Source organism: Streptomyces sp. NBC_00390 (assembly GCF_036057275.1).
Lineage (GTDB): Bacteria > Actinomycetota > Actinomycetes > Streptomycetales > Streptomycetaceae > Streptomyces.
In genome coordinates this window covers 5,848,641-5,904,397 of the sequence record NZ_CP107945.1, presented here as the reverse complement: position 1 = coordinate 5,904,397, position 55,757 = coordinate 5,848,641, and the positions used below count along the sequence as shown (strand labels likewise).

Here is a 55,757-nt window from a genome sequence, read left to right as displayed (position 1 = left end):
TGCTGCTCTGCGAGCCGGTCGTGCATGCCCCTGTCCACGCGTATGGCCGCGCGCTCAACCAAGCGGTGTGGCGCGAGATCGGCGCCACCGAGGTCAACGAGCACCTTGAGGAACACAAGACCGCCTTCATGACCGCAGCCCGCGCGAGCCTCGCCTCCCTGTGAGGCCAAGAACGCTGGTGAAGTCCTGGGGTTCGGCCGTCATGACGGCCGGACAAGGGTGCCCATCCCGTCCGGCGTCGTTGATGTCAGAGACGTTCTGATCGGTAGCTATGGCCAGATCGGTCGACAACGGTTCAGAAGCCGTATTTCAACCGAACGTGATCCGTTGATTTCTGCTGGTCAGGCATGGTGTAGCTCGGAATGAGAGAGGCATCCGGCGTCTTGTTTCCGCTCCGTGAGCGAGGGGTGCGCGATGGCGTCGGTGCTGGGAATGCTGGAGGAGCGGGAGACAGAGGCCCGTGTGCGGGTGGAAGGGCTACGGGAGGAAGTCGCCCGGTTGGCTGAGGTGTTGGAGGCCGCCGAGATCGAGCTGGACCGGCGGGTGATCGCGCGGGAAGAGCTGGTCGAGGCCCTGGCAGCCTCGGCTGCCGAGACCACCGCCGGGACCGAGGCCGAGGAGAAAGCGGTGCTGTCGCTCGCGCCGGTGCCGGGCTCGACGGTGCCGCCCTGGCGGGAAGGGCTGCCGGTGACGGTTCTGGCGCCGGACTATCAGCGCATTCTGGGCGTGCTGGAACAGCAGCGATCCATGGGTCACGGACCGCTTCGGGCCAAGGAGATCGCGGTGGAGCTGGGCCTTGACGCGACGCCGGCGAAGGTCGCGGGGCTGCGGTCGAAAGCCCGGCGCCTGGCGGAGCGCGGGTGGCTCCTCATGGAGGCGTCGGGGGCATTCAGTGCCGGCCGGCGGCCCGTGGCCGTCCCAGACGCCGGCTCATCCGCGTGACCATCGACCACCGGATCATCGCCTCGCTGGTGGCGGGCAGGGTCTCGTAGTCCCGGGCCAGACGGCGGGAGTTCATCAGCCACGCGAACGTGCGCTCGGCCACCCAGCGCCTGGGCAACACCACGAACCCTGCCATGTCGTCGGTGCGCTTGACGATCTCCAAGGTCAGGGCGAGTTTGTCCCGGCACCAGCCGACGAGGGAGCCGGTGTAGCCGCCGTCGGCCCACACGAGGGTGATGTCGCGGTACAGACGGCGCAGCCGCATCAGCAGGCCCGCCGCGGCGTCCCGGTCGCCGATGTTCGCAGCCGTGACCGCGACGGCCAGGAGCAGGCCGAGGGTGTCGGTCACGATGTGCCGCTTGCGGCCCGGCACCTTCTTCCCGCCGTCGTAGCCGCGTGAGGCGGCCGGCACCGTCGCGGCGGCCCGCACCGACTGCGCGTCGATGATCCCCGCTGTGGGCTCGGCCTCACGGCCCTCGCGCTCACGCACCCGTCCGCGCAGCCGGTCGTGGAACTCGCCGATCAGCCCGTGCTCGCGCCAGCGGCGGAAGAAAGCGTAGACCCGGGCCCATGCGGGGAAGTCCGCGGGCATCGCCCGCCACGAGATCCCGCCCGCGACCAGGTAGCGGACCGCGTCCAACAGCTGCCGGTGGCAGTAGCCCTCGGGCTGCCCGCCCCGCCCCTGGAACCAGGCCGGCACCGGCAGCAACGGCCGGACGGCCGCCCACTCCGCGTCCGACATGTCCGACGGATACCGGCGCACCCGGTCCGGATGATCGGCCGCGTTGCCGTACACATGCGCGAGGCAATCACACGATGGAGCAGCCGAGTTGAAGTCAACGGGCTCGGGAACGTACAACAAAGACAACAGGGCCTCCGGGATCCACTCGGAATGGGATCGCACCCCCGAGCTACCTGGAGGCCCTGCTTTCACGCGCGGAGACCGCCGCAGTCACCCGATCGAGACTCCCGTTCGATCGACAGCCTTCGAGATCGGTACGGGCAACAACCACTTACGTGTCGGGATGCTCCGGCAGGGCGAGCCAGTCCGACCAGGAGATCTCGCGGCCGAGGAAGCGCGGCTGCTCGAACGGCCAGTCGGCGGCGATCCACTGCGGCACCAGCGCGTCGAGGGCCTGCTCGACCTTGCTGCCCACCAGCTCGTCCACCACCCACCAGGAGATCTCGCCGTCCGCGCCGGCCCTCTCCGGTGGGTCGATGTAGACACAGCCGAGCAGAGCTGTCTCCGCCGCGTCGAACAGCGCGTAGTTGAAGGACTGGTGTGTGGCGATCTCCTTCTCGTGCCGCAACAGGTCGGCCTGGTCGGCCTCGTAGGTCATGGTGGCCGCGGGCCAGCCCCAGGCCGGGCCGAAGATGGTCCACAGCCGCTCGCGCGAACCCATCACAGCCGGATAGTCGAGCGGGGTGTCCGCCTCCCGGATCGGCCGCAGGTGATGACCACCGCCCGGCAGCGGTACCAGGACGGGGTGGACGAAGTCATCGGGAAGCCAGCTCATGGCGCCCGACCGTAGCAGCGCGCGACCGTCCGCTCCCCTGGATTTTCCCCGCATACCGCCAGGCCCTGCTCTCATGCTGGGCAGGGCCCGCGATCACCCGATCGAGACTCCCGTTCTATCGACAGACTCCATGATCGGTATGGCAACGGCTTTTCATGCCAGTCGCTTCGATGACCTGGAGGGACGCTACCAAACGGGGCGGTTGCTGGGGTTGCGGTACCGCGCTGCTGTACAGCTACTCCGCCTTGGCGACCCAAACCTGCACCAGACCCGACCCTTACCGTCGCACGCCTGGGACCGCCCCTGTTCACAATCGCTGATGTCTGCGCCGGATGTCGGTCCGACCGATACCAGCCTCAACTCTCGACCCTCATGTGGGCTGGTAGTCCCAGAAGCAGTAGGCACACGCGCCACGCCCCTCCGCCGTGGCTTCGGCCAGCGTGACACGGCGCCGAGGGTGAGTTTCCATGCCCAGACTCAGGGCGTACTCCTGCCCTTCCTCGAGGGCCTTGCAGGCCGAAGAACGATGGAAGACTTCGCCCCCGGCCGTGATGTAGACGAACTTGACCAAGCCCTCGGGGACAGGAGCGCAGTCCACGCACTGTTGGACGACTAAGTCATGTATGCATCGCTCATCCATGACGACAGATTAATCAGGCGGTCTGACAAGAGCTGTCTCGCCGACCCCATGCCCGTGGGCGCCCGCTGATCCATGACCTCTTCGTCCCGAAGCAACTCGAGTGAGGGCTCTGCCTTGGGGTGGTGTGCCTCTCACCCGGGGGACGGTCCGCAGGCGTCCGCGCTTGTTCGCGGGTGTGCGTCGGCGTTGTCACGCAGTTGGACCCTCAGCGAGGGCAACCGTTTCACCGCCCTTGCCTTGACGGTCAACTCCGCTTGGAGGCCGGGCCATCCAAGCGAAGGCGTCTGCTGTTCGAGTAGCCAGCGATCCGGTCCGCCAAGAGTCAGTAATCTCGGTCCAGCCGTGGAGGTAGGCGCTGCGCGCGCCGTGCTCGGCTGCTTGGTCGTAGAAGAGGCTGAACCTGTAGACCTTGCCGTCATCGGAGATGACTTGGCCATCCTCGTGATCGGGGCCCTCCTGCAAGAGGTCGACGACAATCGTCCGATCTGGCTCCAGTCCCTGGCCTTTCAGAAGCTCCCGCAACCGGCTCCATAGGTCGTAGTCGCTGGTCCGCAGGAGATCGGTGTACTGAACGACGATGCTTGACACCATGAACCTCATGATCGGTCTTGCACCCGGTATTGGGAAGCAACATGCATCGTCGTAGAGGATGCTGCCGGCAATTGGCTGGCGTTTCGTCCTAACACAGGCAAGCGGTCGACAATCGACAAGTTCGACCTGACGGGCGTCACGACACGAGTAGACGCAGGACGCTTGGTCGTCGCGGGCCACCTGTGGCTGCTGCTGTGTGGCGTCGTTGATGTCAGGCATGGATGTCAGGGCGAGGACGGTGGATCCTCAGAAATCTGCCGTGCCAGCTCATCGACGACCTGCGGTACAACTCGTTGAGCGTCTTCGTCTCGCAGCGCTTCGACAAGGGCTTGACGGACTACCGCGTACGGCTGCCCGGCGTGAGTGGAACGGGTTGGTCGTTGTTGGTCGCCAGCGAGCGGCCTCGCACGGCCCACAGACGGCCCAGGACGCTGGTGAATGTGACCGAGACGGCCGCCAACCGGGCCTCAGTTCTGGATGGCTACCGGTGCAGGTTCGGGTCGTGCGGATGAGCGACTGGCTCGGGGTGCTGCCTGCACCATTCCACGAGTCGGTCAGTCAGCCGGTCGAACCGCTCATCGTTGGCGGGAATGTCGGGGTTGCTGATCTGCGTCAGGTCGTCGGTGATCTCCTGGGCGGCTGAAGCGTCGAATACCTGCGGGTCGCTCAAGGTGCGCTGAAGAAAAAGCACCAGTTGCCTGAAGCCATCGTCCCAGTTGATGCTGCCGTTGCGTCCGGACGCCGCGCAAAGACCGTCGATCAGCAGAGGTGACGCTGACCCGTCCCTCATCAGAGCCTGTTCTGCACGCCCGTCCGGGCAGGGCAGCTTCCTCAGCGGTCACTCGGCGTGGACCCACCAAAGAAGTTGAGCCAGAACCCGAGTTCCGACAGCGCGGACGGCGGCGCACCTGCACGAGCGCCCTGACCCTGGCCCCGGGCACGTCAAGTGCGCTGAGTAGAGTCGGCGGGGCACCGGTGAGGAGGAGCCCATGCTGATCGATTCTGCGTTGCCGCGATGGGATTTTCGGGAGGTGCATACCTTGGTTGTAGCGGCGCCGCCCGAGGCCGTTTGGACGGCACTGGGATCTCTGACGCCAAACGACATTCCCGTGGCACGATTCCTCTTGGGACTGCGGTCCCTACCCGCACGCCTACGCGGGAACGCGGGCCTCGATACCGGCCGGCATGAGCCTGTGCTCACTTCCCTGAATGAGAAGTTCGTGCCACTTGCGGAAGCCGCTGGAGAGGAGACCGTCTCCGGAGCGGTCGGCCAGTGGTGGAAACCCACCGTCCCCTTCGTGTCCCTGGACAGTCCTGAGCACTTCCACCAGTTCGACCGGCCAGGGTATTTGAAGGCGGCGGTCACATTCCGTGCCACCAGCCATGCGCACGGCACGCTGTTGCTCACGGAGACCCGCGTCGTCGCCCTCGACCACAGGACCCGCAGGCTCTTCCGGCCGTACTGGTATCTACTCGCTCGACCTTTCGGTGGTCTGATCAGAAGGGCCTGGCTCAGAGCGGTGGGAATACAGGCAGAGGCCACGAGGCGTGGATGACTGGCCAGACGTCACGCCGTTCCTGTGCAGTGATGCAGGGTGCTGCCCGTTCTCCGGTTCTGGTACAACTTCCGTGCTGCAGACACTGTGAGTGAAGGTTGTGTGTCCCAGGGGCCCCGAAGTCGCCCGAAAATGAGCCGTGGTAGGGGCGAGTGGGTCGAAAGTCCCGGCCGTGGAAGAGTTCGTACTCAGGCTGAAGGAGTTGTTGTTCCCGTCGGTCGCGGACGTCGCGGTGCTGTCGGTGGACATGAATATCGAGATAGTGCGCGTTGGCGCGCAATGCACATGCTCGGCGCCACCTGCCCGGGATGCGGCGCCTGGTCAACCGGAGTTCATAGCTCCTATCTGCGTTTTCCCGCTGATGTGCCGAGCGCCGGGCGAAGCGTGGTACTCCAACCGTGCTCATCCTCCTGGCCGCCTTCACCGGCCTCCGCTTCGGCGAACTGGTCGCTCTCCAGCGACATGACATCGACATCGAACGGCGCATCGTTGCCGTGCGGCGCGCACTCGCCGAGACCAGGACGGACGGCATTTTGGTCAAGGCTCCGAAGAGCGCGGCCGGTGTCCGTACCGTCGCGTTCCCGGCGTCCCTGTCGGCGGACCTGGCTGCGCACCTCGACACATACGCAGAGCCGAGCCGTACGGGGCTGGTGTTCACCGGGGCACGAGGCGGGCAGCTGCGCCGGAACAACTTCCGTCGCCTCTGGCTGCGAGCCCTCGACGAGACCGGCCTCGGGGACGTGCGCTTTCACGACCTGCGGCACACGGGGAACAGGCTGGCAGCTACGGGCGACGCGACTACGCGCGAGCTGATGCAGCGCATGGGGCACTCGTCGGTGCGGGCGGCTCTGATCCGTCAGCACCTGGTCAACGGTCGTGACCACGCCATCGCCGCTCACGTCGACGAGCAGATCAAGAGGGTCCGGCCGGCGGAGTCCGACGAGGCATCTGGCACGTAACTGGCACGACACCTCTCCCCCACCCCCGCAGCCGAGGAACGAACAAGGCCCAGGCTTCCGGCTTACTACCGGTGACCTGGGCCTTCGTCGTGCTTCACGCGAGTGGGCGCGGACGGTTTCGAACCGCCGACATCTGCTTTGTAAGTTCGATCACTCTGCGGCACGGCGTGCAGAAACGGGGCTCAGCGGTTGCTCGTCGATCCGGCTGTGGCCGCTTTCGTGCGCCATCGTTCGCCGCCGTTGATGTCAACTGGTGATGTCAGCCGGGAGGGCTGTGCGCCCGTTCCGTCCCGCCGGATGCTTCCAGCGGGACGGAGCGCTGCTGCGGATGAAAGATGGCGGGTCTGTCAGCAGCCGTTGAGGACCGAGGACAGGGAGCTCTTCTCCGCGGAGTCGACGGAGAGTCCGTAGTAGTACTTCACCTGGACCCAGGCGCGGGCGTAGGTGCACTTGTAGGCGGTGCGGGAGGGCCACCAAGTGCCGGGGTCCTGGTCGCCCTTGGACTGGTTGACGTTGTCGGTGACGGCGAGCAGCTGGGGGCGGGTGAGGTCGTTGGCGAGCTGCTGACGCTTGGAGGTGGTCCAGTTGTAGGCGCCGGAGTCCCATGCCTCGGCGAGCGGTATGAGGTGGTCGATGTCGACGTCGGAGGCGGCGTACCAGGTGGCGCCGTCATAGGGGGAGTACCAGCTGCCGCTGGTGGCAGCGCAGGAGGAGTCGGTGACGACGCCTGAGCCGTCGCGCTTGAGGACCGTTTCGCGGGTGTCGCAGGTGCCGCTGATGGTGATCCAGTGGGGGAACAGGTCGCGGCTGTAGCCGGTTCTGGAGTGCTCGGTCGTGACGGTGAGGGAGGCCAGGTAGGAGCGGGCGGTGGCGGCGCTGACCGGGGTGGGCAGAGCGGCCTGCGCCGGGATGGTGCCGAAGAAGGTGAGGGCAGCGGTGGCGGCGGCCACCAGGACGGCAACCAAGCCGCGGCGGGGGTTTGTTCGCATGGGTGTCGACTCCCGAACTGAGGCTGAGGGCGGGGGGTGCGCTCATCCTGGCCCGGGTTGGTCTATGCGAGTAGACCTCGAAAGGTGGAATTTGTGTGACGATACGTCAACAGCCGCAAGGCGCGGTGACGCTCACGACTCCGCAGCCGCCTGACCGGAGCGAATATCGTTGCCGCTGGGCCTAGTTGAACTGCTTCGACACGTATTCGACAGGGACGACTGGAAGCGCCCGATGCCCGCCGCGGCGCCCGGCCCCGAAGCGGTTCCTGTTCCGGCACGGGACGATCAAGGATGAGCGACTGTGGGGCGAGTGCCTTCCAGCGGGCTTCGAACCTGAGCACACGGATCCGGAGGCCTCGTGTGCCTTCAGCGTCTCTGCTGGTCAGAGCCTCACAGCGCGGTTGACGCGATGCTCCTGTCCATGACAACCTCCCGGCCCGCCATGCCGCTGACCTCGGCTGAACACTTACAAGACCCGTGACTTCGAGCGCCCAGTGCAAGAAGGTTGGAGTGCGAGATCACGAAGATGCTCGGCGTACCTGGTGAGGGCTGTCTTTGAGGTCCCTCCTGGGCAGCTCAAACCACGCCCTGTGCGTACCAACGGTCGAATGGCGGTTGTGGTCGTTGCTTGCTTCTGTGCTGTAAACACGTCCGCTGACCATTGCCTTAGTGGCTCGATCGGGAGCTGGTCACCGTATGTCCGCCGTAGGCGGTATGGCGCCCTTGGCGCAGGAACTTATGAGCGTTATCTGCGCTTGATTGCACCACCAATGCCAATCACGAGAGCGGTGGCCAAAGCCCAGCCCATGGCCGTGAATGCGGCAGCCCACCACACGGCAGATCCAGTTGGATAGAACCAGATAGACCATCTGAAATTTATCACCGGAAGAAGAAGATCGAGGCTGTAGAGCCAAGGCTGGAACTCTGCATCGGAATGAGGGGATATTGGTTTAATGTCATGCCTGAGCAGCGAGAAGACGGTACCGCCAACCACTTCGAGAACAGCAAGCTCAGCCAAAACTCGGAAGGGATTATATCCGTACCCTACGGTAGCCTTGAGAAACCATCCTCCAACGCGTGCCAGTGCACCGTGGAATCCAGGGCGGGATTTCCGTCTAACGTCCTGCTCTACTATTAGCACTCGTCTCGCGAGGTCTTCATCGCCCGTTGCTTGGTACACCTTCGCAAGCTGACGATAGATTTGTGGCACATATTTTTCGTTTCGCCTTAGCCACTCAAGCCGCTCCTCCACCCCTGGCCCACCTTCACGCAGCGCCTCATAGCAGAAACCCTGCAGCATGATTTGATTCGGCCACACCGCCCTCTCGTCGTATAGTTCTGTGACTGATGCGCGCCTGAGGTCCATACGTCCCAATGGTTTCTCTCCGGTCGCCAAGTTCAGCCGGCCTTTGATGACAGTTCCTCGCAGGACCAGGGATTTGGATCCACCAGTCGCCGCTAGAAAAGCACCATCGAAGGAGAGGCCCGTGTGGAAGGAGGCTCGTCGAATATGAACCTTTCCATCGGCTCTGAACCCTGCGTCGAATTTCGCCTCCCGCCGCACAGTCATACCGCCACCGAGGAAGGATATTCGGGATCCACTGAATTGGCCGCCAGTGCAAACGAATTCTCCGTTGATTTGCGCGCCAGAGAAGTCAACCATGCCATCTGCATGGAAATCCTCTCTCAGTAGAACATCCCTTGCGGTAATCCCTTGAGCATTTATGGCCGTGCGTTGAGATTTGGAGAAGCTGCCACCAGTGCAGTCCAAATTTTCCGTGATGATGGCGTCGGTCAGCTTGACTCCACCCTCCGCGACGAAACCCTCCACGGGCGCCTGTTCCCCCGAGTTGTCCTTACCGAGCACTGCATCTTGCCCTACCTTCATCCCTGTGGCTTCGAGCGCGTCGCCAGTGGGGTGGATGAAATGACCACCTTGACATCGAAGATTCCCATCAATGGTGGATCCGGCGAGCAGAACTTGCCCCTCCGCCTTGAAACCCGCTTTACATTCGAGGTTCTGCCTAATTTTAATGCCCTCGAGGCGGAGGGCCTTTCCGCCAGAATTGAGGAATTTCCCTGCCGTGCAGCGGAGGGATCCCTGAATACTCGCGCGCGTCAGGTTAACTCCACCATTCGCAGTGAATCCGTCGCCGCAGATCATGTCCTCGCCTATGTGGATCCTGTCGGCTCGCAGAGCCCCACTATCGATTCCGGGGCGCAGGAATTGACCTCCACGGCAATCTAGGCGACCTTCGATCGTCGAACCTGACAGATCGACTTGCCCTTGGGCGATGAAGCCGGACCTGAAGTAGGCGTGCGCCCCAACAACGATCCCTTGCGCCAGCAATGCGATGCGACCAGGATTATTTAGGCGTGCGCCATCACAAATAAATTGTCCGGTAATGTGGGCGCCGATCATACTTATCTGCCCCTCGGTACGCAAATCCGACCAGCGCATATCTCTGTGGACCTTAAGTCCGTTAGCTTTCAACACAGTTGGGGAGGAGGTTGGAAACTTGGCGTCCTTCAAATCGAGCTGGCCGCCTATCTCTGCTCCACTCAGGTCTATCAGGTCAGAGCTGCTGGATCCTTCGAGCGAGAAGTCATGACTAGTCTTTAGCTCCCAAGCCCGCAAGCCAGGAAATGTGCATCTCGTCAGAGTGATATTGGGGGCCTCTGCCTGAGAGATATCTGGTGCGGACTCAAAATCACACTCCGTCAATTCTAGTGGGCAGAGAAGATTGGCTGCTTCAAGGTCGAGCTTTCCTGCAATGAGTGCGCCTTTGACAATGACCTTGCGTGGAGACCCATCCATCCCCTCACCGCGGAGAATCTGGGCCATCAAGTCTCCGGGGATGTTGCGGTCTTGGGCGGTCGAATCAAAAGCCACTCGCTTACCGCTGATTGCCATATCCCACAGCGCTATCATATTTGGGTCTGTCAGCTCGGCTCGTTCGTAAACCATTTGGACTCCAAATAGTTCGCGGTATGCTCAATCGAAAGGCGCTTCGCGCAGGCTTATCGAAGATCGTTAACCGAGTAGTCGCAGGGTATGCACCCTCAGATCCCGCTCGGTTCGAACGGACCATTCACAACTCCAGGCTCCTCCAAAACGCCCCCTGGGGCCACTCATAGCGGTGGGACTCGCCCAACGGGAGGTAGGCGTGACCAAGTCCTACCTGGATAGCGGAATGACCTGCCGGGACAACTTCCGCTGCGTGATGCCTGCCCGCCGGTAGCCCGATGGCGATGCCCTTACGGACAGAGCCCGTCGCTGGAGTCTCAACGACACAACTTAGGGGTGACATATGTGGTGATCGGTCGTTGGGCCGTTCATGGGGCAGGGGACGTGGAGTTGGATTGTTCCGGACGGCTTGTGGGAGCTCGCCAGGCCGTTGATTCCGGAGGACCGAGCGCGGCCGCAGGGCGGTGGGACACCGAACACACCTGATGAGACGCTGTTCGCGGCGATCATCTACGTGCTGGTCAGCGGCTGCGCCTAGCGCGCCCTTCCGCCGTGCTTCGGCATATCGAAGTCGACGGCCCACCGCCGGTTCATGATCTGGTCGAGGGCAGGGGTCTGGGGCCGGCTCCACGAAGCCGTCCTGCACCAACTCGACGACGCGGGCCTCATAGATGTCTCCCGCGTCATCCTCGACTCCGCTCACGTACGCGCTAAATAAAGGGGCGAACACACAGGTCCGAGCCCCGTGGACCGGGGTAAGCCGGGCTCCAAGATGCACGTCCTGTCGGACGCGAACGGACTGCCCCTGGTCGTCGGCCTCTCCGCCGCCAACGTCCACGACAGCGAAGGCCTGAAACCGATGATCGAGGGTCACCAAACAAGACACGACCCCCATCGAGGCCTTCACTTCAAGCCGCAGCGGCTGCATGCAGACAAGGCCTACGACATCCCTCACCTGCGGAAATGGTTACGAGGCAAGCGCATTGGCGTGCGCATCGCCCGCAAAGGCAGGCGGCTGTTGGGCCTGCTCAAGAGGGCAAGTTCCCCCTGCGGCTGCCATACGCGAGTAGATAGCAGAGCGATCCGACCACCGTCCAAGGAGCGAGGTGGGGCGAGTTGGGGCCTGACGTGCCGCAGGCGGGCTGCGATGGATGCAGGCTGTGTGCGCTGCCGACACCCGAAGTTCCCCGTGACTCCCCGCCCAATCCAGGTGTGTTGACGGTCGGCTGCGGCCGCTGTGGTTGCTGTACTCCGCTGCTGTATAGCAACACTACTGGCCACCGCCTTACCTCCTCCGTTGCCACCAGCTCGTAAATGCTTGACAATGGGGTCCGCGCAAGCTCACCTGATTTTCAGGCTGCTCGGATCACGCTTGCATTTTTTTCACGAGGCGGAATACGGAACTGTATGGGTTGGGAGGCGCATGCTCATCTCGTGGCACTTCACACCGCTCTGCCCTTGCTACAGCGTCCGGGAAGGAGCTGTAAGGGAACATCGCAGGGAGGTTCTTGTCCGTAAATCCACATTTATCCTTCAGGCGTTGCAAAAGCGCCTTACCCTCACGCCATCCAGTGCACTCCTCATAGTGCCAAAGTAGCCAGATTTCGAAGCAAGGCGAACTGATCGCCACGTCAATATCCGATTTCCGGGCTCTTGTGCACGCAGACTGCAGGTTGGCATGACGGTCAACGTCTAGCACACACCAGACCTCATCGTATCCATCTCCGCTCTTCAGCTCGCGGTCTCTGCGGCGTTCTGCCTCCGCAACTATTCGCAGGGGATCTGCTCCCACCCCCACAGTCTTTACATTAAGCACCCGCACTGCTTTGGCGTTTAGGTGCGCCGATAACCCCTCAAAATATTGCGGCTCTGTGTTAGTACCTTCGGTTGCGATGAGAATTTTTCGATATTCTACCCTTCTATTCTTGGATTTAGAGATCCTTTGCGGCGCTTGGTTTTTTCTTCTGTTCACGCGCCCACCCTCTCAAGGAGTGAGGACTTCAGCTCTTCCCATGAGATGGACGGGACCGCGCCGTAGCGCCCTCCTAGATAGCGTCGTTCTACATTATGATCAGATTTCACGGGGAAATCTGTCAATGGGTAGATTTCCGTTGAGCCATCATTCGATTTCTCGGCGAACCAGATTTCTTCAGTGTCGAGACTCTCGCCAGCCAGGTGCCCCATCAGCGACGTATCATGAGAGGTGAAAATGAGTTGAGAGCCCTTTGGGTTCAGATCTTCGGATTTGAACAGTGAGATCAAAGCAGTGGTCAGTCGTGGGTGCAGGCTGGCATCAATTTCGTCAACGATGAAGGCGCCACCCATATCCACAATTCTCAACGCAGGTAGTGCCAGTGCTAGCCAAGCTACTGTACCGCTGCTCTCGCTATTAATGTCCAGCTGATACGAACTTTCATCGCCCTTCCCTTCGTGCCAAAATCCGATCTGGACCTGCTGGTCGGCGAGGAATTTCCTAAAAGCCTTCTCCGCCCTCTCGTTGTCGCTTCCGTCATTGAAGGCGAAGAATGCCCTGCGAAACGTCTCCCTGAGCCCTTCGTCAACTTCCACGTTTTCGATCGACAGCTTCTGGATGCCGAGGTCGGCGAAGCGAAGCAGGCTTTCAGCCCTGCGAAGAAGCCGTTCCTTCTCAATCCACTTTTTAACTGCTCCGATTCGACCATTCTGGTTTGACTCGGAGAAAACCGCATAGTCGAAATGGTTGATGAGGAATTGCCTGAGGCCGTACAGGTAGGGGTGATTAGCGAAGGCTGCTGTGGAGAGGAAGAGGCTTTTCCCTGATGCCAATCGAGAAATCCTTGAGTTATCCCCCTTGAGGTGTCGGCCGAAGCTATATTTCCCCCCTGCGTCGCGTTCGAATAGGATCCTTCGCCGTCCTTCTGGGTACGTATACAGCCACTCACTAATTACGCCATTCTCATCACTTTCGAAGCCGTAGGAGTGGCGAACTCCGATGTAGACGAAATCCATCTCGAAAGTAGAAGAATCGCTTCTAGATGAATCGTCCAAGAGGAACGGATGATGCGGGAACGCGGATCGATCAGCCCAAGAGGCTGAGTTCCTAATTGCATTGCGGGCGAAAGCCATTGAATCCAAGACCGTCGTCTTCCCGGAGGCGTTCGGCCCGAAGATCCCCGCGACGCGATTCGTGACTGCTGGCCAATCGCCATCATTGGGGCGAATGCCGTTGAAACTTGACCTCGTCATCACCAGGTCACAGGCGTCACGGATCGAGCGGTAGTTGGTCGTCCTGAAGCGGAGCAGCATGATCGCCTCGTCACTCAGATGTAGTTTCGGCGCTTGTCGAGACGCTTTCCGTCCCAGATGGCATTCAAACTGTACTTCTCCTACCTGTCCAGGGCGAGCACCTTCACTCTCGGCGGAGCGGCTTTGGCCGGTGTCCTGCCCGGTTTGGGGTCGTGCATGATCAGGGGGCCGTACGCTTGCCGGCTACTCGGGCGGGCTTGTCCCCTGCCCGCAATGTGTCCGAGTGGCCCCCTGGTCTTGCTCGACGCGGGACCCGGGCCGGGGAGGTGGGTAAAGCCGTGGAGCCGTCCGTCCCCACCCCCGGCCTGGTCTTTTCGCCCCTTTGTGGGCGCGGGCGGGCGACCGGCGTCGCGCCCCCGGTGGCGTAGACATTGAGGGGAGCGGGGCGGCGGGCGTCCGGCCGGCGCCGCCGCGCTGTGCGCGGCACCTCTGATCTCTGATCAGACTGCTACCGCAGTTCAGGAGGCCGGGAATGCAGACGTTCGATGCGTCCAATGTGGTGTTCTCCCGAGCGTCCACCTCTCCCAGTGGCATGGGCTCCGGTGTCTTTGGCCTCTGCTGGGGGCCACTCGGAAACATTCCGGCGTGGGACAGGACCGGTCCGCTGAGCCGCGGTGCGGCGGCTGGGCTGGCAATGATTCCCCTGCTCACACCGCTGACGGGCAGCGAGCGCAGCGAGCCTTGATGACGTAGGGAAACTCTGTCCGCGTGACCTCTCGGGCGCCAACTCATCTGCTGGCGTTGAGACTTCGCTTCTCCCGCTGTCACTTTTACTGACAGTGCCTCATCTGGCCGCGGGTACCTTCGTAGTGTCGAAAGGAGCCCATGATGGGGGCCGAGCTGAGCACGGGCCAGCGCGTAGCACGAGCACGACGACGAATCGGTTGGGATCAAGCTCGTCTGGCGGCGGCTGTTGAGCGCTCCGTGAGCTGGGTCTCCAAGATTGAAACGGGTCGCCTCCCCCTCGACCGGATGAGCGTCCTGGGACAGCTCGCCGAGGTGCTCGGCGTGGAAGTGATCGAGCTGACGGGCCAGCCCTACCGGCACGAGACTGCGGAACTCGACTCGGGTCATGCTGCGATTCCGGGCCTGCGGCTTGCACTCCAGCAGGCCACGATGCCTGGCGGCGCTGCCCTCATTGGCGCGACCACTCTCCCGACTCTGGCTGACCTCACCGTGCGAGTGGAGGCTGCCGAGAGGCTGAGGCAGGACGCTCGATTCACCGCGCTGGGCGACGTTCTTCCCCAGATCCTTCGGGACCTGATCGTTCTCTGCGACGCCGCCGACGGCGACGATGCGCGGGCGGCTGAGGCGCTGATGTTGCGCTCTAGCCACATGGCGCGAGTCTCCTCCAATCTGCTCGGGCACCACGATCTCGGGTGGAGCGCCGTGCAGCGAGAGTTGGTCGCCGCCGAACGTGCGGAGTCACCCATCCTCAAGGCCGCAGCACGGTGGGACCTGTGCGGGGTCTGGCTCCATGAGGGTGAGCTGAGCGCGGCGCGAGACATGGCAGTGCTTGCCCTGGACGACCTGGAGCCTCATATGGCGGCGGCCGGCGTGCCCGTCCGATCGCTGTGGGGCGCAATGCACCTGCGCGCAGCCGTCGCCTGGTCGCGTCTGTGGGACCGCACGGAAGCCGAATCACACCTGGCTGAGGCTAGGCGCGTGGCTGCTGCCCTGCCCACCGATGGCAACGTCTACCAAACGCAGTTCAACGCGGTTAACGCCGAGATCCACTCGGTGGAAGTCAGCTTGGAACTCGGGCACCCCCGCGATGTGGTGTCACGCGCCGAGGTCGTCAATGTCGTGAACATTGCTTCCGGTGAGCGCCAATCGCACTTCTGGGTATGCACCGCGGCCGGACAGATGATGAACGGCAAAGTGGGCCCGGCAGCTGAGGCCATCTTGCGCGCCGACGAGATCGCCCCTCAGCACGTGCGCAACCGTCCCATCGCTCGGAACGTCGTAGACGATCTTCGGTCTAGCGACCGGCACACGCGTGCCGAAGAGATCCGGCGGCTCGCTGGACGCATGAAACTGGGCTGATCACTACAGCTGGAAGGGGGAAGACGCCGTGAGGGTTGCGGATCGAGCACGGTTATTAGTCGAGCTGCACGAGATCCGAAAGAAGTTGTCCGAGGCTGGCGAGCGCGTTGAGCGACTGTCTTCCTCGGTCAGGAACGCTCGTGGAGCTGACCTTCGAGGCGATCGAGCCGCGAGTTGATGACACCCAGAGCGGTCTTGATCTCAGCAAGCTCAGCGATCAACTGCCCGTCTTGCTCAGAATCTCCCTCGGGCGGATCACTCGCAACGAACGTTCCACGCCCCTGCTGGCTGACGATCAATCCCTCGTCTCGCAGAATGTCGAGAGCGTGCCGGACCGTCATTGAGACAACGCCGTAGGCCTCGGCCATCTTGGCATTGCCTTCGAGCCTCTGCCCAGCCTTTAGTGCGCCCGTGGCGATCTTCCGGCGGAGGTCGTCGGCGATCTGGACGTATGCGCTCCGGGGGTCGTCTGGGCTAACAGTCACCTGCCCAGGTTACCTAAGTGACCTAAAGAAATCTTCCCCAAGGCCTTGCGTTCTCACTTCTCTACACTAATCTAGGTAAGCATAGGGAACCTAGAGAGGTTCACCCAAGCCGGAGGGCGACGCCCAACCGCCAAGTAGTTCGCCGCCCTCCCAATCCCCTGAAAGGGAGTTCCATCATGCGCAGGATGCCTCTGAAAACCGAAGTCATGACGCTGATGCTCATCCAGGCTCCGGAGAAGAAGGTCAAGAACCGGGAGACCGGTGAGGTCGCGGTCGACAAGCAGTCGGGCAAGGTGCAGTTCAACGTGAACGTGGCCGTGGTCGTGGATGGCCGGCCGGACGCGGTGACCGTCGTGGTGACCGAGGATGGTGTGCAGCCGGACCTGGTCCCCGGTATGGCGGTGGCTTTGCCGGGCCTGGTGGCCACCCCGTGGGAGAACGACTTCGGGCACGGCATCAGCTTCAAGGCAACCGCGGTGATGGCCGCGCAGGCCCCGGCTGAGAACGGCAAGGGCTGATCGCCGTGACGGAACTGCTGCTGTGTATAGGCGCGTTAGTGGTCTTCGCGCTGATCGTTCGGGTCAAGGCCCCGGCCGTGTACTGGGTGCTGTTCGGTCTTCCGGCCGCGCTGTACCGGATTCTCTCCTCCTACCGTCCGACGATGGAAGCCTGTGAGCTGACGGTCGCCCCGCCGTGGTGGAAGGTCTTCGCCAAGAAGCTGTCCGCCGGTGAGCAGCAGGCCCGCCCCGGTGTGCCGAAGCTGCGCGGCATCCGGCCGACCCGCACCGGTCTAGTGATTCGGCTGCGGCTGGCTGCGGGACTGGCTCCGGAAGACGTGGTCAAGTCGGCCGAACGGCTGCGGCACGCGTGGGCCGTCTATTCGGTGCACGTCGCGGAGATCAAGCCGGGTGTGGTCGACTTGCGCATGACCGGCTTCGACATCCTCGACCACGTGCGGATGCCGCGCCGCCTGCCCACTGGGCCGCTGTCCGTCACGGTCGCCCTGCGGGAGGACGGCCGGCCGTTCGTCCGCGACTACCAGGACATCCCGCACGCACTCACGCTGGGTGCGAACAAGTCGGGCAAGTCGATGTACCAGCGCTGCCTGATCCAAGCCCTCGCGCCGCTGGAAGTCGCCCTGGTGGGCATCGACTGCAAGCGCGGCGTGGAACAGACCGCCTTCTCCCCGCGCCTGTCGGCCCTGGCCATCACGCCGGATCAGGCGGACGCGCTGCTCGATGCGCTCGTGGAGGAGATGGAAGAGCGGTTCGACCTGCTGTGCCTGCACCAGGGCATCGCCCCGGGCACACCGCTGGAGGACATCACCTCCGACATCTGGGGCCTGCCGAAGAAGCTCCGCCCCGTTCCCATCGTGGTGCTGATCGATGAGATCGCCGAACTGTTCCTCATCACCTCCAAGGCAGACACGGCACGCCGGGACCGCATGGTCACCCAGCTGGTCCGTCTCGCGCAGCTGGCCCGCGCGGTCGGCATCTACCTGGAGGTGTGCGGGCAGCGCTTCGGCTCAGAACTCGGCAAGGGCGCAACGGCCCTGCGTGCCCAGCTCACCGGCCGCGTGGTCCATCGCTGCAACGACAAGCAGACCGCCGACATGGGCCTGGGCGACGTCAGTGAACTGGCCGTGTTCGCCGCGACCAGCATCGCTCACGAGCGGGCCGGTACCGCCATCGCGGGCGACTCCTCGGGTGGCTGGTCGCGCATCCGCACTCCGAAGACGTCACTGGGTCAAGTCGCCGCGGTGTGCCACAAGTTCGGGCACCTCACCCCGCACATCCCGGCCCTGGACCCGTTCCGCCCGCGCACCGAGGCCCCGGTACCGGTGACCGTGCCCATGGGTGCCCCCAGCACCTCGTAATTCCTCGTCCACTCCGGTCGGCGTGACCGTCTCACGCCAGGTCCCTACCCCCGCCATGCCCGAAAGGAGAAGCCCGTGACGGCACCCAAACGCACCGCCCGCCGCCCGGCCAAGAGCAAGAGCACGCCGTGTCCGGACTGCCAGACCGGTCAGGTCTCCGAGTCCTTCAAGGTCGGCGCCCGCAGCAAGCGCGAGAGCTCGGACCGGCAGGAAGCCCTGTGCCTGACCTGCTTCGGCACCGGCCAAGCCCCGACCGACTGATCCCGCTGGGTGCCGGGCGGCAGGACTCATGAGCCCCGCCCGGCCCCGGCCCAACTCTCAAGGAGGTGAAGACGCGTGGCCCGATCGATCCGCATGGATGCCGTGCTGGTGCAAGCCGTGATCGCCGGTGCGCTGTCCTTCGCCCACTTGCACGACATCGCCGTCGCCGCCGGGCAGGACGGCTGGAAGGCCTGGGCCTACCCGGTCTCCGTGGACCTGCTGCTGGTCGCTGCCTGGCGACGGCTGCGGATCCTCCGGGCTGCCGGTGAGCCCGCGCGTGCGGCGTGGACTTGGTTTGCCGTCGCGCTTACCGCATCGCTCGGCGCGAACGTCGCCACCGCGGGACTCCTCGATCTGAACGCCGTGCCCGCCTGGCTGCGGATTCTGGTGGCCGGCTGGCCCGCGCTCGCGTTCCTCGGCGGCACGCTCCTCGTCCACACCCCCGCAACCGACAAAGCCCCGGTTGCTGAACCGGCTGCGGATGTCGCGCTCACCCGCGACGCACCCGCCCCGGTCGAGGCACCCGAGCCCGAACCTGTCGCTCATCCGGTTCCGGAGCTGCCGCCCGCCGCCCCGGTGCCTGCCGCTCTCGTCGAGCACGCGCGGACGGTCGCCGACGCGCACCGCACTGCCACCGGCGCTCCGATCGACGCCGACACCCTGCGCGCCCGTCTTGGTGTGCCCGGCCCGATGGCCGATGCCCTCGCCCTCCAGCTCACCGGAAAGGACTGACCGGCTGTGAACGTCGAACTGCCGCTGATCGCCGTGATCGCCATCTTCGGCTACTTCGGAATCCGCCTGATGCGCCCGCCGACCTGGCTGATCGTCGTGCTGCTCCTCGGCGGCTTCCTCCTCGCCGACACGTTCCTGGCCCCGGCGATCGAGTCCGGCACCAAGGCCGGTGTCGACGTCGTCAACGAAACCGGCAAGTGACCTGATCCGGAAGGGAGAACCACCGTGATACGCCCCGATGCACAGCTCCGCGCCGGACACGTCCCGGCCGACCTGATTCCCCCGGGCACCGACCCCCGCTCCGTGGTCATCGTCCACACCACGCCCCGCTCATGGACCGGCCCAGTGGTCCTGGTCCTGGTCGCCACGGTCGGCGTCTGCGGCTTGGTCTACCTCACCACCGTGGCCGTGCTGTCCCTGGTCCAAGTCGCCGCCACCACAGCGGCAGCGATCAAGGCAGCCGTTCCGACGCTGATCGGCGGCGGAGGGCTCATCACCCTCGCCGTCAAAGCCCCCAAAAAGAAGCCACAAAAGTGACCGGCCCTCCGGGCGGCCTCTACCGCCAAGTATCCGCCGTCCGGAGGGACCGACCCCTATCCGCTCACTCAAACCGGAAGGAAGTTCCATGATGCCCGACCGCCCCGCGGCGACCGATCGGATCTGCCCGAACTGCGACGGCTTCTCGTCCGTCGCCGTTACCCTCGGCGGCCGCGACCGCGCCGGACACCTGCGCACCATCACCGCGCACTGCCCGGCCTGCCACGGCACCGGCACCGCACCGCTCTGGCTCGTCACCACGCGCCGCCCGGCTGTCGGCCGGCTCGGTGTGACCTCCTCCGGGCGGGAGGCAGGCCGATGATGCGCCGATCCGCCACTTCCCGCGCCACTTCCATTCATCTGTTCTGCGGCGCTGGCGGGGATTCGGACGGGTTCCGCCGTGCCGGGTTCGATGTGGTGCTGGGTGCCAACCACTGGGCCCGCGCGGTCGAGACCCACGCGGCCAACTTCCCCGAGGCTGAACACCTGTGCGTGGATCTCGACCACTACGACATGCGGCGTCTGCCCAAGGCCCGCGTCCTGGTCGGCTCCCCGATCTGCACCGAGGGCAGCCCCGCCGACGGCATCAGCCGCCCCAAGCCCCCACCCACCCCCGGCCAACTGGATCTCCTGGAAGAAGGCCCGATCCACGACGCCGCGTGGGAACGCACCAGGGCCACCGCCTACGACATCCTGCGCGCCGCCGAAGTCCACGACTTCGACGCCGTGGTGTGTGAGAACGTCCCCCGCTTCGCCACCGCATGGCCACTGTTCACCTGGTGGCTGCACGCCTGGGAGATCCTCGGCTTCCGCCACCAGATCGTGTCGGTCACCGCCGCCCACATCGGCGCGGACGACAACCCGCACGCCCCGCAGTGGCGGGACCGCATCTTCATCGTCTTCACCCGCCGCAAGCTGCGGGCACCGAACCTCGATGTCCGCCCGCCCGCCTGGTGTCCGGTCTGCGAACAGGACGTGTTGGCCGTTCAGTCCTGGCGCAACGGGCGGAAGATCGGCAAGTACCGGCAGCAGTACGACTTCCGCTGCCCCAACGCCGGCTGCCGTCACCGGATCGTCGAACCGTACGTGCGGCCCGCAGCGGGTGCGATCAACTGGTCAGACCCCGGTATCCGCATCGGCGACCGGCCCACCAAGGGCATGAAGCCCCTCGCCTTATCCACCCTTCGCAAGATCCGGCTCGGGCTGGAGAAGCACCGGGTTCCGTCCGTGGTCACCGTCAACCATGGTGACCAGGGCGACGGCCGCGCGTTCCCCGCATCGGCCGCTCCTTTGCCCACCCGCACGGTACGGATCGGGGACGGGATCGCCATCCCGCCGCTGCTGGTCCCGGTCGGTGGCAGCTGGAACACCGACGCCGCCCCGGTCACCGTGCCCATGCGCACCCGCACCACCCGCGAGAGCGAAGCCCTGCTGCTGCCCGCTCCGTTCATCACCGAGCACCGCGGCGGCGGCTCCACCACCCGAGGAGTCAACGATCCGCTGGCCGCGATCACCGCCGGAGGCAACCACCACGGCCTGGTCATCCCCTACCGCAGGGGCGGGCCGACCACCACCGGGACGCCGCTGCACACCATCGCCACCCGCGAGTCAGCCGGCTTAGTCCTCGGCACCGACAGCACCCCCGAACAGATCGATCCGCAGGACTGCTACTTCCGCATGCTGTCCGCCCGCGAACACCTGCGCGCCCAGCGCTTCACCGACGACTACACCGTCCTGGGCCACGGAGGAGAGCAGACCAAGCAGGCCGGAAACGCCGTACCCGCCAACGTCGCCCAATGGATCGCCTCCGCCCTGCTGGAGGTGCTCTGATGCCCCAGCCCCCCGCCATCGAACTCGACGCCGCCCCGGTCCTGGCGCTGACCGTCTGGCAGCCCTGGGCGAGCGCCATCGCCTACGGCACCAAGCGGATCGAGAACCGCACCTGGCCGACCGATCACCGGGGCCTGGTCCTCATCCATGCGGGACGCTCTCTCGACCCGAGCGCTCATGACGCGCCGCTGGCCCGGCCGTTCCTGCGTCGCCCGTTCCCTCGGGGCGCGGTCGTCGCCGTGGCTGTGCTGGATGGCTGCCATGCCGATGACGGCTACTGCACTCTGTGGTCCGGCCGCAGCCCCTGGCACTGGCGACTGTCCAGCGTCGTCCCGCTCGCCGAGCCGCTGCCCTGGCCCGGCGCACGCGGTCTCTGGACCCCGCCCGCCGGGCTGCTCGCCACCCCGCTCCTCGCTGACGCGCTGGAGGCGGCCCGTGGCTGACACGCTCGATCCGACCACCCTGGGCGACCTGCTCAGGGTGGCTTCGGCCCCCGACTTCGACCGCTGGCAGGACCAGATCCGCAAGACCGGCGGTTGTTCCCAGCCCATCCACCTCACCGGCTGGAGCCTGACCCGCGACAAGACCACCGGGCAGGTCCTGCACACCTACTCGACGCAGGATGAGCCTGGCGGCCGGCTGCGCATCGCCTGCGGCAACCGCCGCGCTTCGCGCTGCCAGCCCTGCGCCTACCTGTACGCCGGAGATGCGTACCGCCTCGTCCGCGCGGGCCTGTCCGGTGACGACGCCATGCACATCCCGGCTGCCGTACGCGAACGCCCCCGCGTCTTCACCACCCTGACTGCTCCGTCCTTCGGCCGCGTGCACAACGTCCCCGACACCGGCCGCTGCCGCTGCGGCACCCGCCACACCGAGGACGATCCCGCCCTCGGCACCGCCCTCGACCCGAGCACGTACGACTACGCGGGCGCGGTGCTGTTCAACAACCACGCAGGCGAGCTGTGGCACCGGTTCGTCAACCGGCTCCGCCGCGAACTCGCCGCTGCGGCCGGACTCACACAGAAGGCATTCAAGGAAGCGGCCCGGCTGTCCTTCAACAAGGTCGCCGAGTTCCAAAAGCGCGGAGCGATCCACTTCCACGCCGTCATCCGCATCGACGGACCGGACGGGCCCGACAGCACGCCCCCGGCGTGGGCCACCCTCGACCTGCTCACCAACGCGATCCGCGCAGCCAGGAAGCATCCGTACACCACGGTGACCGTGCCCGCAGCCGACGGACAGCCCGCCCGCACGCTGTGCTGGGGCAAGAAGCTCGACGTCCAGCCCATCCAGGCCTTCGACGACGGTGACGACATCAGCGAGCAGAAGGTCGCCGCCTACGTCGCCAAGTACGCCACCAAGGCAGCCGAGTCCACCGGCGCTCTCGACCGACGGGTCGGTGAACTCGCCGAACTCGACCAGCACCGCGTGCCCGACCATGCCCGCCGGCTCATCCGCGCCTGCTGGGACCTCGACCCCCTCTACCCGGACCGCAAGCTGTGGGCCTGGGCTCACATGCTCGGCTTCCGCGGCCACTTCCTCACCAAGTCCCGCCGCTACTCCTCCACCTTCGCCGAGCGCCGACAGGTCCGCGCCGACTACCGCGCAGCCGAGCAACGCCAAGCCCTCGGCCTGCCTGAGCCCGAGACCACGCTCGTGCTCGCGGACTGGCGTTACGCCGGCCACGGACACACACCCGGCGAATCCGCCCTCGCCGCATCCATCGCCGAAGACATCCGCATCAACCGCGAAACCGCACGCGAAGCCCTGCAAGACCAATGCGCCCTGGAAGGAGCTCAGCATGACGACGGCCCCCGCCCAACTGCTGACCGTGCCTGAGGTCATGGCGCGCCTTAAGTTCGGGCGCTCCAAGGTCTACGACCTGATCCGGTCGAAGCGTCTCGTCTCGATCACCGAGGGCCGCTGCCGCCGCATCCCTGAGAACGCGGTTCAGGACTACATCCGCCACCGGATTGAGGAGGCTGCCTGATGGCCTCCCAGCGCAGGCGCAACCCCAATGGCGCGGGCACCATCACCAAGCGCAAGGACGGCCGCTATCAGGCCGCCGTCTACGTCCTTCAGCCGGACGGCACTCGCGCCCGGAAATTCGCCTACGGCAAGACCTGGGCCGAATGCGATGCCAAGCGCCGTGAACTCCTCGACAAGGTCGACAAGGGTGTGCCCGTGCCTACCCGGTCGGCCAAGCTCTCAGAGTGGCTGCCGTACTGGCTCGACAACATCATCAAGCCGCGCCGCAAGCGCACGACCTATGCGAAGTACGAGGTTCACGTCCGGCTGTACCTGGTGCCGCTGCTCGGGTCCAAGCGGCTGGAATCGCTGAGCGTCGCCGATGTCCGGCGCTTCCTCAACCAGTTGGAGAAGAAGACCACCGCGGCGACCGCGAAGGAATCTCACCGCGTGCTTCGTACGGCGCTCACTGCCGCGTGCCGGGAGGAGCTGGTCATACGAAACGTGGCGACGCTGGTTGAGCCGCCCACGGCAGAAGCTCGTGATCTCTCGCCGTGGTCTCTGGACGAAACGCTCGACTTCCTGACAGCAGCGCGCAAGGACCCGCTCTATGCGGCCTTCGTGCTCGCCATCGCGCTCGGGTTCCGCCGCGGTGAGATCGTCGGCCTTCGCTGGGAAAACCTCGATCTCGACAAGCGCGAGATCCGGGTACGCACGCAGCGACAGCGTGTCCGCGGTGAGGCCTACGAGGACGACCCCAAGGGCCGCCGCCGTCGGCAGACCCTGCCGCTTCCCGCTCTCTGCATTGCTCCCCTGCGGTGGCAGCGGATGCAACAGGCTGCCCTGCGCAAGCGCGCCGGGGACCGGTGGGAGGAGACCGGCTACGTCTTCACGACCCGCACGGGCCGAGCGATCGAGCCGCGGAACCTGTATCGCTCCTTCACCCGCGTCGCTGACAAAGCGGATCTGCGCGTGATCCGGCTGCACGATGCCCGGCACGGTTGCGCGACGCTGCTGACGGCTGCGGGCGTGGCTCCTCGCGTCGTGATGGAGATCCTCGGACACAGCCAGATCGCCGTGACGATGAACGTCTATACGCACGTTGTGCAGGACACGCAGCGCGAGGCGGTGAGTCACCTGGATCGCATGCTCAAGCGGCGGGCACCGGCCGTAAATGACCGCCGTCGTTGATGTCAGATGTGGATGTCAAAGGCCCCCAGCCATGATCGGCTGGGGGCCTTTGTGCTGGTGGGCGCGGACGGTTTCGAACCGCCGACATCTGCTTTGTAAGAGCAGCGCTCTACCCCTGAGCTACGCACCCGTGGATGAAGCAACAGCCTACATGCCGCACACCACCCGGCCGCAAACCCCTTCCCCGGCCGGTGCCGGTACGGGGGGGGACAGCCCCACCCCGGACTCGGTGGGCCGCCGCATCCCATCCGGTCAGGGTGCGCCCCTCGGCTCGAGGCATCACCGAATCCGCTGGGGGAATGATCACCATGGCCACACAATCACGGCACCCGCGCCCTTCTCGCCGCCGGGATCCTCCTCGTCGTCGCGTTCGGGGTCACCGGGTGTGGGCGAGCCGATGCCGATGATGCCCCCGTGGAGCGGAAGTCGTTCGCGTTCAGCGGGGAGACGCTGACCGTCGACTCCGATGATTCGGCCATCACTCTCGTACCCTCCGACGTCAAGGACGTGCAGGTCGCCCGGCAGATCGACGGGTGGGCCGTCTTCGGGGGCGGACCGGAGGCGACCTGGAAGATGAAGGACGGGACCCTCACCCTCCGGGTCGACTGCGACGGCATCTCCAGTGACTGTGCGTCACGGCACACGGTCAAGGTGCCCCGCGGGGTCGCCGTGAACGTGAACGACGACAACGGGAGCGTGACCGCGAGCGGGTTCGACACCGCACTGAAGATCCGGTCCGACAACGGAACGGTGAGGATCACGGACTCCGGCGGGCCGCTCGAGCTGGACAGCGACAACGGCGAGGTCGTCACCGAGGGTGTGACCGCCAAGCGCGTCGTCGCGACGTCGGACAACGGGTCCGTACGGCTCGGGCTCGCGGCCGTGCCCGACCGGGTGGAGAGTGCCAGTGACAACGGCGAGGTCCTGATCGAGCTGCCCGGCGCCGGCGCGCCGTACGCCGTTTCCGCGAAGAGCGACAACGGCGACATCGATGTGGACGTGCCGACCGACGACAGCAGCGCGCACATCGTCACCGCCCGCAGCGACAACGGCAAAGCCGTCGTGCGAACCGCGAACTGAGAACCCGGTGTGTTCGTCCTTACCTGGTGGGAGAATTGACCAGGCAGTACGGACACGGCACGGGAGAGGGATGTGACGGCGAGAAACGCGCGGCCGTACGAAAAGGCACGAGCGAATGCCGTCCGGGGCGTCCAGGGGGTGCGCGATGTCCTCACCCTCGTTCTGCTGCCTCTGCCGCTGATCGTGGCCGCGCTGCCGGCCACCTTCGCCGGCGGTGGGACGCGTCGCTGGTTCGGCGGGCGCGGCGAGAGTCAGCGGGCCGAGGCGCAGGCCGCGAAGGACGCCGCCGCCGCCGCCTTCTACGAGCTGGACACCGCGCAGCGCGATCTGCGGATCTCGATAGAGACGATCACCGCCGTGGACAGTTCACCCGGCGCGCGCCGCGCCGTGGAGGACTTCGCGGCGCTCGGGCTGCGGATCGACGAGGTCAGCCACGCGTACATCACCGCCGTCGACGCGTACGACCTCGACCGTGTCGATCTCGAGGCGTCCGTCGCCGTACGGGCGCGCGGCGAGCTGAGCCGCGCCAAGGAGGAGCTGGTACGGGTCAAGGGCGAGCTGGACCGCTTCGAGCGGGGGCTCGGGCCTCTGCTCGACAAGGCCGAGACCCAGCTCGCCCGGCTCGCCCCCGCCGTGGAGCGGGCGCGGCAGGCGCTCCGTTCCGCGAGCGATGCTCTCGATTCAGCGCGCGGCTCCGGTCTGCGGGCGGACGATCTCGCCGCCCGCCTCGCCGCCCTCGGGCCCGAGCTGACCAAGCTCAACGAAGGCGCCGGGCGCCACGGCGTGGCGGAGACCCTGCAACGCGCCGACCGCGTGCTCCGCGACGCCGAAGCCGTACGGACCGAGGCCGAAAGGCTGCCCGAGCGCGCCGCCGAGACCGACAAGCGCCTGGTGTCCCTGCGTACCCGGGCCCAGGCACTCACCACCCGTGCCGGTTCCGTCGAGCCGGTCCTGTCCGAACTGCGCCGCCGTTTCTCGGCCGCCTGCTGGCAGGATCTGCAGCCCGTCCCCGAGCAGGCGGCGGCGAGCGTCCGTCAGGCCGAGGAGAAGCTGAGGGAGGCGGGAAAAGCACGCGACGAGCAGCGCTGGGCGGACGCCACGGCCCTGCTCAGCACGGTCCGGGCACTGCTGAACACCACCGACGAGGCCGTCTCCGCCGCCGGCGACCGGCTGCAGCGCCTCAATGCCGTCGCGAAGGACCCACAGCAGGAGATCGAACGCACCCGGTTCGCCATCCGCGACGCCCAGCGCCTCGCGATGGCCGGGCGCAACACCCCCGACCCCCGTCACGCCCGGCCGCTGGACGACTCGGTGGCCCGGCTGGACCGGGCCGTCGAAGGGCTGGAGAGCCGTCATCCCGACTACTGGCACTTCCTGACCGAGAACGAGGCCGTGCGGCGTACGGTCGCCCACGTCGTCGAGCAGATCCGTGAGGAGCGGGGCGCGGGCCGGGCCTGAGAAGCAGGAGGGCGGGGCGCCGGGCCGCGGGGGCGTCGAGGTCCCCCTCGGCGGGCTCACGAGGCCGGGCCTCCGTCGGCGCGGGGTTCCACCCCGGTTGTACGGCTCCGGGGGACGGCGGATCCTGGGTGGTGGAGTACGCGTACGTACGAAGGAGGCCGACATGGCCGCACACGTACTGCACTCGAAGACCGGCCCCGTCAGACTCGACGAGCATCTGCCCGTCGATCACAGGCTCAGCCGCTTCTACCGCATCGGTGCGGGGCTGATGGGCCTGGTGCTGGTCGCCTTCGGCATCCTCGGTCTGATCGACCAGATCGGCTTCTTCGACACTCGCGGCGACACCGTGGCCGGCCTGAACACCAACGGCGCGCTGAGCGTCCTGTCCATCTGTGTCGGCGGGCTGCTCTTCGTCGGCATGGTGATCGGCGGCAACTTCGCCTCGACGCTGAACATGGTCCTCGGCATCCTGTTCATCCTCAGCGGCTTCGTGAACCTCGCCCTCCTCGACCGGAGCTTCAATCCGCTCGCGTTCCGCATCCAGAACGTGATGTTCAGCTTCGTGGTGGGCGTGATGCTGATGTTCTTCGGCATGTACGGGAGAGTCAGCGCGACCCTGCCGCACGACAACCCGTACTGGAAGGCCCGCCACCCCGAGCAGGCGGAACGTGAGCAGCGCGCCCGTCGGCGTACCGAACTCGGGGCGATGCGGCCGACGGCCTACCAGCCACCCCCGCTCGCCCCGCCCAGCTCCCCGCAGGGGCAAGGGCGCCGCTAGCCTGGGGCGCATGCCTCGTTATGAATTCCGCTGCCGGACCTGCGGCGACACGTTCGAAGTCAACCGCCCGATGGCCGAGTCCTCAGCTCCCGCAAGCTGCCCCGCCGGTCACGACGACACGGTCAAACTGCTGTCGGCCGTCGCCGTGGGCGGTACGAAGTCCACACCCGCGCCGAGCGCCGGCGGCGGTGGGGGCGGAGGCTGCTGCGGAGGCGGCTGCTGCGGCTGAGCAGCGGCACCGACGGACGACCGGTGGGCTCGGTGCGAGCCGGTCGACGACCGCGCCGCGGTAGCACATGCCGTACGTGCGTACGTGTCGGTGGGGCCGCACCCCTGGCAAGCGCTCGCCCCCCGCCCGGCGGGCGAGCGAAGCACGCTCCGCGGTGCGGCCGCGTCCCGTAATGCCCGGGGCGCGGCCGTAGTTGTTCAGCGCGGGGCCGGGGGCGCGACGGGCCCGGCCGGCGATGCCGGGGCGGGGCCGACCGGTGCAGCGGGGCCGGCTGCCGCAGCGGGAACGCCTGCCGCCACGGTGGGAACTCCAGCTCGGCGGCGTGCCTGCTCACCCACCCGGCCGCGCTTCATGCCGCGCCGGAAGTCGCGGCTCGCGTTGCGGAACCGGCGCAGGATCTCCTCGCCCGCCGCGACGCCCTGCTGGGGCAGCGCCTCGATGTGCGGGGCGTGCCAGTCGGCCTCGGCGAGTTCGCCGTGGCCGGGCCGCCAGCCGCGGTGGGCGGCGAGCAGCAGATCGGCGTCGAGGAGGGAGTCCCCCGCGGTGAGGATGTGCTCGGCCCCCACACGGCGCGCCACTTCGCGCACCGCGGCGCTCTTGGTGAGCGGCTTCGGTACGGCGTAGATCTTGCGGCCCTGCAGCGACACGGTCCAGCCGCGCTCCTCGGCCCAGGCGGTCAGTTCGGTGACCCATCCCTCGGGCAGCAGCTGGCGCTCGACGACGAGATAGGCGAACAGATCCTCGGCGACCCGCTCCTTGCGCAGCCAGGCCGGGTCGGCGGTGGCGGACAGATGGGCGCGGATCTCCTCGAGCGGGGCGCACTCCTGCGCGAGCCGGGCCGCGACCTGGTCGCGCCAGTCCTGGTCGGAGACGCCGTCGACGAGCAGATGCCCGCCGTTGGCGCAGATCGCGAACCGGGACGGGGCACCGGGCAGGCTGATGCGCTGGTACTGCTTGCGGGTGCGGGTCGTCGTGGGTACGAAGACGGCGTCCTCGCTGACCCGGGACAGCAGCGCGGCCGCCCGCTCGGTCATGTACGACAGGGGCTTGTGCTCGTGCACCTCGACGCAGAGCAGCCGGGGGGCGACGGCGTCGGGCATGGTCAGCGCGAGGGCGGCGTTCGAGTAGATCAGCGTACGGTCGAGGTCGCTGGCGATGAGGACGGTCACTGGTCCGCCACCGCCTTGCCGTCGGCGCCGGTGGCGCCGCGCGTGAACCGGGGGTGGATCAACCCGACGCAGCTGTACGGCAGTTCGTCGGTCTCCTCGACCGGGACGCCGCGCTGGTCGGCGAGCAGCCTGATGTGGTCGAGGTCCGCGCCCGCACCGCGCTTGGCGAGGATCTTCCAGGGGACGCGGCGCAGCAGGACGCGGGTGGTCTCGCCGACGCCCGGCTTGACGAGGTTGACGTCGTGGATGCCGTACTCATCGCTGATGCGCTCCACGGCCGCCCAGCCCTCCCAGGTCGGAGCGCGGTCGGTGGCCAGCAGCTCCTTCACGTCGGCGTCGACGGCGTCCAGGACCTCGTCGAAGCGGGCCCCGACGGTGTCGAGGAAGTGGTTGGACACATCGGCGTCCGCCAGCTCGCGGTAGAACTTCGCGCCGTGGAAGTCGTACGGGCCGACCAGGTCGGAGCGCAGCACCGTGCGCGATATCAGGCCGGAGACCGTGGAGTTGAGGCAGGCGGAGGGGATCAGGAAGTCCTCGCGGGTGCCGTACGTGCTGACGCAGCCGCCGGGGTCGGCGAGGACCGCGATCTCGGGGTCGAAGCCCTGGAACTCCCGCAGCGCGTCGGTCAGTTCGCGGGTGATGGCGCCCTTGCCGGTCCAGCCGTCGACGAAGACGACATCGGCCGGGTCGTGGTGGGCGGCCAGCCAGCGCAGGGCGTTGGCGTCGATACCGCGGCCGCGCACGATGGACACGGCGTAGTGCGGCAGGTCGAGGCCGTGCCGGTGCTGGGCCCAGCGGCGCATCAGTACGCCGACGGGGGTACCGGCGCGGGCCAGCGAGACCAGCACGGGGCGCGGCGAACGCTCGGCGAGCACCGTCTCGGTGACGGCACCGACGGCCCGTGCGATCCGGGCGGCGGAGGTGTCCAGCGCGGCGCGGAACAGCTGCTGGTACTCGGCGCTCGGCTGGTACTCGACGGGCAGCGACTCGGCGTAGTGCGCGCCACCGCTCTGGATCGCCTCCTCGCGCTCCTCGGTCGGGGCTTCGAGCTCGGCCTCGGACAGATCCTGCAGCAGCCAGCCCACCTCGTCCGCCGCGTAGGAGGAGAAGTCGGGGCCGCGGAGGGGCTCGGGCAGCATGGAAGCCCTTTCAGGTGCTTCGGGTACGTACGAGGGGACGACAGCGAGCACGACGCGCGGTATGTGCGCGGCGAGCTGGGCGAGGAGGCCGTCGGGGGCGTGCAGCCGGTCGGTGTCGGCGATGGAGTCGACGACGGCGACGACGGCGTCGAAGCCGGCGCCCGCGACGTTGTAGGCGTAGCGCTCGCCTGGGCCGTCGGCCGGGTCGTCGTGGGCGGGGAAGACCAGCCGGCTGCGTATCGCGTAACCGGGGTCGTCGAGGGCGAGGACGGGTGAGCGGGTGGTGGTGGAGTAGTACACGTCCGTGTCGCCGCGCTGGTGCAGGGAGACGGCGAGACGCAGGGGGGCGTACATGAGCTCCTCGAAGCCGAGGACGAGCACGCGGCGGGGCCGCGCGGCGTCGTCTGCGGCTGCCCCGTCCCGGGCGGCGCCCGGTGTGTCCTGCCTGCCGGGCACACTGCCGTCGGGGACGGATAGGCCGCGGGCCGACGCGCCATCGGCCAGGGCGCGGTTCACCGCGGCGTCGCCGCCCGGCGTGCCATCGGCCGGAGCACCGCCGAAAGCCGCCCCGGCAAGAACGGCGCCGGCCGGAACGGTGCCCTGAACGGCGTCGCCCGGTACGCCGCCGGTGTGAACGGCGCCGGCCGGAACGCCGTCGACCAGCGCGACGCCGGCGGGAGCTCCGCCGGCCGGAGCACCGCCCGAAGCCGCGCCCCCGGCGAAAGCGCAGTCGGACAGCGCGTCCCCGGCGTGAACGGCGTCGGCCGACTGCGCGGCCACCGCTTCGGCGAGCCTCGCCGCCATGCCCGGCAGTGCCGCCTCCAGTGCGCTGCGGTGCCCGGGTGTGAATCCGTGCCTGCCACCGTCCGGGACCCCGGCGGGCCAGTCCAGCTCCACCCGGATGTGGCTCGCCTCCGTGACGGGGTGAGCCGGGACGACGGCGGCCGCCTGCCGCTCGTACCGCGCGACCAGCTCCTGGCCCTTCTCCAGGACACCGTCCGGCAGCCGGACCGTGCCCGTGGCCAGAGCGACCAGCTCGATGTCGGCGCCGATCTCGCCGGCGAAGGCGGCGAACCGCTCCCGGTCCCGCGCGGAGCGCATGTCGACAAGCGCCACGATCACGTACCGCTTGCGCGGGTGGCGCAGGTGCAGGTCACGGATGGTGTTCAGCACGGTGTTGCCCGTGGAGAACTCGTCGTCCACGAGGATCAGCGGGCCGTCGCCCGCCAGCAGCTCCGGGTCCTCGGGCAGCAGCAGATGCGAGGTGGCGTGCGAGTGGGACTCCTCGAAGCCGCCTGCCGGGGTGACGCCGTCGACCGGGCGGCGGGTGGAGTGCAGATACGGGGCAAGGCCCACTCCGTCGGCCACCGAGTGGCCGAGGCCGGTGGCGGTCTCCGCGTACCCGAGCACCACCGCGCGCCGGGACTCGGCCTCGCCGAGCAGCTCACGCACCCGGAAGCCGAGGTCGTAGCCGGCCTGCCAGACGACCTGCGGGTTCTGCGGCACATGCTTGCCCAGCACGTTCGACACGAGCAGATGCGCCCGCTTGGGGTTGCGGCGCAGTGCGAGGCCCAGCAGCCGCGGCAGCTCCCCGTCGCCGTCGAAGGAGACTCCGAGCCTCTCGGCGACCCAGCTGCCCGTCCAGACCACGTCCGTGTTCTTCCTCTCCATCAGTCGGTGAGCCCTGCCGTCAGCAGGTCCACGAAGCCGACGTCCTCCTTGGCGACGCCGAACACCTCGGCGCGGCGCAGGGTGCGCTCCGCCCAGGCGCGGTGCGGCTTCACCTCGTTCATCTTGTTCGTGTACGCCGAGCGCAGCACCCCGCCGCCGCCCCGCTCGGGCCGCAGGATGTCCTGGGCGTCGCTGAACTCCTCGTGGCTGACCACGGACAGTGCGTGCACAGGCAGCACGTGCGAGGGGTGGATACAGGTCTTGCCGAGCAGTCCGTTGGCCCGGTCGAGTTCGATCTCGCGCAGCAGGCCGTCCAGATCGTGTTCGATCAGGGCGTTGCGAAGCTCCTCGGCCCGTCCTTCGAGGAAGGGGCTGCGGCGCAGCTGTGGCTTGAACATGCGCTCCTGGGCGCGGAAGTACTCCCACACCGGTCCGGTGATGGTGTAGCCGGTGCCGTCGGAGCGGCCGAGGACATTGACGACGTCGGCGATCACGGAGGTGACGATCCGGACGTCGTACGCGGTCATGTCGGGCGTCCGGCGCAGGCCGTAGGCGGAGCAGAAGTCGGTGACGCCGAGCCGCAGCGCGAGGACGCGCTCGCGGTACTTGTCGACGGTGTGGGCGATTCCGGTGAGTGTCGCGGTCCTGGTCTCCAGGTAGAGCAGTTCCGGTGACTCCAGGACGGGCATGGCGAACAGCCGGCGCCCGCTGCGGGCCTCCGCGGCGGTGAGCGCCTCCAGGAAGGGCACGCCACGTTCCTCGGTGAACTTGGGCAGTACGAATCCGGACAGCAGATCTCGCGCGGGCCCCAGCCGATTGACCAGGTCGGGGATCTGGTCGGGCTGGCGGACCCGGACGAACAGCAGGGGCACGTCCTCGCCCCGTGCGGCCAGGTCGGTGAACTGCCTGACCAGGTTGGCCTCGGCCGCTTCGACGTCCGCGTCGTCGATGGAGTCCTCGAGGCACAGCACCATGGAGACGACTCCTCGCCCCGCCTGCTTGATCACGTCGTCGGCGAGGCGCGGCCGCGTGGCCGGACTGTAGAGCGTGGCGCCGAGAGCGGCGGAGAGCGTCTGGGCCGGGGAGTCCGCATCGAACTCGGTCGGCTGCTGGTGGAACAGCCTGTCCCGGACAGCGGGCGGGATGTGCCCGAAATGACGCATGAATTATCCCCCGTACTGCCGTAGCGGCCCTGACAACATGTGGCCGGTAATAGTACGTAAGTGCAGGTGTCAAGAGTTCCCCAAGTTCATGAAATCCAGGTAACTCGTCTGCTTGTCGCCCCCCTCGTGTGCGTGGCGGCCGTGGCATCCGTACCACCGGTACCGGTACCCGCGTTGTCCTGGACACGGTCGGGCAGGCAGGATGACGGGCATGACGCACGCGATGCTGAAGGGCTCGAACGTTCCCCTCGACGCCACGGCCGTACGGGCCGTGCTGCGCTGGACCCCGGGCACCGGGATCCCCGATGTGGACGCCTCGGCCCTGCTGCTCGGCGGCGACGGGCGCGTGCGCTCCGACGAGGACTTCGTCTTCTACAACCAGCCGCGTCACCCCTCGGGTCTGGTCAGGCGGCTGCCGAAGAAGCGGATCGCCGAGCACCTGACCGACACGGTCGAGGCGGATCTGGCGGCGCTGGATCCGACCGTCGACCAGGTGGTACTCGCCGCCTCCTCGGACGGTGACACCTTCCAGCATGTCCGAGACCTGCGGATACTGCTCTACGACGCTGCGACGAGCGGCGGTGAGCCGCTGGCCGTCTTCGATGTGAAGCCGGAGACCGGCGAGGAGACCGCGATCATCTGCGGTGAGCTGTACCGGCGCGGCGAGGGCTGGAAGTTCCGCGCCGTCGGCCAGGGCTATCCGACGGGTCTTGTGGGGCTCGCCACCGCCTTCGGCATCTCGGTGGACGAGGCGGAGGCGGCGGCAGAGCCGCCCGCTCAGCCCGAGCCCCAGGCCGCACACCCGCCCGCCCCGGCACAGCCGCCCGCCCCCGGTTACGGGTACCCCGAGGCGGACGCCACCCGGCCCGCGTACGGCTATCCGCACGGCGCCCCGGCGCAGCCGGGGACCGCTCCGGTCCAGCACGGTTACGGCTACGGATACCCGCAGCCGGCCGCGGCGGCGTACGCGCCCGACCCGAACTTCCAGCTGCCCCCGATGGGGCCGCAGTTCCTGCGCCGGTGACGGAGGCCGCGCGGCCCCGGGCGGGGGCACCTCAGACACGGCTCTTGTAGCCGCGGCCCCACTGCAGGCCCCACCCGTACAGCCGGTCCAGCTCGGCCTGGAAGCCGTACACGAACTTCACCTCGCGGCGCACGACCAGCTCGCCCTTGATGTTGTCCACGGAGAAGACCGCGCAGGAGCGGGCCTGCGGGGCGCGCTCGTCGAGCTCGATCTCGACCCGCGGGCCGTTGCTCGGATAGAGCGTGACATGCGCATGCGTGCGGTCGAAGGCGGGCGTCTGGTCGTAGATGTAGACGAAGAACAGCAGCCGCTTGATCGACTCACGGTGGTCGAGATTGACGAAGATCGTCTCGCCGGAGGGGGCGCCGAACCGGTCGTCACCGCTGAGCCGGACGTAAGGCGCTTCGTTCAGGCTGCCGAAGAAGCTGCCCAGCGGCTGTACGACGCCCTTGCTGCCGTCCGTCATCTCGTACAGACAGCCGAGGTCGAGGTCGACATTGACCACACCCTGGGTGTGGGCCTGGACCACATCGGGCTGGAAGAGCTTCAACGGGTGGCGCAGCAGCCTGCCGCTCTGGCGCGACCGCCCCTCGATGTCGGAGCTGCGCATCCGCCAGGAGAGATTGACGCGCAGGTTTCCGCTCGCCGCGCCCTGCTTGGTGAGCGAGACGGTCGGGCGCCGCTTGGTGAGCTCGATGGAGTTGCTCGCCGCGCTGCCCGAGTCGAACTGCGCCGCCCTCCCCCGCCACAGGTTGTCCCAGAAGGCCATGCCCCACCCCTATTGGTCCGTCGGTCCCCGCGCACAAGCAGCGGGGCGGCCCCGAGGCTCAGGAACCTCGCGACCGCCCCGTTCAGAGCGTTCCTCACCCGGGAGGGTGTCACACCCCGGACGACACTCCGGCTTCGTCGTCCGAGGTCTCAGCTTTTCCCTCGGCTGCCGCCAGAGCCTTGTTGCGCCGCACCGAGGACCAGAAGGACCAGGCAATCAGGGCGACGCCGATGAGGCCGGTGACGACCTCGGGGATTTCGTACTGGATGGTGATCAGCAGGATGACCGCGAGCGCACCGATCGCGTAGTGCGCGCCGTGCTCGAGGTAGACGTAGTCGTCGAGGGTGCCCTGGCGGACCAGGTAGACCGTGAGCGACCGGACGTACATGGCGCCGATACCGAGGCCGAGCGCGATGACGACCGGGTCGTTGCTGACGGCGAAGGCACCGATGACGCCGTCGAAGGAGAACGACGCGTCCAGGACTTCCAGGTACATGAACATGAAGAACGCGGCCTTGCCGACGAGCTTGACGGCGGAGACGGGCTTTCCGGCCTTCCTGGCCTCCTCCTCGGCCTCGTGCTCGCGCTCTTCCTCTTCCTCGAGCTTGTCCTCGAAGTAACCGGACAGTCCGCCGACGATCATGTAGGTGATCAGACCCGCGACACCGGAGAGCAGCACGGTCGCCGACTTGTCGGTGTGCACGCCGCCGTACTGGTGGGCGTGGACGGCGAAGGTCATCGAGGTGACCAGCAGGACGATCAGCGCGATGCAGGCGGACAGCATGTCGACCTTGCCGAGCTTGGCCAGCGGCCGCTCCAGCCAGCCGAGCCACTTGATGTCACGGTCCTCGAAGATGAAGTCGAGGAAGATCATCAGCAGGAAGATGCCACCGAAGGACGCGATGGCCGGGTGGGCGTCGGTGACGAGCTGCTCGTACTTCTCGTGGTCGTTCAGTGCGAGGTCGATCGCCTCGATCGGCCCCAGCGACGCGGTGATCGAGACGATCACGACGGGGAACACGAGGCGCATGCCGAAGACGGCGATCAGGATGCCGATGGTGAGGAAGATCTTCTGCCAGAACTCACTCATCTTCTTCAGCACGCCGGCGTTGACCACCGCGTTGTCGAAGGAGAGCGAGATCTCCAGGACGGACAGGATCGCGACGAGCCCGAAGGCCGTCCACCCCCCGTAGAACACCGCAGCGACCAGGCCGAGCGCAGTGACTGCGAACGACCAGCCGAAGGTTTTCAGTACCACTGGCTACCCAATCGTTGTGTACGGGTCTCCCGCCGGAGCGGGCCTCCCCCGAGCCGCACGCGGCTCGCGCTGCAATCTCCCGGAGCGCCTCCGGTCCCCAGCAGAACCTCTGGGGACCGACCCCCGACTTTGCAGTGCGCCGCACATGGCTTTACGAAACATTGACCCCGAAGTCTAGAGCGATGCCCCTCAGCCCCGACGCGTACCCCTGCCCCACGGCTCGGAACTTCCATTCGCCCCCGTAGCGGTACAGCTCGCCGAAGATCATCGCGGTCTCCGTCGAGGCGTCCTCGCTCAGGTCGTAGCGGGCCAGTTCCTGGCCGTCGGCCTGGTTCACCACGCGGATGAAGGCGTTGCTGACCTGGCCGAAGGTCTGGCCGCGGTTGTCGGCGTCATGGATCGAGACCGGAAAAATGATCTTGTCGCAGTGCGCCGGCACGGCGGGGAGGTCCACGATCAGCGACTCGTCGTCGCCGTCGCCTTCACCGGTGAGATTGTCGCCGGTGTGGGTGACCGATCCGTCCGGGCTCGTCAGCTGGTTGTAGAAGACGAACCAGTCGTCGCCGAGGACGCGCCCGTCCTGGCAGAGCAGCGCGCTGGCGTCGAGATCGAAGGGCGCCCCTGTGGTGGAGCGTGCGTCCCAGCCCAGTCCGATGAGGACCTGGCTGAGATTCGGTGCGGCCTTGGAGAGGGAGACATTGCCTCCCTTGGCGAGCGTGACGCCCATGACGGTGGTCCTCCCCGAAGTGGTGTTACGGACAAGCAGGCGCGTCCGGCGCCGCACACGGGAGTGCGGCGCCGGACACTGTCGTACGGTCGGCGTACGGTCAATTCCGCGGTGCGAAGGCGGATCAGACGTTGACGCCGAAGTCCTGCGCGATGCCGCGCAGACCCGAGGCGTAACCCTGGCCGATGGCACGGAACTTCCACTCCGCCCCGTTGCGGTACAGCTCGCCGAAGACCATCGCGGTCTCGGTCGAGGCGTCCTCGCTCAGGTCGTAGCGGGCGAGCTCGTTGTTGTCGGCCTGGTTCACCACGCGGATGAACGCGTTGCGCACCTGGCCGAAGGACTGCTGACGGCTCTCGGCCTCGTAGATGGAGACCGGGAAGACGATCTTGTCAACGTCGGCCGGGACGCCGGCCAGGTTGACCTTGATCTGCTCGTCGTCGCCCTCGCCCTCGCCCGTCAGGTTGTCGCCGGTGTGCTCGACGGAGCCGTCGGGGCTCTTGAGGTTGTTGAAGAAGACGAAGTTGCCGTCGGTGGCGACCTTGCCCTCGGCGTTGGTCAGCAGGGCGCTGGCGTCGAGGTCGAAGTCGGTGCCGGTGGTGGTCCGGACGTCCCAGCCCAGGCCCACGGTGACGGCGGTCAGGCCGGGCGCGGCCTTGGTCAGCGAGACGTTGCCGCCCTTGCTGAGGCTGACTCCCACGAGTCCCTCCATTGGTTTTCAGGGGCAGCGCCCCCGTAGTGCGTTGGCAATCGGATCAACGAATGGATCCTAGTGACCGGTTCCCGGTCAAAACAGGTGTTGCGCGGTGGTTGCCCGATGGATCAGGGCGGTTGCCCGGTGGATCAGAGGGTGTCGAGCGCCTTGACGTACTCGTTCAGGTCGCGGGCGTCCGGCAGAGCGTTGACGACGGTCCAGCGGACCACGCCTTCCTTGTCGATGATGAAGGTGCCGCGCACCGCGCAGCCCTTCTCCTCGTCGAAGACGCCGTAGGCGCGCGAGATCTCGCCGTGCGGCCAGAAGTCCGAGAGCAGCGGGTACTCCAGACCCTCCTGCTCGGCGAAGACCCGCAGGGTGTGGATCGAGTCGTTGGAGACGGCGAGCAGTTGCGTGTCGTCGTTGACGAACGCCGGCAGCTCGTCGCGCAGCGCGCACAGCTCGCCCGTGCACACTCCGGTGAAGGCGAACGGGTAGAAGAGCAGCACCACGTTCTTCTCGCCGCGGAACTCGGAGAGCGCCACGGTGCGGCCGTGGTTGTCCTTCAGCTCGAACTCCGGGGCCTTCGCCCCGACCTCGATCGCCATGGAAAACGCCATCCCTTCGGTAAGCCGATCCGGTGAAGGACCAGCCTACGCAGAAGGCGCCCGCCGGAGCGCAGAAGGCCCCCGCCGGTCTCCTTTGCCGGCGAGGGCCTCGGTTCTGCTGCTGCGGCTCAGCGCTTCGACTTCGCCGCCTTGGGAGTCACCAGCCTGCTGCCGGACCAGTCCTTGCCGGCGTTGATGCTCTTGGTCTGGGAGAGTCCCGCGGTCTGGGCGGCCTCGTTGATGTCACTGGGCTCGACATAGCCGTCACGGCCTGTCTTCGGAGTCATCAGCCAGACGGCTCCGCCCTCTTCGATCAGACCGATGGCGTCCACCAGTGCGTCCGTGAGATCGCCGTCCTCGTCCCGGAACCACAGCACGACGACGTCTGCGACGTCGTCGTAGTCCTCGTCGACGAGTTCCTGGCCGGTCACGGCCTCGATGCCTTCACGGAGCTCCTGCTCGACGTCGTCGTCGTAGCCGATCTCCTGGACCACCTGTCCGGGCTCGAACCCCAGCCTTGACGCCGGGTTGGTCCGCTCCTCCGCGTGGTCCGCGGTCGCGCTCACGGCTTGCCTCCTGATCGTTTTCGGAAAAATGCTGCGGCCGCGCGCGTACGCGCGGCGTTGGCCGTAGTCCACACGGGCGGGGCGGATCGCGCAAGTACCCGGCCGTTCAGACCGCCGAAACGGTGACGTTTGCTGCCGTCTCGGCGCATCTCCAGGCGAGCACGAGGGCTCCGTCGCGTGAGGGATGGGACCTTTCAGCCATCTTTGCGCCATTCCTACCCGTCGGGCCACCGATCGGAACCGAACGGCCGAACGAAACACTTGCGCGCGTTGGGCGTAAGGTTGCGATTTGGCCCTCTCCGGTCACGGGCTTCGGACCGGATGCCAGGAAGATCCGGGGTTACCCCTCGGTAGAGATGACGTACGCCTTCCCGCGGTACACGATGGAGGCGGTGCGACACAGCGCAGACATCCCAGTGGCAGATCCACCGAACAGCGAAGGAACAGCGTGGCTTCCGGATCCGATCGCAACCCGATCATCATTGGCGGCCTTCCCAGCCAGGTCCCGGACTTCGATCCAGAAGAGACCAAGGAGTGGCTGGACTCCCTCGACGCCGCCGTCGACGAGCGGGGTCGCGAGCGCGCCCGCTATCTGATGCTCCGCCTGATCGAGCGGGCGCGCGAGAAGCGTGTCGCCGTGCCCGAGATGCGCAGCACGGACTACGTCAACACCATCGCCACCAAGGACGAGCCGTTCTTCCCCGGCAACGAGGAGATCGAGCGCCGGATCCTCAACGCGACCCGCTGGAACGCCGCGGTGATGGTCTCCCGCGCGCAGCGCCCCGGCATCGGTGTCGGCGGCCACATCGCCACCTTCGCCTCCTCCGCATCGCTCTACGACGTGGGCTTCAACCACTTCTTCCGCGGCAAGGACGAGGGCGACGGCGGCGACCAGATCTTCTTCCAGGGCCACGCCTCGCCCGGAATCTACGCACGCGCGTTCCTGCTGGACCGGCTGAACGAGACCCAGCTCGACGCGTTCCGCCAGGAGAAGTCCAAGTACCCCAACGGCCTGTCCAGCTATCCGCACCCGCGGCTGATGCCGGACTTCTGGGAGTTCCCGACCGTCTCCATGGGTCTTGGCCCGCTCGGCGCGATCTACCAGGCACGGATGAACCGCTACATGGAGGCGCGCGGCATTGCCGACACCTCCAAGTCGCATGTCTGGGCGTTCCTCGGCGACGGCGAGATGGACGAGCCCGAGTCGCTCGGCCAGCTGTCCATCGCCGCCCGTGAGGGCCTGGACAACCTGACCTTTGTCGTCAACTGCAACCTGCAGCGCCTCGACGGCCCGGTACGCGGCAACGGCAAGATCATCCAGGAGCTGGAGTCGCAGTTCCGCGGCGCCGGCTGGAATGTCATCAAGCTTGTCTGGGACCGCTCCTGGGACCCGCTGCTGGCGCAGGACCGTGACGGCATCCTGGTCAACAAGCTGAACATCACGCCGGACGGGCAGTTCCAGACGTACGCCACCGAGACCGGTGCGTACATCCGCGAGCACTTCTTCGGCGACGACCACCGGCTGCGCGCCATGGTCGAGAACATGACCGACGACCGGATCCTGCACCTGGGCCGCGGCGGCCACGACCACAGGAAGATCTTCGCGGCCTACTCGGCCGCCCGCGAGCACAAGGGCCAGCCGACCGTGATCCTCGCCCAGACGGTCAAGGGCTGGACCCTGGGGCCGAACTTCGAGGGCCGCAACGCCACGCACCAGATGAAGAAGCTCACGGTCGACGACCTGAAGGGCTTCCGCGACCGGCTGCACCTGCCGATCACCGACAAGCAGCTCGAGGACGGTCTCCCGCCGTACTACCACCCGGGCCGCGACTCGGAGGAGATCCAGTACATGCACGACCGCCGCAAGGGCCTGGGCGGTTACGTCCCGACCCGTGTCGTGCGGTCCCAGCCGCTCGTGCTGCCGGACGACAAGACGTACGCGGCCGTGAAGAAGGGCTCGGGTCAGCAGTCGATCGCCACCACCATGGCGTTCGTCCGCCTGCTCAAGGATCTGATGCGGGACAAGGAGATCGGCAGGCGTTTCGTGCTGATCGCGCCGGACGAGTACCGCACCTTCGGCATGGACTCGTTCTTCCCGAGCGCGAAGATCTACAACCCGCTCGGTCAGCAGTACGAGGCCGTGGACCGCGAGCTGCTGCTCGCCTACAAGGAGTCGCCGACCGGCCAGATGCTGCACGACGGCATCTCCGAGGCAGGCTGCACCGCCTCGCTGATCGCCGCCGGTTCGGCGTACGCCACGCACGGCGAGCCGCTGATCCCGGTCTATGTCTTCTACTCGATGTTCGGCTTCCAGCGCACCGGCGACCAGTTCTGGCAGATGGCCGACCAGCTCTCGCGCGGCTTCGTGCTCGGTGCCACCGCGGGCCGTACGACGCTGACCGGTGAGGGTCTGCAGCACGCGGACGGCCACTCGCAGCTGCTGGCCTCGACCAACCCCGGCTGTGTCGCCTACGACCCGGCGTTCGGCTACGAGATCGCGCACATCGTCAAGGACGGTCTGCGCCGGATGTACGGAGGGGACGCCGAGCACCCGCACGGCGAGGACGTCTTCTACTACCTGACCGTCTACAACGAGCCGATCCAGCACCCGGCCGAGCCGGCCGACGTGGACGTCGAGGGCATCCTCAAGGGCATCCACCGCTACAGGGCGGGCGAGTCCGGCACGATCCCCGCGCAGATCCTGGCGTCCGGCGTGGCAGTGCCATGGGCGGTGGAGGCCCAGCGGATCCTTGCCGCCGAGTGGAACGTCCGGGCGGACGTCTGGTCGGCGACCTCCTGGAACGAGCTGCGCCGCGAGGCCGTCGAGGTGGAGAAGCACAACCTGCTGCACCCCGAGGAGGAGCAGCGCGTCCCGTACGTCACGCAGAAGCTGTCCGCCTCCGAAGGCCCGTTCGTCGCGGTCTCGGACTGGATGCGCTCGGTCCCGGACCAGATCTCCCGCTGGGTGCCGGGCACGTACCAGTCGCTGGGCGCGGACGGCTTCGGCTTCGCGGACACCCGCGGCGCGGCCCGGCGCTACTTCCACATCGACGCCGAGTCGATCGTGCTGGCGGTGCTCACGGAGCTGGCGCGTGAGGGCAAGGTGGACCGCAGCGTGCTGAAGCAGGCGGTGGACCGCTACCAGCTGCTCGATGTGGCCGCGGCGGACCCGGGCGCGGCCGGCGGCGACGCGTAACCCGCCTGCGGCGGGCGCCACCGAGGGCGGCGGGACCGGGCCACCGGACCGCCGCCCTCGGCGCGCCGCTGGGGTGAGGGGCCGCCCCCTTACGATGCCGGGCATGAAGGAACGAACCGCGCAGATGCGCTGGGAAGCGCGCACCCAGGGACCGCTGCTGTGGCTGGCCGGCGCGTTCGGCCTCGCGTACTCGGTACCGATCGTCACCCCGGACGCCGGCCGCTGGGTGCACACGCTGTGCACGGGCGTCGAGTGGGCGGTGTGGGGCGCGTTCGCCTTCGACTACCTCGTCCGCCTTGCCCTGGCGCCCGGCAAGCGGCTGTTCGTGCGCAGCCATCCGCTGGATCTGCTGGCGGTCCTGCTGCCGCTGGTGCAGCCGCTGCGGCTGCTGCGGGTGGTGGCCACGCTGCTGCTCGTCGGGCGGCGGGCCCGGATGGCCCCGCAGATCACGCTGACGACCTATGTCGGCGGCGCGGTGGTGGGGCTGATGATGTTCGGATCGCTGGCGGTGCTCCGTGTGGAGCGGGACGCGCCGGGCGGGAACATCAAGACACTCGGCGATGCGGTCTGGTGGTCGTTCACCACCATGACGACGGTCGGCTACGGCGACCATGCGCCGACGACCGGGCTCGGGCGGGTGCTCGCCGTAGGGCTGATGCTGTCGGGGATCGCGCTGCTCGGTGTGGTGACGGCGAACATCGCCGCGTGGTTCATCGCGCGCTTCGAGCGGGACGACGCCGAGGAGCGCCGGCAGACGGCGCTCCTCGAGGCCCTGACCACGGAGGTCAAGGCGCTGCGGGCGGAGGTGGCGACGCTCTCCGCGACCGCGGCGACCGCCGGTGCGGCGGACCCGGCGGCCGGGACGGGCGCTGTGCCCGCCCCGGCCGGTGCGTCCGACGACACGGCTGTCCGTGGCTGACGATCACCACATTCCACTGCCGGGGGCGGTGACCCCCGCCAGCCAGACCACGGCCAGGACGGTGTCGATCGCACCCAGAACCAGAGCGGCCAGGGCCGGCACGGGCTGGGCGCCGTTCCAGCGGCGTCCCATGCCGAGCCAGCCGCAGGCGATCGCGATCGGGCCGAGGACGATCCCCAGCACGAAGAATCCCGCGATCGCACAGATCAGCCCGATGATTCCGAGTGCCGCGCGATCCGGCCCGCTCCGGGACCAGTTGAAGCCGCGTGAGCGGGGGTGCCTGCGCGTGGTGTTTCCGAAGCCCGCCATCATCACTCCCTGGGGTCGTCGAATCAGGGCTCGGACTTTCGGGTACCCCGCCTCAGCGCTCCCAGACCTTGAACGCCCTGATCTGGTACGGGGCTTGCGGCACCCAGGTCCCGCCGCCCGGATAGGTCTCGAACTCCCCGGTCTCCGCGCACTCCTGGGACTGGTAGGCGGTCACCGGCCGCCCGAGGCGGTTGGCCAGCGCCTGGGCGGTGGTGCCGGCCGGGAGCGCGATGCAGGAGTCGATGTCGAGGCCGGACAGTTCATGCACCTGCCGGGCACCCCTGAAGTCCGGTTTCGCCCACAGGCAGAGCTGACCGGCCGCGCAGGCACCGAGCCGGGGCGGCGCCGCGGAGGCGGCGGGCGAGGAGGCGGCTGGCGAGGCGGCGGCTGGCGAGGCGGCGGCGAACGCGAGCAGGGCGGTGGCGGCCAGGGCGGCCGCGAGGACGGTCGTACGCATACGGATCAACCCCCGTGTGGTTACGGATCACTTGGCCGCACCCTGACCTGTGGTGACGCGGGTACGGAAGGGGGCCGGGCGTGGATCACCCTGATAGGCGACAGCCCCGCCGGGCGGACCCGGCGGGGCTGTCGTATGCACGAGGTTGACGTCAGATGTGGGCCGCGCCCGCACCCTCATCCGCGTTCGCGCCGCGCTTGGTGAGCAGCGCGACCAGGACCGCGACGGCGGCGACGCCCGCCGCGACCAGGCACGCGAGGCCCATGCCGGAGATGAAGGTGTCGTGCGCGACCGAGGTGATCTTCTCGACGAGCGCCGGCGGCGTGCCGGGCGCCACCGGTGGCACACCCACCTGAACGGCTTCCGCCGCCTGGTCCATCTGCTCCGGGGTGAGCTGCGGGAGGCCGGCGTCGGCCCAGTTGCCCGCGAGGTCGTTGTCGACCTTGGAGGCCATGACGGCGCCGAGCACCGCCGTACCGAGGCTGCCGCCGATCTGCATGGCGGCCTGCTGGAGGCCGCCCGCGACGCCGGAGAGCTCCATCGGGGCGTTGCCGACGATGACTTCGGTCGCGCCGACCATGACCGGTGCGAGGCCGAGGCCGAGGAGGGCGAACCAGACGGACATGGTCAGGCTGCCGGTGTCGGCGGTCAGGGTCGACATGCCGTACATCGCTACCGCCGTGAGCAGCATGCCGCCGGCCAGCGGAATCCGCGGGCCCGCCTTGGTGATCAGCGCGCCCGCGAGCGGGGAGCCGACGATCATCATGCCGGTCAGCGGCAGCAGGTGCTTACCGGCTTCCACGGGGCTCTGGCCGTGCACGTTCTGCAGGTAGAAGGTGACGAAGAACAGGCCGCCCATGAAGGCGATGGCCATCAGCACCATCAGGACCGTGCCCGCCGACAGCGGCACGGACCGGAACAGCTGCAGCGGGACGAGAGGCTCATCGACCTTGGTCTCCCACAGGGCGAACAGACCGAAGCAGACGAGGGAAGCCGCGACGAAGCCCCACGTCGAGCCCGCGCCCCAGCCCCAGGCCGGCGCCTTGATGAGCGCCCAGACCAGGCAGAACATCGCGGCGGACAGCAGCAGGATGCCGAGGACGTCGAAGGACTTCGGCGCGTTCTCGGCGCGGTGGTCCTTGAGGATCAGCACCCCCAGGACCAGCGCGATGACGCCGACCGGGATGTTGATGAAGAAGACCGACTGCCAGCTCACGTGCTCGACGAGCAGGCCGCCGAGGATCGGGCCGCCGGCCGTGGAGGCGCCGATGACCATGCCCCAGATGCCGATCGCCATGTTCAGCTTCTCGGCGGGGAAGGTGGCGCGCAGCAGGCCGAGCGCGGCGGGCATCAGCAGCGCGCCGAACAGACCCTGCAGCACACGGAAGGTCACGACCAGGGCGATGCTGTCGGACAGCCCGATGGCACCCGAGGCCGCGGCGAATCCGACGACACCGATGAGGAAGGTCTGGCGGTGGCCGAAGCGGTCACCGAGCTTGCCCGCCGTGATCAGCGTCACGGCGAGGGCGAGGAAGTATCCGTTGGTGATCCACTGCACATCGGCGAAGGTGGCGCCGAGGTCCTTCGCGATGACGGGGTTGGCGATCGCGACGATCGTGCCGTCCAGCGCGACCATCATCACGCCGATGGCCACGGCGAACAGCGTGAGCCAGGGGTGGCCGCGCAGCCCCTTGGCCGTTGCCGGCATGGGGTCCTGAGGGTCCCTCGGCGCCTTCTCGACAGCGGTCTGACTAGTCATACGGGGGACAATATGTCAGCGACTGACAGTTGACAAACCGATTCACCCACCGGTAACTGACACATGGCCCAGAGATAGGCTGAGACGTTTCAAAGCATCAGAAAGAGGACGGTGACGTGACGGTCGAGCCGACCGGACTGCGCGCCCGCAAGAAGCAGCGCACCCGTGACGCGCTCCTGCGTGCGGCGCTCGAGCTGTTCACCACCCAGGGGTACGAGGAGACCACCGTCGACGAGATCGCCGACGTGGTCGAGGTCTCCCAGCGCACCTTCTTCCGCTACTTCGCCACCAAGGAGGAGGCGGCCTTCGCCGTCCAGGACCTTGCGGAGTCGCACTTCATCGCGGCGCTGCGCGAACGGCCCGCCGCAGAAGGTCCGTTCGAGGCGATGCGCGGCGCGGTACTCGGCTCCTGGGACACCATCGGCGAGGCGATCGAGGAGATCGTTCCGGTCGATCTGTACATGCGCAGTTACCGGATGATCGAGTCGACGCCGGCGCTGCTGGCCACCCATCTGCGCCGTTCCGCCGAGGTGGAGGAGACCATCGCCCAACTCATCGCCGCGCGTGAGGGACTCGATGTGGACACGGACCCGCGCCCGCGTGTCGCCGTCGCCGCGTTCAGCGGTGTGATGCGGGTGACCGGGCGGCTGTGGGGGCAGGGGGAGGACGTCGGCATGGAGTCGATCCGGGCGCTCACGGCGGACTACCTCGACCACCTCGGGGCAGCACTGGCCCAGAACTGGCGTACGACAGCGGCGAGATAAGCACCGGATAAGGCCAGCTGCCCGGAACCACCCGTTCCGCGCCGGAGCGTACGCCTCGGGCACACGGAACGTGACTCGCTTCCCCGTCATTACGTTCCCCTCACGTGATCTGTCTCACGCTGTCGGCGAGCCCCCGCGCGCGTCTCCTAGGGTGTCCCGCAGTGACTTCCTTCGACTCCTCCCCCACATCGACCGTGTGCCGCGCCCTGCTCGCCCTCGCGGTGGTTTTCGTGATGCTGGCGATGACCGGCTGGACCGCCGTCCGGCACCCCGGCAGCCCGCGCGACACCTTCGCGGCCGAGCAGGCGGGATGGAACAGGGCCACGGTCAGCGGGCGCGACGTGCCTGACGCCGATGCCCGGCCGGACGAACTGGCGGCGTTCTTCGCCTCGATCGGCGCGGCCGACAGCGCCTCGCTCGCCGACAGGTTCCCCCATGTCGTGGGCAACCTCAGCGGTGTACCGGTGACCCTGCGCTACCGCGCCAACCGCAAGGCGCTGGCGGGTTCGCTCGCGGCCGAGCGCAAGCGCGTCGACGACCCCAACCTCACGGCGGCAGGCCACCGCGAGGCGGTCCGCCGGATGGACCGGTTCCACGTGCTGATGAGCAAGGACCGGCAGATCCTCGCCTTCGACCCGGCCGGCCCCGGCCGGGTGGCCGAGGTCCTGGGCGACCTCGACCAGGCGCAGCGCGTCTCGGTGATCGTGCCCGGCGTCGACACCAATCTGCTCACCTTCCAGCGCACCGCCCGCAAGTACTCCGCGCCGGTCGGCATGGCCCAGTCGCTGTACGCGGCACAGCGGGCCGCCGCCCCCCAGGTGCCCACGGCCGTGATCGCCTGGGCCGACTACACCTCGCCCGTGGGGGTCGGCATGGAGTCGGCGATAGGACGGCTCGCCGAGAACGGCGCGGTGCGGCTGACCGCCCTCACCGAGGCGCTGCCCGGCGACTCCACGGTGTCGCTGTTCTGCCACAGCTACGGCTCCGTGGTGTGCGGCGTGGCCGCCCGCGGTCTGCCGGACCGTGTCGAGGACATCGCGGTGGCGGGCAGCCCCGGGATGCGCGCCGAGAACGTCGCCGGGCTGGGTACCGGCGCCAGGGTGTGGGCCATGCGCGACGGCGACGACTGGATCCAGGACGTGCCGCACATGGAGGTCGGCGGGCTCGGGCACGGCGAGGACCCGGTGACGCCGGAGTTCGGCGCGCGGGTGCTGTCCTCGGCCGGTGCCGTCGGCCACACCGGCTACTTCGAGCCGGGTACCGAAAGCGTCGACAACTTCGCCGAGATAGGCGTCGGTTGGTACGCGGGCGTGAGCTGCGCGGGTGGCGATGACGGATGCCGTCACGGTATTTCCGGCATGAGCACGGACGGACGCGCGTAGAGCACGGTGCATCGGGCTGATGACCGAGGGGCGACGGACAGGCGTCGTCCGCATACGATGAGGCACATGGGTGATGTGCTGGCGGGTTTTCAAGCCACCTGGGAGTTCGAGACCGACTCCGTGCTCATCCGCTTCGAACGGGGGATCCGCACGCCGAAGCTCTGGGCCGCGCTGCGAGAACGGCGCATCCCGCACGAGGCGTTGGCAGCGGTGACGCTCTCCCCGGGCAAGCGGGGCACGGTCGTCCTGCATGCGGTGCCGAGACCGGGCGCCGACCCGCTGATGGAGGCGGCGGCCGGGCAGTTGAAGGAAGGCTGCGACCCGTACCGGCTGGTGCTGCCGGCGGACCGCGAGGTGCTTGCCGAGTACTACGCGGACGAGCTGCGGGCCCGGCTCGGGCCGGACGCGGACCGGGCCGCCGAGCAGTACCTGGTGGCCGCGCCCGAGGCCCCGCTGGGGTTCAAGGCGTACGACGGCAAAGCCTCCTTCGACGGCAAGCACGTCGCGTTCCGCTGGTTCTGGACGGGCGCGTCGTCCGCCAAGTGGAAGGCGGGCGACCAGAGTTTCCCCCTGTCCGAGCTGAGCGGGGTGGAGTGGCGCTCGCCCGAGGTCTTCGACGGCTATCTGCGGCTGCTGCGCCGCACGGCGGACTCCGGCGGCGCTCAGCCCGCGCAGGCGGACCAGGACCCGGCCGCGGTGGTGTTCGGTCTCGGGTACGGCCCGGTCCACGAGTCGCTGCCGTTCGCTGCGGCGGTCCTGGAGTCGGTACGCAACACGAGCCCGGCCCCGGCCCTGACCCCGCGCGCCGCCCGCCGCGACCCGGCCGACATCGCCGAGCGGATACGGCACCTGGGGGATCTGCACCTGGCGGGCCTGGTGACGGACGAGGAGTTCAGCCGGAAGAAGGCGGAGCTGCTGGCGGAGCTGTAACGGGGGTCTCGGGCGTGGCCGGGTCCGTGGGCGTGATGCCCCGGGGCTCGGGTGACCCGCCCGGGCCGCCCCGGCCTCCTGGACGCCGACCCGCGCGGCCGGTCACCGTTCTCGGCCTCGGCCCGGTCCGGCAGAGCGACAACGCCGCCGCCCGCACCCGCGCAGCGGAACTCCTCACCCAGGATGAGCAGTTCGGCCTGCCCGAGAGGGCCCGCCCCGGTCGCGCGACACCGCGGGCGCCGGCGGGGCTACTCGCGGGCGGCCGACGTGGAGGACATGTCCGGGTAGCGGTCGCCGGCGACCTGGCCGGCGATCGGCTCCAGCGCGGCCAGCTCGTCCTCGCTCAGCGTCAGCCGGGTCGCGCCGGCATTCTCCAGCAGACGGCTCGCCCTGCGGGTGCCGGGGATCGGGACCACGGCGAGCGAGTGCACCTGGGCCCGCTGCTGCACCCAGGCCAGGGCGACCTGGCCGGCGGTCGCCCCGTGCGCCGCCGCGATCTTGTGGACGGGCTCCAGCAGGGCCGCGTTCGTCCTCGCGTTCTCGCCGGTGAAGCGCGGCTGGTACTGGCGGAAGTCCTCCTGCGGCAGGTCCTTGGCGGCGTCGGTGAACGCCCCGGTGAGGAAGCCCCGGCCGAGCGGCGAGTACGGCACGAAGGCGACGCCGAGCTCGGCCGCGGCGCCGACCGCGCTGCGCTCCACGTCCCGGCTGAACAGCGACCACTCCGACTGCAACGCGGCAATCGGGTGCACGGCGTGCGCCTCGCGCAGCTCGGCGCCGGTCACCTCGCTCAGCCCGAGATGCCTGACCTTGCCCTGCCGCACCAGCTCGCCCATCGCGCCGACGGAATCGGCGAGCGGTACGGCCGGGTCGCGGCGGTGCATGTAGTACAGGTCGATGACATCGGTCCTCAGACGACGCAGGCTGTCCTCGACGGCCCGGCGGATGTAGGCCGGGTCGTTGCGGATGCCCCGGTAGTGCGGATCGTCGGTCCGCTCGATGGCGAACTTGGTGGCCAGCGTGATCTCGTCACGGTGCGCGCCCACGAACGGCGCGAGGAACTCCTCGTTGGCGCCCCGCCCGTAGGCGTCGGCCGTGTCGAAGAGCGTGACGCCCTCGGCGAGCGCCACTTCCAGCGTCTGCCGGGCCGCGGCCTCGTCGGTGGCCCCGTAGAACTCGCTCATGCCCATGCATCCCAGGCCCTGGACACCGACGAGCGGACCACCGGTCCCGAGGCGTACCTGTGCGATCTTGCTGTTGGTCATCGGGGTCAGACCCTCTCCGACGCCCTTCGGGCGTCCGCGTAGTACTCGATCTTGTGGTCCAGTACGGCCAGGGTGTCCTGGAGCTCCGCGATCCGCTCGACGACATCGCGCCGGGTGCTCTGCAGCAGCTCCTGGCGGGCCTCGAAGGTGTGCTCGCCCTCCCGGACCAGCTCGGCGTACGTGACCATGTCGGCGACGGGCATCCCGGTCAGACGCAGCTTGCCGACGAAGGTGAGCCAGTCCAGGTCGCGGTTGGTGAAGCGCCGCTGCCCGGTGTGCGACCGGTCCACATGCGGCATCAGCCCGATCCGCTCGTACCAGCGCAGGGTGTGCGCGGTGAGCCCGGTGAAGGCGACGACCTCGCTGATGGTGTAGCGGTCCTGACCGTCGGGGCGCGGATGCGCGCGGGGAACGGCCTTGCAGAGATCCGTCCGTGCCGGGGTGCTCTCGATCACCGTCATGGCCTCCACGCTAGAACCTTCGAGTGCACTCCAAGCAAGGGGAAACATGTGGCCGCTTCCCCGCTTCGCGAATTAGCCTCCCGGATCATGAGTCTCGCCCGCCGCGCCACGCCTGAGGACGCCGAAGAACTGGTCCGCCTCCGCAAGGTCATGCAGGACTCCTGCCATGGCCCGAACCCCGATGTCAGCTGGCAGCCGGCCGCGGTGGCGACGCTGCGTACCCGCCTCTCCGACCCGGCGGGCACGCTGACGGCCTACGTGGTCGAACGCCCCGGCCCCGGCGGTGGCCTCGCGGCCTGCGCGGTCGGCACGATCGAGTACCGCCTCGGCGGCCCCGGCAACCCCGAGGGCACGAGCGGCTATGTGTTCAGCGTCGCCACGGACGAGGACATGCGCCGCCGCGGCTGCTCACTCGCCTGCATGGAGGGCCTGCTGGGCTGGTTCCGGGAGCGCGGCGTGCGCAGGATCGACCTGCGCGCCTCCTCGGAGGGCGAGCCGCTGTACACGTCCCTGGGCTTCGTCCGAACACCGACCCGGCGATGCGGCTGTCGCTGTGACGGGGAAAGCGCACTCCACTGTTCGCGGCGTCGCTGAACGGGCCGGTGAGGCCAGTCGGGTCCACCCGCCGTCCCGTGCGCCGCGGGCGAAGAATTAGGCTCGTACGCATGCAGAGCCTGGCGATGATCGAGAACTGGCCCGTGCCGACCGCGGCCGCCGCCGTCGTACGAGCGGACGGCACGGTCGCCGGATCGTACGGCCCGACGGGCCGGCGTTTCCCGCTGGCCTCCGTCACCAAGCCGCTCGCGGCGTACGCGGCGCTGGTGGCCTACGAGGAGGGGGCGATCGAGCTCGACGAGCCGGCCGGGCCCGAGGGGGCCACGGTGCGGCATCTGCTCGCGCACACCTCCGGGCTCGCCTTCGACGAGCACCGGGTCATGGCCGCGCCCGGCACGCGCCGGCTCTATTCGAACGCGGGCTTCGAGGTGCTCGGGGACCATATCGCCAAGGCGACCGAGATCCCGTTCGCGGACTATCTCCACCAGGCGGTGCTGGAGCCGCTCGGTATGACGGGGACGACGCTCGACGGCTCCCCGGCGAAGGGCGGTGTGTCCACCGTCGACGATCTGGTGCGCTTCGCCGCGGAGGTCCAGGCACCGCGGCTGCTCGACGCCCGCACGGTGCTCGACGCCATGTCGGTCGTGCACCCGGGACTGTCGGGGATCCTGCCGGGATACGGGCACCAGAAGCCCAACGACTGGGGTCTCGGCTTCGAGATCCGCGACTCCAAGTCGCCGCACTGGACCGGCGCCTCCTCCTCGCCGCGCACCTTCGGTCACTTCGGCCAGTCCGGCACGTTCCTGTGGATCGACCCGGATGCCCGGGCGGCGTGCGTGGCGCTCACGGACCGGGCCTTCGGGCCGTGGGCGATCGAGGCCTGGCCGCAGTTCACCGACGCGGTGCTCGCCGACCTCAAGAACGGGTAGTCGCGCACCTGCCTGCAGCAGGACTCTCAGCGGGTGGGTGACGGTTCAGCTCCTGCCGGCATTGCTCATTGCCCTCTGCGGAGGTCGTCGATCTGCTTCTCGAAGGCCTTCGTCTCCGCGATCAGGTGGTCGCGTGCGTTCTCCTGCGTCTTGTCACCCTGGTCCTTGAATGCCTCGGCGAAATGCGGCTGGAGCTGGGTCCACCAGCCGTAGTCCAGCATCGCCCAGGCCTGCGGACACAGCGGGGCGCGGGTCTTCGGCAGGTAACCCGCACCGACCAGGGAGCCGTAGTACCTCTTCGGGTCGCTCCCCTCGAGGTAGCAGAGAAAGGTGAAGACCCGTTGCTGGGTGACGGGGTGATCGCTCGAGAACCCCTCCAGCGTCAGCTTGCCCTCCTCGCGGGCGAGCTCGTCGAAAAGGATTGCCGTTGCCAGCGACGGACCCGGTCCGACCTCGTTGACGGTGTAGAACGACGCGAACCCGTCGGCGGCGACCTCCTCGAGACCGGGATTCGCAAGCAGGAGCTGACGCTGCAGAGCATGGCCCATCTCGTGGCCCAGGATGAACTGGGTCGACAGCGTGGTCAGGTCGTCGGCGTTGAACTGGGCCTCGGGCAATACGGCGGGACGCTTGACGGTCTTGACCACGTCACTGAGGACCCCTTCGATCTGGGTCAGGAACGCCGGGGGCACGAAGATCGTCCTGCCGTCGGGCTGGGTGACCGCATCCGTAACCCCTGGTGGGACCTTGTCGGTGACTTTCACGACCATGTCGTGCGGGAGGGCGACCGACTTGTTCACCCAGTCGGCGACCTGCTCGAGGACGCCGGACTTCCGGATCACCGTCACGGCATGCCGGTCCTTCGGCTTGACCGTGTTGTCCTCGTAGACGACCGTGACCTTGCCGCTCACGCCGGCCGTGTTGCCGTCGCCGCCGCACGAGACGACCGCCACGCCGGCGACGAGCAGCGCCCCCACGAAAGCAGTCCTCGACCTGGCCGAGTACGCACCACCGCTCACCACCCTGGTCAGCTCCTTTCCTTGGTCAGGGCGTTGGGGCGGGCGGTTGCACTCGCGTGGCCGCCGGAGCCACTTCCCGATGCCGGAGGCAGGACCCGAACCTGACACGCGGATTATGATCGACGGACCTCATGTCCGCAATCGTCCATTTGTGGCGATTCTTGCCCGTCAGTCAGGGCCGGCCGCGATCTCGCACCGGGGTGAAGCGCCCCGGAGCTCCCGGGGCACCGTTCGGTCCGCCGGAGCAGCGATTCCCCGGTTGCCCGGATCGGAGATCGAACCCGGGGGCATTCACCCTGCCGGTGCAGCGCGATGGCCATCCGTTCCCGGTGGGCGCGGCTAGCTCGGCCGTGCGGTCGGTCGCGGCTGGACGCCGAGGTCGATGTCGGCGTCGCAGTTGGCCTGTTCCAGCGGGCCGTCCGTGCCTCGGAGGTGGACCGGCGTGAGCCCCTCGGGGTCCTCGCTGAACGCGATCGTGCAGACCAGCTGGCGCATCGCGGTGTCGTCGAGGCGGCCGAGCGCGATCGGCAGGGTGACCTCGACCCCGCTCCGGTCGGACGGCGCTGCGCGCAGCGTGGCGCCGGGGGGCAGTTCGGGCAGACCGGTGGTGAGTCCGGCCGCGCGGTCCCGCTCGGCCGGACCCGCGAACAGCACCGAGAGCGTCTCGCCGGTCGACGCCCCCGGGCTCTGCGGATCCTCGAACTCCCCTTCCAGGGAACGGATCACGGGCAACAGCTCCCCGTCCGGAGAGCGGAAGAAGAGCACCATCCCGGTCGAGCTCTGGGGAAAGACCTGGATGGTGGCGGGACCGCCCGCCTCGACGACATCGGTCTCCTGGATACCGCAGCCGGTGAGCACCAGCGCGGCCGCGAGCAGCGCGGCGGCACCGCGCAGTCGTCTCATGGCGTGGCCTCCGTCGCCGCCGTGAGAGGTATCTCGACGGTGAAGACCGCGCCCCCGCCTCCGGGCGCGTTCGCGGCCCGGACCGTGCCGCCGTGCAGCCGTACGTTCTCCTGCGTGATCGCGAGTCCCAGTCCGCTGCCCGCCGAGCGGGTACGGGCGGCATCGGCCTTGAAGAAGCGGTCGAAGATGTGCGGCAGCACATCGTGCCGGATGCCGGGTCCGCTGTCCTCGACCTCGGTGACCAGCACGGCCGCACCGTCCGCGCCCGTCTCGGTGCGCAGCCGTACGGCGACAGGTGCGCCGCCGTGCTTGAGCGCGTTCCCGACGAGATTGGCGACCACGAGGTCGAAGCGGCGCGGGTCGAGACGCGCGCGGATGCCGTGGGGCAGCTCGGTGCGGATCCGGTCGTCGGTCCAGTGCCGGTTCTGCAGGGTCTTGCGGATCGCCTCGGCGGCGTCGACCTCGTCGGTGTTGAGCTCGGCCGCACGGGCGTCGAAGCGGGAGATCTCCATCAGATCCTCGACCAGCACGGCGAGCTTCCCGGTCTCGGCACTGATCAGCCGGACGGCCCTCGCGGTGTCGGGGTCGAGCCGGTCCGCGTCCTCGTCGAGGACCTCGGTGACGGCGAGCATCCCGGCGAGCGGAGTGCGCAGTTCGTGCGAGACGTCCGAGGCGAAACGGCGGGCGCGGGCCTCGGCCTGCCTCAGTTCGTCGACGGAGTGTTCGAGCGCGGCCGCGGACTCGTTGAACGTGCTGGCCAGATCGGCCAGTTCGTCCCTTCCCCGGACCTGGATCCGGGTGTCGAGACGGCCGCTGCCCATGTTGCCCGCGGCCTTGCGCAGTTCGCGGACGGGTCGCAGCACGCTGCGCGAGGCGAGCAGTGCGGGGACCAGCGCCACCGCCAGGGCAGGCAGCGCGCCGTCCCTGGCCGCGGTGACCAAGGCCTCGACATTGGCCTGCTCGTCGGTCATCGGCATCACGGCGAACAGGGTCAGACCGCTGTGCAGAACGCCGTTGGGGCCGACCTTGAAGACGGCGGGCATGCCGATGGTCAGATACGGGACACCGTCCTTGACGACCCGTTCGAAACTTCCGTGCGGACTCGTGAGTGCGGTGCGGCGCAGCTCCGGGGTGATCACGCCCGAGGTGGGTCTGGTCCCGGAGGAGATCCGCAGCGAGCCGTACTCGGCGAAGACGATCCACGGGTGGGGCTTGCCCTTGCGGGCCATGTCGCGCAGCTCGTCCTGCAGTCCGCGACGGTCCAGCGGCAGTTCGACACCGAGCAGCTGGACCCGGTCGCGGAATGACGTGACCGCCGTGTCCTGGGCCGTGACCAGCACCGCGTTACGCGCCTCGCGGTAGGTGAGCGTGGCGGTCGTCGCGGCGCTGACCGCCGCGACCAGCAGGAAGGCGAGCACGAGGCGGGCACGCAGGCCGAACGCGAGGACACGGCGCGCCGAGCGGGCGCTCGCGCTGCCGTCGCGCGTCGGGCCTGTGTGTGTGCGGCTCGCGGGCGCATGGTCTGCGCCGGCCGAGTCCGCCCCCGGGACGTCTCCGCCGGCAACGTCCGCGCCCGGGGCGGCCGTGTCGCGCATGCTCGCGGTCATACCGCGGCGGAGCCTCACAGCGGTCCGAAGCGGTAGCCGAAGCCCCGCAGCGTCTGGATGTAGCGGGGACTGCCGGGCGTGTCCTCGATCTTGTTCCGCAGCCTCCGTACACAGGCGTCGACGAGCCGCGCGTCGGCGTGGTAGCTGTGCTCCCACACATGTTCGAGCAGCTGCTGCCGGCTGAACACCTGCTCGGGGGCGGAGCAGAGATGCAGCAGCAGCTTCAGCTCGGAGGGCGCGAGCGCGAGGCGCTGCCCGGACTTGGCGACGGTGAGCCCGGCGCGGTCGATGGCGAGCTCGCCGTGGAACTCGACGGAGGGTCTGCCGCCTCCGGTGTCCTCGATCCGCCGCAGCACGGCCCGGATACGGGCCTCGATCACCTCGGTCCGGGCGGGTTTGACGATGTAGTCGTCGGCACCGGCCTCGAGCCCGACGACGACGTCGAAGTCGTCGCCGCGGGCGGTGAGCATGATGATCGGCAGCTGGCTGGTCTCCCGGACCTTCCGGCAGACCTGGACGCCGTTCATACCGGGCAGCATCAGATCCAGCAGGAGCAGATCGGGCCGGAACTCACCGAGCGCGGCGAGCCCGGCCTCACC

General features: G+C 67.9%; 56 protein-coding genes, 1 tRNA gene and 1 pseudogene (2 of these 58 cut by a window edge). 30 read left to right on the top strand and 28 right to left on the bottom strand.

The window, feature by feature from the left end:
- Together OHS70_RS25985 and OHS70_RS25980 are read left to right on the top strand one after the other, a co-directional pair.
- Nucleotides 1-164, top strand: partial view of a hypothetical protein gene (locus OHS70_RS25985; protein WP_328401064.1) — the end only. It extends 307 nt beyond the left edge of the window; only the last 164 of its 471 coding nucleotides appear in the window; the start codon falls outside the window, past its left edge; it ends in the stop codon at nt 162-164.
- A gap of 250 nt (nt 165-414) precedes the next feature.
- Complete coding sequence (locus tag OHS70_RS25980; RefSeq protein WP_328401062.1) at nt 415-942, top strand: hypothetical protein; 528 nt, start codon at nt 415-417, stop codon at nt 940-942.
- Here OHS70_RS25980 and OHS70_RS25975 read toward each other — a convergent pair.
- From OHS70_RS25975 to OHS70_RS25960, 4 genes are all read right to left on the bottom strand, one after another.
- Nucleotides 890-1,684 (bottom strand): IS5 family transposase, encoded by a 795-nt coding sequence (locus tag OHS70_RS25975; RefSeq protein WP_328401060.1) that lies wholly within the window; start codon nt 1,682-1,684, stop codon nt 890-892. The genes OHS70_RS25980 and OHS70_RS25975 overlap by 53 nt on opposite strands.
- Before the next feature lie 271 nt (nt 1,685-1,955).
- Complete coding sequence (locus tag OHS70_RS25970) at nt 1,956-2,459, bottom strand: N-acetyltransferase (RefSeq protein ID WP_328401058.1); 504 nt, start codon at nt 2,457-2,459, stop codon at nt 1,956-1,958.
- Between the two features lie 829 nt (nt 2,460-3,288).
- Complete coding sequence (locus OHS70_RS25965) at nt 3,289-3,909, bottom strand: hypothetical protein (RefSeq protein ID WP_328401056.1); 621 nt, start codon at nt 3,907-3,909, stop codon at nt 3,289-3,291.
- A 262-nt stretch (nt 3,910-4,171) separates the two neighbouring features.
- Nucleotides 4,172-4,480 (bottom strand): hypothetical protein, encoded by a 309-nt coding sequence (locus OHS70_RS25960; protein WP_328401054.1) that lies wholly within the window; start codon nt 4,478-4,480, stop codon nt 4,172-4,174.
- 199 nt (nt 4,481-4,679) lie between these two features.
- On the opposite strand from OHS70_RS25960, the gene OHS70_RS25955 reads away from it, so the two are divergent.
- Nucleotides 4,680-5,246: a hypothetical protein gene (locus tag OHS70_RS25955; protein WP_328401052.1), complete on the top strand. Its 567-nt coding sequence runs from the start codon at nt 4,680-4,682 to the stop codon at nt 5,244-5,246.
- Between the two features lie 398 nt (nt 5,247-5,644).
- On the top strand, nt 5,645-6,205 hold the full coding sequence (locus OHS70_RS25950; RefSeq protein ID WP_328401050.1) for a site-specific integrase: 561 nt from the start codon (nt 5,645-5,647) through the stop codon (nt 6,203-6,205).
- 347 nt (nt 6,206-6,552) lie between these two features.
- Here OHS70_RS25950 and OHS70_RS25945 read toward each other — a convergent pair whose 3' ends face one another.
- Complete coding sequence (locus OHS70_RS25945; protein WP_328401048.1) at nt 6,553-7,194, bottom strand: HNH endonuclease family protein; 642 nt, start codon at nt 7,192-7,194, stop codon at nt 6,553-6,555.
- 745 nt (nt 7,195-7,939) lie between these two features.
- The gene (locus tag OHS70_RS25940) at nt 7,940-10,162 is read right to left on the bottom strand and encodes a hypothetical protein (protein WP_328401046.1); all 2,223 of its coding nucleotides are present in this window, start codon (nt 10,160-10,162) and stop codon (nt 7,940-7,942) included.
- 370 nt (nt 10,163-10,532) lie between these two features.
- Between OHS70_RS25940 and OHS70_RS25935 the strand changes: the two are divergent.
- Nucleotides 10,533-11,171: pseudogene (locus tag OHS70_RS25935) on the top strand (IS5 family transposase); the annotation flags it as partial.
- A 357-nt stretch (nt 11,172-11,528) separates the two neighbouring features.
- Here OHS70_RS25935 and OHS70_RS39135 read toward each other — a convergent pair.
- Nucleotides 11,529-12,134, bottom strand: a complete 606-nt coding sequence (locus OHS70_RS39135; protein WP_443062657.1) for an RloB family protein — start codon at nt 12,132-12,134, stop codon at nt 11,529-11,531.
- On the bottom strand, nt 12,131-13,447 hold the full coding sequence (locus OHS70_RS25930; protein WP_328401044.1) for an AAA family ATPase: 1,317 nt from the start codon (nt 13,445-13,447) through the stop codon (nt 12,131-12,133). The genes OHS70_RS39135 and OHS70_RS25930 overlap by 4 nt, the downstream gene beginning before the upstream one ends.
- An 825-nt stretch (nt 13,448-14,272) precedes the next feature.
- On the opposite strand from OHS70_RS25930, the gene OHS70_RS25925 reads away from it, so the two are divergent.
- Entirely contained in the window at nt 14,273-15,493 is a 1,221-nt protein-coding gene (locus OHS70_RS25925; RefSeq protein WP_328401042.1) for a helix-turn-helix domain-containing protein, read from the top strand.
- A gap of 128 nt (nt 15,494-15,621) precedes the next feature.
- On the opposite strand, the gene OHS70_RS39130 is transcribed toward OHS70_RS25925, so the two are convergent.
- Complete coding sequence (locus OHS70_RS39130) at nt 15,622-15,978, bottom strand: GntR family transcriptional regulator (protein WP_443062656.1); 357 nt, start codon at nt 15,976-15,978, stop codon at nt 15,622-15,624.
- A 185-nt stretch (nt 15,979-16,163) separates the two neighbouring features.
- Here OHS70_RS39130 and OHS70_RS25915 point away from each other — a divergent pair, with 185 nt between their 5' ends.
- The 12 genes from OHS70_RS25915 to OHS70_RS25860 all read left to right on the top strand — a co-directional run bounded on the left by OHS70_RS25915 (nt 16,164) and on the right by OHS70_RS25860 (nt 24,373).
- A complete protein-coding gene (locus tag OHS70_RS25915; RefSeq protein WP_328401038.1) occupies nt 16,164-16,496 on the top strand; it encodes an SCO3933 family regulatory protein in 333 nt (110 codons plus the stop codon).
- A 5-nt stretch (nt 16,497-16,501) separates the two neighbouring features.
- Complete coding sequence (locus OHS70_RS25910) at nt 16,502-17,854, top strand: FtsK/SpoIIIE domain-containing protein (protein WP_328401036.1); 1,353 nt, start codon at nt 16,502-16,504, stop codon at nt 17,852-17,854.
- 75 nt (nt 17,855-17,929) lie between these two features.
- Nucleotides 17,930-18,115: a hypothetical protein gene (locus OHS70_RS25905; RefSeq protein WP_328401034.1), complete on the top strand. Its 186-nt coding sequence runs from the start codon at nt 17,930-17,932 to the stop codon at nt 18,113-18,115.
- A 75-nt stretch (nt 18,116-18,190) separates the two neighbouring features.
- A complete protein-coding gene (locus OHS70_RS25900; protein ID WP_328401032.1) occupies nt 18,191-18,847 on the top strand; it encodes a DUF2637 domain-containing protein in 657 nt (218 codons plus the stop codon).
- Nucleotides 18,848-18,853: 6 nt separating this feature from the next.
- Nucleotides 18,854-19,048, top strand: a complete 195-nt coding sequence (locus OHS70_RS25895; RefSeq protein ID WP_328401030.1) for a hypothetical protein — start codon at nt 18,854-18,856, stop codon at nt 19,046-19,048.
- 24 nt (nt 19,049-19,072) lie between these two features.
- Nucleotides 19,073-19,384, top strand: coding sequence for a hypothetical protein (locus OHS70_RS25890; protein WP_328401028.1), 312 nt, complete (start codon nt 19,073-19,075; stop codon nt 19,382-19,384).
- A 91-nt stretch (nt 19,385-19,475) separates the two neighbouring features.
- Entirely contained in the window at nt 19,476-19,706 is a 231-nt protein-coding gene (locus tag OHS70_RS25885; protein WP_328405907.1) for a hypothetical protein, read from the top strand.
- Nucleotides 19,703-21,214, top strand: a complete 1,512-nt coding sequence (locus OHS70_RS25880; protein ID WP_328401026.1) for a DNA cytosine methyltransferase — start codon at nt 19,703-19,705, stop codon at nt 21,212-21,214. The genes OHS70_RS25885 and OHS70_RS25880 overlap by 4 nt, the downstream gene beginning before the upstream one ends.
- Nucleotides 21,214-21,657, top strand: coding sequence for an ASCH domain-containing protein (locus tag OHS70_RS25875; protein ID WP_328401024.1), 444 nt, complete (start codon nt 21,214-21,216; stop codon nt 21,655-21,657). Before OHS70_RS25880 ends, OHS70_RS25875 begins: the two co-directional genes overlap by 1 nt.
- Nucleotides 21,650-23,053: a replication initiator protein RepSA gene (gene repSA / locus OHS70_RS25870; RefSeq protein ID WP_328401022.1), complete on the top strand. Its 1,404-nt coding sequence runs from the start codon at nt 21,650-21,652 to the stop codon at nt 23,051-23,053. The genes OHS70_RS25875 and repSA overlap by 8 nt, the downstream gene beginning before the upstream one ends.
- Nucleotides 23,016-23,204 carry a helix-turn-helix transcriptional regulator gene (locus tag OHS70_RS25865; RefSeq protein WP_328401020.1) on the top strand — a complete coding sequence of 63 codons (189 nt, stop codon included), beginning with the start codon at nt 23,016-23,018 and terminating at the stop codon, nt 23,202-23,204. The genes repSA and OHS70_RS25865 overlap by 38 nt, the downstream gene beginning before the upstream one ends.
- Nucleotides 23,204-24,373, top strand: a complete 1,170-nt coding sequence (locus tag OHS70_RS25860) for a site-specific integrase (protein WP_328401018.1) — start codon at nt 23,204-23,206, stop codon at nt 24,371-24,373. The genes OHS70_RS25865 and OHS70_RS25860 overlap by 1 nt, the downstream gene beginning before the upstream one ends.
- 55 nt (nt 24,374-24,428) lie before the next feature.
- On the opposite strand, the gene OHS70_RS25855 is transcribed toward OHS70_RS25860, so the two are convergent.
- Nucleotides 24,429-24,503 (bottom strand) — tRNA-Val (locus OHS70_RS25855).
- A gap of 284 nt (nt 24,504-24,787) precedes the next feature.
- Here OHS70_RS25855 and OHS70_RS25850 point away from each other — a divergent pair.
- The 4 genes from OHS70_RS25850 (at nt 24,788) to OHS70_RS25835 (ending at nt 27,918) form a co-directional block, all read left to right on the top strand.
- A complete protein-coding gene (locus OHS70_RS25850) occupies nt 24,788-25,453 on the top strand; it encodes a DUF4097 family beta strand repeat-containing protein (protein WP_328401016.1) in 666 nt (221 codons plus the stop codon).
- Nucleotides 25,454-25,525: 72 nt separating this feature from the next.
- Entirely contained in the window at nt 25,526-26,911 is a 1,386-nt protein-coding gene (locus OHS70_RS25845) for a hypothetical protein (protein WP_328401014.1), read from the top strand.
- A 163-nt stretch (nt 26,912-27,074) separates the two neighbouring features.
- A complete protein-coding gene (locus tag OHS70_RS25840; protein ID WP_328401012.1) occupies nt 27,075-27,689 on the top strand; it encodes a DUF4383 domain-containing protein in 615 nt (204 codons plus the stop codon).
- Nucleotides 27,690-27,699: 10 nt separating this feature from the next.
- Nucleotides 27,700-27,918, top strand: coding sequence for an FmdB family zinc ribbon protein (locus tag OHS70_RS25835; RefSeq protein WP_328401010.1), 219 nt, complete (start codon nt 27,700-27,702; stop codon nt 27,916-27,918).
- 197 nt (nt 27,919-28,115) lie between these two features.
- Here OHS70_RS25835 and OHS70_RS25830 read toward each other — a convergent pair whose 3' ends face one another.
- Genes OHS70_RS25830 through OHS70_RS25820 form a run of 3 tightly spaced genes read right to left on the bottom strand, consistent with a single transcriptional unit; the run spans nt 28,116 to nt 33,060 of the window.
- The gene (locus OHS70_RS25830; protein ID WP_328401008.1) at nt 28,116-29,087 is read right to left on the bottom strand and encodes an HAD family hydrolase; all 972 of its coding nucleotides are present in this window, start codon (nt 29,085-29,087) and stop codon (nt 28,116-28,118) included.
- Nucleotides 29,084-31,897: a phosphoribosyltransferase gene (locus OHS70_RS25825; RefSeq protein WP_328401006.1), complete on the bottom strand. Its 2,814-nt coding sequence runs from the start codon at nt 31,895-31,897 to the stop codon at nt 29,084-29,086. The genes OHS70_RS25830 and OHS70_RS25825 overlap by 4 nt, the downstream gene beginning before the upstream one ends.
- Nucleotides 31,897-33,060, bottom strand: a complete 1,164-nt coding sequence (locus tag OHS70_RS25820) for an HpcH/HpaI aldolase/citrate lyase family protein (RefSeq protein WP_328401004.1) — start codon at nt 33,058-33,060, stop codon at nt 31,897-31,899. Before OHS70_RS25820 ends, OHS70_RS25825 begins: the two co-directional genes overlap by 1 nt.
- Nucleotides 33,061-33,262: 202 nt before the next feature.
- On the opposite strand from OHS70_RS25820, the gene OHS70_RS25815 reads away from it, so the two are divergent.
- Entirely contained in the window at nt 33,263-34,084 is an 822-nt protein-coding gene (locus OHS70_RS25815; RefSeq protein ID WP_328401002.1) for a TerD family protein, read from the top strand.
- Between the two features lie 31 nt (nt 34,085-34,115).
- Here the strand turns inward: OHS70_RS25815 and OHS70_RS25810 are convergent, their stop codons facing one another.
- From OHS70_RS25810 to OHS70_RS25785, 6 genes are all read right to left on the bottom strand, one after another.
- Entirely contained in the window at nt 34,116-34,853 is a 738-nt protein-coding gene (locus tag OHS70_RS25810) for a TerD family protein (RefSeq protein WP_328401000.1), read from the bottom strand.
- 109 nt (nt 34,854-34,962) lie between these two features.
- A complete protein-coding gene (locus tag OHS70_RS25805; RefSeq protein WP_328400998.1) occupies nt 34,963-36,111 on the bottom strand; it encodes a DUF475 domain-containing protein in 1,149 nt (382 codons plus the stop codon).
- 151 nt (nt 36,112-36,262) lie between these two features.
- On the bottom strand, nt 36,263-36,838 hold the full coding sequence (locus tag OHS70_RS25800) for a TerD family protein (protein ID WP_328400996.1): 576 nt from the start codon (nt 36,836-36,838) through the stop codon (nt 36,263-36,265).
- A 124-nt stretch (nt 36,839-36,962) separates the two neighbouring features.
- Complete coding sequence (locus OHS70_RS25795) at nt 36,963-37,538, bottom strand: TerD family protein (protein WP_328400994.1); 576 nt, start codon at nt 37,536-37,538, stop codon at nt 36,963-36,965.
- A gap of 143 nt (nt 37,539-37,681) precedes the next feature.
- A complete protein-coding gene (locus OHS70_RS25790) occupies nt 37,682-38,140 on the bottom strand; it encodes a peroxiredoxin (protein ID WP_328400992.1) in 459 nt (152 codons plus the stop codon).
- Between the two features lie 128 nt (nt 38,141-38,268).
- Complete coding sequence (locus tag OHS70_RS25785) at nt 38,269-38,706, bottom strand: DUF3052 domain-containing protein (protein ID WP_328400990.1); 438 nt, start codon at nt 38,704-38,706, stop codon at nt 38,269-38,271.
- A 448-nt stretch (nt 38,707-39,154) separates the two neighbouring features.
- Here OHS70_RS25785 and aceE point away from each other — a divergent pair, with 448 nt between their 5' ends.
- Together aceE and OHS70_RS25775 are read left to right on the top strand one after the other, a co-directional pair.
- Nucleotides 39,155-41,902, top strand: coding sequence for a pyruvate dehydrogenase (acetyl-transferring), homodimeric type (aceE, locus tag OHS70_RS25780; RefSeq protein ID WP_328400988.1), 2,748 nt, complete (start codon nt 39,155-39,157; stop codon nt 41,900-41,902).
- A 103-nt stretch (nt 41,903-42,005) separates the two neighbouring features.
- The gene (locus OHS70_RS25775) at nt 42,006-42,821 is read left to right on the top strand and encodes a potassium channel family protein (protein ID WP_443062655.1); all 816 of its coding nucleotides are present in this window, start codon (nt 42,006-42,008) and stop codon (nt 42,819-42,821) included.
- A 3-nt stretch (nt 42,822-42,824) separates the two neighbouring features.
- Here the strand turns inward: OHS70_RS25775 and OHS70_RS25770 are convergent, their stop codons facing one another.
- The 3 genes from OHS70_RS25770 to OHS70_RS25760 form a co-directional block, all read right to left on the bottom strand.
- On the bottom strand, nt 42,825-43,133 hold the full coding sequence (locus tag OHS70_RS25770; protein WP_328400984.1) for a small hydrophobic protein: 309 nt from the start codon (nt 43,131-43,133) through the stop codon (nt 42,825-42,827).
- A 49-nt stretch (nt 43,134-43,182) separates the two neighbouring features.
- A complete protein-coding gene (locus tag OHS70_RS25765) occupies nt 43,183-43,587 on the bottom strand; it encodes a peptidase inhibitor family I36 protein (RefSeq protein ID WP_328400982.1) in 405 nt (134 codons plus the stop codon).
- Nucleotides 43,588-43,738: 151 nt separating this feature from the next.
- The gene (locus tag OHS70_RS25760; RefSeq protein WP_328400980.1) at nt 43,739-45,346 is read right to left on the bottom strand and encodes an MFS transporter; all 1,608 of its coding nucleotides are present in this window, start codon (nt 45,344-45,346) and stop codon (nt 43,739-43,741) included.
- Between the two features lie 116 nt (nt 45,347-45,462).
- On the opposite strand from OHS70_RS25760, the gene OHS70_RS25755 reads away from it, so the two are divergent.
- The 3 genes from OHS70_RS25755 to OHS70_RS25745 all read left to right on the top strand — a co-directional run bounded on the left by OHS70_RS25755 (nt 45,463) and on the right by OHS70_RS25745 (nt 48,422).
- Nucleotides 45,463-46,110 (top strand): TetR family transcriptional regulator, encoded by a 648-nt coding sequence (locus tag OHS70_RS25755; protein ID WP_328400978.1) that lies wholly within the window; start codon nt 45,463-45,465, stop codon nt 46,108-46,110.
- 161 nt (nt 46,111-46,271) lie between these two features.
- A complete protein-coding gene (locus tag OHS70_RS25750) occupies nt 46,272-47,492 on the top strand; it encodes an alpha/beta hydrolase (protein WP_328400976.1) in 1,221 nt (406 codons plus the stop codon).
- Between the two features lie 66 nt (nt 47,493-47,558).
- Nucleotides 47,559-48,422: a DUF4429 domain-containing protein gene (locus OHS70_RS25745; RefSeq protein ID WP_328400974.1), complete on the top strand. Its 864-nt coding sequence runs from the start codon at nt 47,559-47,561 to the stop codon at nt 48,420-48,422.
- 248 nt (nt 48,423-48,670) lie between these two features.
- Here OHS70_RS25745 and OHS70_RS25740 read toward each other — a convergent pair whose 3' ends face one another.
- A complete protein-coding gene (locus OHS70_RS25740) occupies nt 48,671-49,684 on the bottom strand; it encodes an aldo/keto reductase (RefSeq protein WP_328400972.1) in 1,014 nt (337 codons plus the stop codon).
- 5 nt (nt 49,685-49,689) lie between these two features.
- Entirely contained in the window at nt 49,690-50,145 is a 456-nt protein-coding gene (locus OHS70_RS25735) for a MerR family transcriptional regulator (protein WP_328400970.1), read from the bottom strand.
- 87 nt (nt 50,146-50,232) lie between these two features.
- Between OHS70_RS25735 and OHS70_RS25730 the strand changes: the two genes are divergently transcribed.
- Nucleotides 50,233-50,739 carry a GNAT family N-acetyltransferase gene (locus tag OHS70_RS25730; RefSeq protein ID WP_328400968.1) on the top strand — a complete coding sequence of 169 codons (507 nt, stop codon included), beginning with the start codon at nt 50,233-50,235 and terminating at the stop codon, nt 50,737-50,739.
- 71 nt (nt 50,740-50,810) lie between these two features.
- Nucleotides 50,811-51,629, top strand: a complete 819-nt coding sequence (locus tag OHS70_RS25725) for a serine hydrolase domain-containing protein (protein WP_328400966.1) — start codon at nt 50,811-50,813, stop codon at nt 51,627-51,629.
- Nucleotides 51,630-51,694: 65 nt separating this feature from the next.
- Here the strand turns inward: OHS70_RS25725 and OHS70_RS25720 are convergent, their stop codons facing one another.
- The 4 genes from OHS70_RS25720 to OHS70_RS25705 all read right to left on the bottom strand — a co-directional run.
- Nucleotides 51,695-52,648: a DUF4344 domain-containing metallopeptidase gene (locus OHS70_RS25720; RefSeq protein ID WP_328400964.1), complete on the bottom strand. Its 954-nt coding sequence runs from the start codon at nt 52,646-52,648 to the stop codon at nt 51,695-51,697.
- A 339-nt stretch (nt 52,649-52,987) separates the two neighbouring features.
- On the bottom strand, nt 52,988-53,551 hold the full coding sequence (locus OHS70_RS25715; RefSeq protein ID WP_328400962.1) for a hypothetical protein: 564 nt from the start codon (nt 53,549-53,551) through the stop codon (nt 52,988-52,990).
- Nucleotides 53,548-55,146: a HAMP domain-containing sensor histidine kinase gene (locus OHS70_RS25710; RefSeq protein ID WP_328400960.1), complete on the bottom strand. Its 1,599-nt coding sequence runs from the start codon at nt 55,144-55,146 to the stop codon at nt 53,548-53,550. Before OHS70_RS25710 ends, OHS70_RS25715 begins: the two co-directional genes overlap by 4 nt.
- Nucleotides 55,147-55,172: 26 nt before the next feature.
- On the bottom strand, nt 55,173-55,757 hold the 3' portion of the coding sequence (locus tag OHS70_RS25705) for a response regulator transcription factor (RefSeq protein WP_328400958.1). It continues 99 nt past the right edge of the window; only the last 585 of its 684 coding nucleotides appear in the window; the start codon falls outside the window, past its right edge; it ends in the stop codon at nt 55,173-55,175.

Coding starts and splice junctions, on each gene's coding strand:
- OHS70_RS25980 (WP_328401062.1), top strand. CDS start 415: ATGGCGTCGGTGCTGGGAATGCTGGAGGAGCGGGAGACAGAGGCCCGT.
- OHS70_RS25975 (WP_328401060.1), bottom strand. CDS start 1,684: ATGTCGGACGCGGAGTGGGCGGCCGTCCGGCCGTTGCTGCCGGTGCCG.
- OHS70_RS25970 (WP_328401058.1), bottom strand. CDS start 2,459: ATGAGCTGGCTTCCCGATGACTTCGTCCACCCCGTCCTGGTACCGCTG.
- OHS70_RS25965 (WP_328401056.1), bottom strand. CDS start 3,909: ATGCCTGACATCAACGACGCCACACAGCAGCAGCCACAGGTGGCCCGC.
- OHS70_RS25960 (WP_328401054.1), bottom strand. CDS start 4,480: ATGAGGGACGGGTCAGCGTCACCTCTGCTGATCGACGGTCTTTGCGCG.
- OHS70_RS25955 (WP_328401052.1), top strand. CDS start 4,680: ATGCTGATCGATTCTGCGTTGCCGCGATGGGATTTTCGGGAGGTGCAT.
- OHS70_RS25945 (WP_328401048.1), bottom strand. CDS start 7,194: ATGCGAACAAACCCCCGCCGCGGCTTGGTTGCCGTCCTGGTGGCCGCC.
- OHS70_RS25940 (WP_328401046.1), bottom strand. CDS start 10,162: ATGGTTTACGAACGAGCCGAGCTGACAGACCCAAATATGATAGCGCTG.
- OHS70_RS25930 (WP_328401044.1), bottom strand. CDS start 13,447: ATGCTGCTCCGCTTCAGGACGACCAACTACCGCTCGATCCGTGACGCC.
- OHS70_RS25925 (WP_328401042.1), top strand. CDS start 14,273: ATGATGGGGGCCGAGCTGAGCACGGGCCAGCGCGTAGCACGAGCACGA.
- OHS70_RS25915 (WP_328401038.1), top strand. CDS start 16,164: ATGCCTCTGAAAACCGAAGTCATGACGCTGATGCTCATCCAGGCTCCG.
- OHS70_RS25885 (WP_328405907.1), top strand. CDS start 19,476: ATGCCCGACCGCCCCGCGGCGACCGATCGGATCTGCCCGAACTGCGAC.
- OHS70_RS25880 (WP_328401026.1), top strand. CDS start 19,703: ATGATGCGCCGATCCGCCACTTCCCGCGCCACTTCCATTCATCTGTTC.
- OHS70_RS25875 (WP_328401024.1), top strand. CDS start 21,214: ATGCCCCAGCCCCCCGCCATCGAACTCGACGCCGCCCCGGTCCTGGCG.
- OHS70_RS25865 (WP_328401020.1), top strand. CDS start 23,016: ATGACGACGGCCCCCGCCCAACTGCTGACCGTGCCTGAGGTCATGGCG.
- OHS70_RS25860 (WP_328401018.1), top strand. CDS start 23,204: ATGGCCTCCCAGCGCAGGCGCAACCCCAATGGCGCGGGCACCATCACC.
- OHS70_RS25840 (WP_328401012.1), top strand. CDS start 27,075: ATGGCCGCACACGTACTGCACTCGAAGACCGGCCCCGTCAGACTCGAC.
- OHS70_RS25835 (WP_328401010.1), top strand. CDS start 27,700: ATGCCTCGTTATGAATTCCGCTGCCGGACCTGCGGCGACACGTTCGAA.
- OHS70_RS25825 (WP_328401006.1), bottom strand. CDS start 31,897: ATGGAGAGGAAGAACACGGACGTGGTCTGGACGGGCAGCTGGGTCGCC.
- OHS70_RS25820 (WP_328401004.1), bottom strand. CDS start 33,060: ATGCGTCATTTCGGGCACATCCCGCCCGCTGTCCGGGACAGGCTGTTC.
- OHS70_RS25815 (WP_328401002.1), top strand. CDS start 33,263: ATGACGGGCATGACGCACGCGATGCTGAAGGGCTCGAACGTTCCCCTC.
- OHS70_RS25810 (WP_328401000.1), bottom strand. CDS start 34,853: ATGGCCTTCTGGGACAACCTGTGGCGGGGGAGGGCGGCGCAGTTCGAC.
- OHS70_RS25800 (WP_328400996.1), bottom strand. CDS start 36,838: ATGGGCGTCACGCTCGCCAAGGGAGGCAATGTCTCCCTCTCCAAGGCC.
- OHS70_RS25790 (WP_328400992.1), bottom strand. CDS start 38,140: ATGGCGATCGAGGTCGGGGCGAAGGCCCCGGAGTTCGAGCTGAAGGAC.
- OHS70_RS25775 (WP_443062655.1), top strand. CDS start 42,006: ATGAAGGAACGAACCGCGCAGATGCGCTGGGAAGCGCGCACCCAGGGA.
- OHS70_RS25770 (WP_328400984.1), bottom strand. CDS start 43,133: ATGATGGCGGGCTTCGGAAACACCACGCGCAGGCACCCCCGCTCACGC.
- OHS70_RS25765 (WP_328400982.1), bottom strand. CDS start 43,587: ATGCGTACGACCGTCCTCGCGGCCGCCCTGGCCGCCACCGCCCTGCTC.
- OHS70_RS25760 (WP_328400980.1), bottom strand. CDS start 45,346: ATGACTAGTCAGACCGCTGTCGAGAAGGCGCCGAGGGACCCTCAGGAC.
- OHS70_RS25745 (WP_328400974.1), top strand. CDS start 47,559: ATGGGTGATGTGCTGGCGGGTTTTCAAGCCACCTGGGAGTTCGAGACC.
- OHS70_RS25740 (WP_328400972.1), bottom strand. CDS start 49,684: ATGACCAACAGCAAGATCGCACAGGTACGCCTCGGGACCGGTGGTCCG.
- OHS70_RS25735 (WP_328400970.1), bottom strand. CDS start 50,145: ATGACGGTGATCGAGAGCACCCCGGCACGGACGGATCTCTGCAAGGCC.
- OHS70_RS25730 (WP_328400968.1), top strand. CDS start 50,233: ATGAGTCTCGCCCGCCGCGCCACGCCTGAGGACGCCGAAGAACTGGTC.
- OHS70_RS25725 (WP_328400966.1), top strand. CDS start 50,811: ATGCAGAGCCTGGCGATGATCGAGAACTGGCCCGTGCCGACCGCGGCC.
- OHS70_RS25715 (WP_328400962.1), bottom strand. CDS start 53,551: ATGAGACGACTGCGCGGTGCCGCCGCGCTGCTCGCGGCCGCGCTGGTG.
- OHS70_RS25710 (WP_328400960.1), bottom strand. CDS start 55,146: ATGCGCGACACGGCCGCCCCGGGCGCGGACGTTGCCGGCGGAGACGTC.